Origin of the sequence: Pantoea sp. PSNIH1, assembly GCF_007680655.1 — a bacterium.
Taxonomy (GTDB): Bacteria; Pseudomonadota; Gammaproteobacteria; order Enterobacterales; family Enterobacteriaceae; genus Pantoea; species Pantoea eucrina.
In genome coordinates, this window is record NZ_VEIP01000009.1 from 57,070 (window position 1) to 112,327 (window position 55,258).

Sequence of the window (55,258 nt, forward strand, 5' to 3'; positions counted from 1 at the left end):
AATGCAGCAGATCTTTAGAGTACTGATAGTTGTTATCCATCATGTACTTGCCATCCCACTCGGTGGTGGCGGAACAGGCACCTTGATGGAATACCGCTTCAATCGGCCCCAGATCTTCGCCTGACATGATGTAAGAGAGAAACTCCTCTTTATCCATATAATCAGCGATATCCAGATCCGCCAGATTGACGAATTTGGTGCCATCTTTCAGGTTATCCACGACCAGAATGTCGCTATGACCGCGATCGTTAAGCGCTTTAACGATGTTGCTGCCAATCATGCCAGCGCCGCCGGTAACGATAATCATATGCTTAGCCTTTAATCAGTTAGGGTGAAACAGAAGGTTTCACGCACGAATACTCATCATCATAACATTTCAGCCCTTTCCGGACAGCCAGATGCGTGAGGCGTATCGCACAAACGCTGACTACGGCGTGAACTATGCTGCAAAACGAACATTTAACTGGCTGAAATATCGTCTGCCTGCTATTTGCTCAGTAAGATGCTCCGGTAATTTGCGATCTAAGGAGCAGAATCATGTCCAATCAGTTTTATTCGCAAATCCGTCAGCAGCTTGAGACAACGCGTCAGGACGGATTGTTCAAACAGGAACGTCGTATTACGTCAGCCCAGCAGGCGGAGATCAGCGTTGATCACGGCACGCCGGTCATTAACTTTTGTGCCAATAACTATCTCGGTCTGGCGAATCATCCGGCGCTGATTCAGGCAGCGAAAGAGGGTATGGATTCCCACGGCTTTGGTATGGCGTCGGTGCGCTTTATCTGCGGTACGCAGGATACGCATCAGCAGCTGGAGCGTAAGCTGGCTGACTTTCTTGGTATGGAAGCGTCTATTCTTTTCTCCTCCTGTTTTGACGCTAACGGCGGCCTGTTTGAGGCGCTGCTGGGTCCGGAGGATGCCATTATTTCCGATGCGCTGAATCACGCCTCCATCATTGATGGCATACGCCTGTGTAAGGCGCAGCGCTATCGCTACGCCAATAACGATATGCAGGCGCTGCGTACCTGTCTGCAGGAGGCGCGTGATAAAGGTGCCCGGCATATCGCGATCGCTACCGATGGCGTGTTCTCTATGGATGGTGTGATTGCCAATCTGCAGGGGATTTGCGACCTGGCGGAGGAGTTTGATGCGCTGGTCATTGTCGATGACTCTCATGCGGTGGGCGTTATCGGCGCAGCAGGGCGCGGCACGCATGAATACTGCGACGTGATGGATCGCGTTGATATCCTCACGGGAACGTTAGGTAAAGCGCTGGGCGGTGCCTCCGGCGGCTATGTAGCCGCGAAAAAAGAGGTCGTGGAGTGGCTGCGTCAGCGTGCTCGTCCCTATCTGTTTTCTAACTCGCTGGCTCCGGCAATTGTCGCGGCCTCGCTGCGGGTGCTGGATCTGCTGAGTGAGGGTGACGGTCTGCGCCAGCGGCTATGGGATAACGCGCGCTTTTTCCGGGAGAAGATGACCGCGGCAGGCTTCACGCTGGCCGGCGCCGATCACGCCATTATTCCGGTGATGCTGGGTGAGGCTAACGTGGCGCAGCAATTTGCCACGCTGCTGCAGCAGGAAGGCATTTACGTCACCGGCTTTTTCTATCCGGTGGTGCCGCAGGGTCAGGCGCGCATCCGCACGCAGATGTCTGCCGCTCACACGCAGGCGCAGCTGGAACAGGCTATCGCCGCTTTTATCCGCGTCGGCCAGCGGCTGGGCGTGATTGCTGCAGGAGCAGAAAAATGAAAGCACTTGCCAAACTGAAAGCTGAAGAGGGGATCTGGATGGTGCAGGATGCACCGGTGCCGGAACCGGGTCATAACGATCTGCTGATTAAGATCCGTAAAACCGCTATTTGCGGTACGGATATCCACATCTACAACTGGGATGAGTGGTCGCGTAAAACCATTCCGGTCCCGATGATCACCGGACATGAGTATGTCGGTGAAGTGGTTAGCATGGGACAGGAGGTGAAAGGCTTCGCCATTGGCGATCGCGTTTCCGGAGAGGGGCATATTACCTGCGGCCACTGCCGTAACTGCCGGGCAGGGCGAACGCACCTGTGCCGCAATACGGTGGGCGTGGGGGTCAATCGCCAGGGCTGCTTCGCGGAGTATCTGGTTATCCCGGCATACAACGCGTTTAAAATTCCCGATAACATTTCTGACGAACTGGCAGCCATCTTCGATCCGTTTGGCAACGCCGTACATACCGCGCTGTCATTTGATCTGCCCGGTGAAGATGTCCTGATCTGCGGCGCCGGGCCAATTGGTATTATGGCTGCCGCCGTCTGCAGGCACGTAGGTGCCCGTCACGTTGTGATCACTGACGTGAATGAATACCGTCTGAGTCTGGCTCGCGAGATGGGCGTGACCCGTGCGGTTAACGTGGCGCAGGAAAATCTGCGCGACGTGATGCAGGATCTCGGTATGACCGAAGGATTTGATGTCGGACTGGAGATGTCAGGCGCACCGGCAGCTTTCCGCACGATGCTGGAAACCATGAACCACGGCGGACGCATTGCGCTGCTGGGCATTCCACCCGGCGATATGTCGATCGACTGGAATCTGGTCATCTTCAAAGGCCTGTTTATCAAAGGTATCTATGGCCGTGAGATGTTTGAAACCTGGTACAAGATGGCGGCGTTAATCCAGTCCGGACTGGATCTTACGCCGGTGATCACCCACCGCTATCACATCGACGCGTTTCAGCAGGGGTTCGATGACATGCGCTCCGGACGGTCAGGGAAAGTGGTGCTGAGCTGGGATTAAACGGACTCCGGCCCGCAGGCCGGAGTAGTATCAGCCGCGTTTTTTCTCTTCATCCGTCAGGTAGCGTACTTTGCGCGTATAGTCCTGACCTTTAAACTGCAGCGGCTGCGCCGGGTCCTGCAGATACTTCTGCCATTCGCTTAACGGAAAACCGCCGTGTGCGCCAATGACCTCAGGCGGAATTACCGCTGCCGTTCCGCCGATGCGCTTGGAAACCGGCCAGTTTGCCCACTCGCCCAGGTTAACCGTAACCAGATCGAGCATATCCAGCAGCGCAGAGAGCGGCAGCTGATCGGTGGGGGGCTGATTATCATTCATCAGCTCCCAGGTATCCTGAAACAGCGTCAGCCACAGCGGGCAGATACGCTTCCAGGTCTGACGCGTGGCGGCCAGATAAGCGCCGTTGACATGGTCAACCAGATAGGGCCGGATGGCGGGTTTATAGTAAGCCGGGATCTGCTCCTCAGCCGCGTTTTCAAGTTTGGCAATCATTCTGCCTTCTCTGAAGCTGGAGTAAAGATGGCCTTCACGCAGGCTGAGGGCAGGATCTTTAAGCAGGTTGAGGTCAGAGTCGATCATCAGAACCGCGTCACCGCTGGCCTGCAAAGGCGCCTGCAGTTTGATCAGCCGGCTGCGGTAAATCTGTTTATAACGGTAGCTCTCTTCACGGTGCGGAATGGTCAGCGTGGCAACGCGGGTCTTTGCCGGCAGCTCACCAAATTGTGTCGCGGGCTGGTCGCTGACGATAACAATCTCCGTGACGCTGGTGGCAAAACGGCTGGCAAAGCAGGCGCTGAGCAGCGCTTCTTCAATATAGTCCTCACCCGCACACGGGATCACCACGGAGGTGACAGGAGTCTTGCCCTGCACGCGACTCTGGCTGTAGGGAATATTGTGCCGCGCGCGAATATGGCGGAAACGTTTATTAAAAAAATTAAGCATGACTCTTTTCCTGAATAACATTAGCCAGAACCGTTTCTACGCCCTGAATATAGTTTTCAATAGCGTAATGTTCGCGTACCTTTCCGGCAGCCGTGTCGGTTAATTTCTGACGTAATTCTCTGTTCTCCCACAGAGCGATCAGCTGCTGTGTCAGCTCTGCAATATCACCATATTCAAACAGCAGACCGGTCTGGTTGTGTTCAATCAGCTCAGCTGTCCCGGTTACCCGCGATCCGATAACGGCAGTATTGACCAGCATCGCTTCAAGCACCACGCGGGGTAAGCCTTCACTTTGCGAGGCCAGTATGAACGTGTCGAACGCGGCCAGAAAATCCAGCGCATTATTTTTAAAACCGGTGAAAACGATGCGGTCAGCAATCTGCTCTTTTTCTGCCAGCTGTGCAAGGTTAGCCTGTTCCGGACCGGTACCGACAATCAGCATTTTCCAGTCAGCGTGAGGGTAAAGGCGGTGAAACCGGCCCAGTGCGCTCAGCGTATGGTGATTGGCTTTACGCGCTATCAGTGACCCAATAGAGCCAAACACAAAGGTTTCCGGGGCAATCTGCAGCGCCTGACGAACCGCGGTACGATCGGGTAACGGCTGGTGGATATCGATGGCATTGCTGACGGTATGACAGAGATGCTGATGGACACCATGACGCTGCAGCGTATGACTGACACCGTGCGAAACGCAGATAATCGCCTCACAGTCCCGGTTCAGCATCGCGACCAGCTGGCGATTCAGTACCGGGTCAATACGGCAGTGCTGAACCACCGGAATATTAAGCGGGCGGGCTGCCAGATAGCCTTCAGTGTTGGTACTGGGCTGATTATTCATATAAAGCAGGTCAAACTGCCCGGCTTGCAGAAGCGCGCCAATCTTGTGCGCGTTCGGGATAATACGCCATCGGCGATCCACAAAATGAATCGCTTTTTTTCTGCTCTCTTTGCTGAAAAAAAGCAGCGTGCGGACTATTTCTTTGCTGATTTTTGCCCAGAGAGGTTGTCTGCGCTGCGGAATAAACGTCACCGGAATCGTTAACGATCCAAGAATTTGCTCAATGGTTTCGTTATTGCCGCGCGAATAATTATGATAAAAGCAGCAGGTAATATCGAACTGGTTACGATCGATCCGCTTCAGTAATTCCAGCATGCTATTCGTGCCGCCGCCCCACTCGCGACCATTATCAAGCAGTAGAATTTTTCGTTTATGCGGCGTCATTCCTGCTGATGTCCTTGTTCTGTGCCGTGAGTTTTCCGGCAAGAGTATAAACTTTCTGGCTGCAATGTGAATGTCAGCGGTGCGGTGGCCCACACCGCTGCTTTAAAACAGCGCTTTCAGTTTGAGCATGAAAGGGTTCTGCATCAGGCCTTCGCCGATAATTTCCACTGCCCGCTGCTGCGGCACTGGCGCGGCACTGACTTTACAGATGGCAGGCGCGCGGAAGCGCACGCTGGCGGGTTTAGCCGGAGAGGCTGCAGCAGGTTTTGCGCTGTGACGCAGCGGCTCATTCAGCAGCTGTCCTGGCGTAACCAGCGTAATATCAGCCGGAAGGGAAGGCAGCATCTGCTGCAGCACGCGCACTGTTGTCGGGTGCGGATGGCCGATAGCGATAGCAAACCCGTCCCGCTGTGCCAGCTTAACCGCCCGGGTAAACTGCTGTCGTACCATCGCTTCATTTTGATTATCATCAAGAAACACGCGGCGTTTCACGACTTTGACCTGCGTGCCCTGCGCCGCTGTAACGGCCTGACTATTGCCGATGGTCATGCTGTCGAGAAAATAGTAGTTGTAGTGATTCAGCACCTGCATCACTTTCTGCATGCCGGGCAGGCTGGAGGTCATTTTACTGCCCATATGATTGTTCAGGCCAACCGCGTAGGGAACTTTACCGCTGGCTTCACGGATAATGCGGGCGATTTCATCGCTGCTCATCTCCGGCGTCAGGGTATCTTTTTCCAGCGGCTGTTTGCTGAGCGGCGCCATCGGCAGGTGAATCAATACTTCATGACCGCGCTGATGGGCTTTGGTTGCCATCTCACGCGCATGCGGGGCGTTGGGCAGTACGGCAACAGAGATGGCTGCCGGCATCGCCAGCACTTTGTTCTCTTCGGTGGGACGGTAGCCAAAATCATCAATGACAATCGCTAATTTTGCCGCCTGCACGCTGAAACTCAGAAGCGAGCCGCATAGCAGAGCGGGTAACGTTCGGGATAAAAACAGCACTTATCTTCCTAACCACGGTAGTGGGTTAACAGCTTTGCCCTGACGGCGGATCTCAAAATAGAGCGACGGCGTACCGCGGCCGCCACTGGTGCCTACCAGCGCCACCGGCTGACCAGCTTTGACCTGTGCACCGACGCTTACCAGTGCGCTCTGGTTATAGCCGTACAGGCTCATATCGCCTTTACCGTGCTCCAGTACCACAACCAGCCCGTAGCCCTGCAGCCAGTCGGCCATCAGTACCCGTCCATCCGCAATCGCTTTCACTTCGGTGCCTTCCGGTGCGTCGATTACCAGTCCTTTCCAGCGTAGCTCACCCTGCATCGCCTCACCGAAGCGGTGTTCAATTCTGCCGCGTACCGGCCAGAAAGCCTGGCCGCCTGCGCGCCCCAGTCCGCCGGTACGCGCCATCAGCTCACGCTCGCTCTGCGTGGGGGCATAGCTGGAGCCTTTCGCTTTGGCCTGCGCCTGACGCTGGCGCACCTTCTCGGCTTCACGCGCCTCGCGCTCGGCCCGCTGACGCGCTTCGCGCTCTGCTTTGGCAATTTTATCCTGCAGACGGCTTTCGTTCTGACGCATTTCAACCAGGTCTGCCTGATCTTTTTCCAGCGCGTTCTCCAGCGCGGAGAGGGTCTTTTTGCGGGCGGCGCTGGCGTTTTCCAGTTTGCTTTGCTGCGCCTGCTGCTGAACGAGCAGATTTTTTTGCTGCTGCTGTTTGCTCTGCATGGTCAGACGCTGCTCAGCCAGCTGCTGCCGGGTCTGCCGCAGCTCATCGATATTTTTTTGCCGCGCGGCGTTGAGGTAACCAAAATAGGCCAGGATGCGTTCACTGCGCTGCGCTTCTGCGCCGCCCAGCAGCAGCTGTACACCATTATGCTGCCCCTGGCGAAAAGCGGCGTCGAGCTGCTGCGCCAGCAGGCTTTCCTGCTGCGTCTGCTGCTTTTCAAGGCGAGAGATAGAGGCGGTAAGCTGAGCAACCTCTTTGTCGAGCGTGCTTAAGCTATTGCGCGTTTCGCGTAGCTGACGGCTCGCCTGGGCAATAATCTTCTCCTGACTCCGGAGCTGATCGAGCAGTTTACTGCGCTCAACTTTCTGAGCTTTAACGCTCTTCTCTTTTTCCGCGATACTTTGCTGAATGGTTTTTAGCTGCGCTTTATTGTCGTCAGCGCTGTAACCCGTAACAGGCAGCAAAAAAATACCCGCACACAGCAGGCTGAGGGAGAGGGGGGACCAGCGGAATACCAGCTGAGAAGCCGGGCCGTTGTAATGAGTCCTTGTAGGTGTAATGCGCGCTTTTCCCTTCATAGTTGATAATTATTCCACGATGAACAGCCGCTTACCAGTTATCCCGGCCAGCTTTTAGATTACGAAACGTGTCGCTTTAAAGCTTAGCGCGATAAACATTGTCTGAATTTTGCGATTAAAACATTTTTTTTGGAAAATGACGCACAAATCGTATCTCTGCCCGCATCGCGACTGTACATGCGAAGTGGCGCAGGTATACTCAGAACCCTTGTTTTAGCTTATAAGCCCGGTCTGGAGTCGTTACCTCTCATGCAAGAAATCATGCAGTTTGCAAGCAATCACCCCATCCTTAGTCTGGCATGGGTCGTTTTACTTATTCTGGTGATTGTGACCACCGTTAAAGGGATGTTCTCTAAGGTAAAAACCATCAGCCGTGGCGAAGCGACCCATCTGATTAATAAAGAGAACGCGGTGGTAGTAGACGTGCGTTCACGCGACGATTATCGCAAGGGACATATTTCCGGCGCGGTTAACGTAGCAGCAGCAGATATTAAAAAAGGCAGCTTCGGCGAGCTGGAAAAGCACAAGTCGCAGCCCATAATTGTGGTATGTGCCACCGGTCAGAGCGCGGGCGATTCAGCAGCAACGCTGAGCGCAGCAGGCTTTGAACATGTCGCTGTCCTGAAAGATGGCGTCAGCGGCTGGAGTGGCGAAAACCTGCCGCTGGTTCGCGGTAAATAATCATCTGAGGTATTCCGCATGGCTAATGTTGAGATTTACACCAAAGTAACCTGCCCATACTGCCATCGTGCAAAGGCGTTACTGGATCAGAAAGGCGTTTCTTATCAGGAGATCCCTATCGATGGGGACGCAATGAAACGTGAAGAGATGATCCGGCGCAGTGGCCGCACCACGGTGCCGCAGGTTTTTATCGACGCTCAGCACATCGGTGGTTGTGACGATCTCTACGCGCTGGACGGGCGTCAGGGACTCGATCCTCTGCTTCAGGCTTAACTCTTCTGCACTGATAATTATCACTTAAGGACTTAGTAACATGTCAGAACAAAGCACCAACGAAATGCAGTTCCAGATCCAGCGCGTTTATACCAAAGATGTCTCTTTTGAAGCGCCAAACGCACCACAGGTTTTTCAGAAAGAGTGGGAGCCGGAAGTCAAACTGGATCTGGATACCGCCTCTTCTCAGCTGGCTGATGAAGTGTATGAAGTGGTGCTGCGCGTGACGGTAACCGCAACCGTAGGCGAAGAGACCGCATTCCTGTGCGAAGTACAGCAGGCGGGTATCTTTACCATCAGCGGTATTGATGGCACGCAGATGGCGCACTGCCTTGGCGCATACTGCCCGAACATTCTGTTCCCTTACGCACGTGAGTGCGTGACCAGCCTGGTTTCACGCGGTACGTTCCCGCAGCTCAATCTGGCTCCGGTTAACTTCGATGCGCTGTTCATGAACTACCTGCAGCAGCAAGGTGAAGGCGAAGCGCCACGTCAGGATGCCTGATGACAACAGATAACGCGTCTATCAGCGTACTCGGTGCCGGCTCGTACGGCACCGCTCTCGCTATCACGCTGGCTCGCAACGGGCATCCGGTTCTGCTCTGGGGCCACAATCCGCAAAGCGTCGCCCGCCTGCAGGCTGACCGCTGTAACACCGCTTTCCTGCCCGATGTTCCTTTTCCCGATAATCTGATCCCTGAAGCCGATCTCGCCCAGGTGGTTCGCGCGAGCCGCGATCTGCTGGTAGTAGTACCGAGCCATGTTTTTGGCGACGTGCTGCAGCAGATTAAACCTTACCTGCGTATCGATTCCCGTGTTGTCTGGGCTACCAAAGGCCTGGAAAAAGAGACCGGCCGTTTGCTGCAGGACGTTGCGCGGGAGATCCTGGGCGACGCTATTCCGCTGGCGGTAATTTCCGGGCCTACTTTTGCCAAAGAGCTGGCCGCCGGTTTACCTACCGCTATCGCACTTGCGGCGACCGATGCGGAGTTTGCTGACGATCTGCAGCAGAAGCTGCACTGCGGCAAAAGCTTCCGCGTTTATAACAACGCCGATTTTACCGGTGTTCAGCTGGGCGGGGCCGTTAAAAACGTTATTGCTATCGGTGCCGGCATCTCAGACGGTATCGGCTTCGGCGCTAACGCACGTACCGCACTGATCACCCGTGGCCTGGCAGAGATGAGCCGTCTGGGCGCGGCGCTGGGTGCCGATCCGGTAACGTTTATGGGCATGGCAGGACTGGGCGATCTGGTGCTGACCTGCACCGATAACCAGTCACGCAATCGCCGTTTTGGCATGATGCTGGGTCAGGGCGAGAGCGTTGAAGAGGCGCAACGCATTATCGGACAAGTTGTAGAAGGCTACAGAAATACCAAAGAAGTCAAAGCCCTGGCAGCGAGAATGGGCGTTGAAATGCCGATAACCGAGCAGATTTATCAGGTACTGTATTGCGAAAAAACGGCGCGAGAGGCAGCATTAAGCTTACTGGGTCGTGCGAGGAAGGACGAAAACAGCCCGGGCTAGAGCAGGATGCTCAGCACACCAACCTGTAGCGCCTCTGCGGCGCTTTTTTATGGGAGTAAACAGCAATGTCGTCTGAAGAGTTAGAACTGGTCTGGAACCATATCAAAGCAGAAGCCAGAGCGCTGGCAGATTGCGAACCGATGCTGGCCAGCTTTTATCACGCGACTTTGCTGAAACATGAAAATCTCGGCAGCGCGCTCAGCTACATGCTGGCGAACAAGCTGGCGAATCCGATTATGCCTGCTATCGCTGTGCGTGAAATTGTTGAAGAAGCGTATCGTCAGGATCCGGAGATGATTGTCTCAGCGGCCTATGATATTCAGGCCGTACGCCAGCGCGATCCGGCAGTAGACAAATACTCTACGCCGCTGCTCTACCTGAAAGGCTTCCATGCGCTGCAGGCCTATCGTATTGGCCACTGGCTGTGGAAAGAGGGTCGCCGCGCGCTGGCTGTCTATCTGCAAAATGAGATCTCCGTTTCCTTCGCCGTTGATATTCACCCGGCGGCCCGTATCGGGCGCGGGATCATGCTGGATCACGCTACGGGTATTGTGATCGGCGAAACGGCCGTAGTAGAAAATGATGTCTCTATCCTGCAATCCGTTACACTGGGCGGGACCGGCAAAACCAGCGGCGATCGCCATCCTAAAATTCGCGAAGGCGTTATGATTGGTGCCGGCGCTAAAATCCTCGGCAACATAGACGTAGGTCGCGGAGCAAAAATCGGTGCCGGCTCGGTGGTACTGCAGCCTGTTCCCCCGCATACCACCGCCGCTGGCGTTCCGGCGCGCATTGTGGGCAAACCCGCCAGCGATAAACCCTCAATGGATATGGATCAGCATTTTACCGGCGCCGGTTTTGAATACGGTGACGGGATTTAATCTCTGATCAGCGCGCCGGCGAAATCGAGCTGGCGCCACGCTTCATACACCACCACTGATACGGCATTGGAGAGATTCATGCTGCGGCTTTCGGCGCGCATCGGGATGCGTATCTTCTGTCCGGCAGGCAGGGCGTCAAGGATTTCCGCGGGCAGGCCCCGGCTTTCCGGGCCAAACAGCAGGTAGTCCCCGGCCTGATAGCTGACGGCGCTGTGTGCTGGCGTACCTTTCGTGGTCAGGGCAAACAGACGCTGCGGCGCCTCAGACGCGAGGAAAGCGCTGTAGCTGGCGTGTTTTTTCAGCGCGGTATATTCATGATAATCAAGTCCGGCGCGGCGCAGCCGTTTGTCATCCCACGCAAAGCCAAGCGGCTCAATCAGATGCAGCTGAAAGCCGGTGTTAGCGCACAGGCGGATGATATTACCGGTGTTGGGTGGTATTTCAGGTTCGAATAAAACAATGTTCAGCATAAGGCCCCCGCAATCAGGGGCCGAAGCATAACAAATTACTGGCGGGCAGAGTATAGCGGGAGCCAGAGCGTCAGGCGCAGCCCGCCCAGCGGGCTGTTATCTGCTTTGACCCAGCCGCGGTGCTGCTGTACGGCCGTCTCCACAATTGCCAGCCCAAGCCCGGTGCCGCCAGACTCGCGATCGCGCGCTTCATCAGTGCGATAAAACGGGCGGAAAATCTGCTCGCGATCTTCTTCGCTTACGCCCGGACCGTCATCATCCACGTGAACGGTAATGCCCTGAATATCCACCGAGAAGCTCACGCTGATGTGTGAATCAGAATAGCGCAGCGCATTGCGCACGATGTTCTCCAGAGCGCTCTCCAGCGCATGCGGGTTGCCATACAGCGGCCACGGGCCAGGCGGATAGGGCACTTCCATGGTTTTACCCATCTGTTCCGCTTCAAAGCGCGCATCCTCCAGCACGCCGTTCCATAGCTGGTTTGCTTTCATCGCCTCGCTGACCAGGGCGTTTTTATGCTGGGTACGTGACAGCACCAGCAGATCGTTGATCATGCCATCCAGCCGCTGCGCTTCGGTCTCAATGCGCTGCAGCTCTTTCCCTTCGCCATGACGACGACGCAGCAGAGCCGTAGCCAGCTGGAGGCGCGTCAGCGGAGTGCGCAGCTCATGGCTGATGTCGGACAACAGGCGCTGCTGGGCAGTCATCATGCGCTCAAGCGCGCTGACCATCTGATTAAAACTGGATCCGGCCGCCAGAAACTCCTGCGGACCTGACTCCAGTTCAGGATGCTGACGCAGATTGCCGCTGGCCACTTCATCCGCCGCGTATTTCAGCTTGCGCGCTGGTCGAGCCAGGCTCCATGCCAGCCAGAGCAGCAGCGGAGAGCTAATCAGCATCGTGACAATCAGCAGCAGCAGCGGCCGGTCGAATAACAGGTTGATAAAATCGAGCTGAGAACTGGTGGCTGGTCGGATCAGATAGAGCTGATAGTTATCTTCACCGTCGCGTACGGCAAAGGGACCAACCATCTCAACGCGGCCATATTTTTTCTTCTGCGGGTGATCGGCGTTATCTGACTGACCGATAAAGTTGCGGATCACCTGCATTTCATTGTGCTGTGCGCCGATGACCCGGCCTTCACTGGTGACCAGCAGCAGGCGCTGACCCGGCGGCGCCCATTTGTCGATAGCGCGAAACAGCCGGCGCCACCACATCAGGTCATTAGGCGGATCCTGAGAGAGTTCCGCTTCCACATGCTGCTCAATCATGGTGCCCTGCCGCTGTTCGCTTTCCATCAGAGCGGTCATCTGACGCGAATCGAGCTTGGGCACCATCAGGACCAGCATCAACACCAGCGCCAGCGTAAGCCAGAAGATGGCGAAGATGCGGGTCGTCAGACTGCCTATCATGATGCAGAAACCATCAGATAGCCGCGTCCGCGCAGCGTTTTGAACCATGGATGGCCATCACGACGCTCAGGGAGTTTGCGGCGCAGGTTGGAGATATGCATATCGATGGCACGGTCAAAGGGCGTCAGGCGTTTGCCAAGCACTTCCTGACTGAGATGCTCGCGCGATACCACCTGGCCAAGATGCTGCGCCAGCAGGTAAAGCAGCGTGAACTCGGTGCCGGTGAGCTCGAGCGTTTCGTTATCGAAGCTCGCCTCCTGGCGCCCCGGATTCAGACGCAGGCAGTCGACTTCAAGCGTCGGCGAACTGGTATCGTGCTGCTGTTGCTGCTGCTCGCTCCAGTTTGAACGACGCAGGATCGCACGAATACGCGCCACCAGTTCACGGTCGTTGAACGGTTTAGGCAGGTAGTCATCCGCCCCCAGCTCCAGCCCCAGAACGCGATCCAGTTCGCTGCCGCGCGCGGTCAGCATAATGACCGGCGTCTGATGCTGCTGACGCAGCTCTTTCAACGTATCGATACCGTTTTTCTTCGGCATCATGACATCCAGCAACAGCAGGTCAACAGAGCTGTCCAGCAGAGTAAGTGCCTGCTCTCCATCGCTGGCTACAATGACTTCAAACCCTTCCATTTCGAGTAATTCTTTAAGCAGCGAAGTTAATTCGCGGTCGTCATCTACCAACAGGATTTTATTCATTTTTTATTGCCCTCCGCAGGCAAAATACCGTGTTCCCACACTGGCAATCCAACGCTTTACGTAGTTTTACACCCCCTGACGGTTGTTTGCAGCTGCCGCCGTAAACTGGGTCTCGTTGAATCGCAAAACAGAGCAAACCGGGAGTAAACGATGCGCAACTTAACCGTCATCGTCATTGCTTCAGCGATGGTTCTTAGTCACGCCAGCGCAGTTGCAGCAGAGACGACAGCGATTGAAGAGATGCATCAAAACGGCGGCTTGACGACAGGCAGTATGACGCAAAATCCGCAAAGTCACATGTTCGATGGTATTGAGCTTACCGAACAGCAGCGGCAGCAAATGCGGGACCTGATGCAGCAAGCACGTCATGAGCGCCCGGTGTTAAGCGTTCAGGATATTGAAACTATGCATGACCTTGTCACTGCAGACAAATTTAATGAATCGGCGATCCGCCAGCTGGCTGAAAAACAGGCCCGCGCGCAGGTTGACCTGCAGGTTGAGATGGCCCGGGTTCGTAATCAGATGTATCACCTGCTGACGCCTGTGCAGCAGGCAGCGTTAAAAAAGAATCATGAACGCCGGCTGAATGATGTTCGTCGGTTCTCAGGATTGCAGTCGTCGTCATCGCTGCAAGCAGTGAGTAGCACCAGTAGTAACCAGTAACATAGTATCCCTGTTTTTCCTTGCCATAGACACCATCCCTGTCTTCCCCCGCCATGATGGCGGGGTTTTTTTTGCCCGCCGTATGCCGTTGCCGGTGAATAGCGCATCGCAGACGCAGCTCTGCCGGACTGATGATAAACTTGTTTTCAGTTAAGGCGGGCACGCGCATCTGTTTAATAGGGCGAAACATGGATTCTGAGTACGCAACACTGGTCCGGCGCGCTGCGCTGGCCGCTACCTCACTGGCGCTGGCGCTGCTGCTGGTCAAGATTTTTGCCTGGTGGTACACCGGATCGGTCAGCGTGCTGGCGGCACTGGTGGATTCGCTGGTCGACATCGCCGCCTCGCTGACCAATCTGCTGGTGGTGCGTTATGCGCTGCAGCCCGCCGACGATGATCACACTTTCGGCCATGGCAAAGCAGAATCGCTGGCGGCGCTGGCGCAGAGCATGTTTATCTCCGGCTCCGCGCTCTTTCTGTTTCTGACCGGCATTCAGCACCTGGCAAAACCGGAAACGCTGCGCGCGCCGCTGGTCGGCGTTGTCGTAACCATTGTTGCCCTCTTTTCCACGCTGGCGCTGGTGGCTTTCCAGCGCTGGGTTGTACGGCGCACCCGCAGTCAGGCGATTCGCGCCGATATGCTGCACTATCAGTCAGATATCGTTATGAATGGCGCGATTCTGGTGGCGCTGGGTCTGAGCAGCTACGGTTTTGCGCGTGCTGATGCGCTGTTTGCGCTGGGGATCGGCGTCTATATCCTCTATAACGCGCTGCGTATGGGATATGAAGCCGTGCAGGCGCTGCTGGATCGCGCGCTGCCGGAGCAGGAGAAGCAGCAGATTATTGCACTGGTGACACAGTGGCCTGGCGTATGCGGCGCGCATGCATTGCGTACCAGGCAGTCAGGGCCGACGCGGTTTATTCAGCTGCATCTGGAAATGGAAGATGCGCTGCCGCTGGTTCAGGCGCATCACGTTGCTGATGAGATTGAACAGGCGCTGCGCCGGAAATTTCCAGGTTCTGACATCATTATTCACCAGGATCCCTGCTCGGTCGTACCGGAACATCAGCAGGGCTTTTTCCGCTTTTAGCTTTTCTAATTCAGGCGCTTATATGTTAAAAATGACAAAACGCTAACAACTCTTTAAAAAATTAGCGAAAACTTGTCTGACCTGAATCAATTCAGCATTGAGCCTTTGATATACTATCTGCAACTATTAAGCCCCACGTTCGGGAGCAGGCATGACCCGGTCGATCGGCGGGAATAATCCTTAGTTTTGAACAATCCAGAGGTTGTCATGATCAAAAAAATCGGAGTACTGACCAGTGGCGGCGACGCCCCGGGCATGAACGCAGCCATTCGCGGAGTTGTCCGTTCCGCCCTGAGTGAAGGCCTGGAAGTTTTTGGTATCTATGACGGCTATCTGGGTCTGTATGAAGATCGCATGATCAATCTCGACCGCTACAGCGTTTCTGACATGATTAACCGCGGCGGCACTTTTCTTGGCTCGGCGCGCTTTCCTGAGTTCCGTAATGAAGAGGTACGCCAGGCAGCGATCGAAAACATGAAGAAGCGGGGTATCGACGCGCTGGTGGTGATTGGTGGTGACGGCTCCTACATGGGCGCCAAACGGCTGACTGAGATGGGGTTCCCCTGCATCGGTCTGCCAGGCACCATCGATAACGATGTGGCCGGGACTGACTACACCATCGGTTATTTCACCGCGCTGGAAACGGTGGTGGAAGCGATTGACCGCCTGCGCGATACCTCCTCATCGCATCAGCGTATCTCAATTGTGGAAGTGATGGGCCGCTACTGTGGCGATCTGACGCTGGCCGCGGCGATTGCCGGCGGCTGCGAATTTATTGTGCTGCCGGAAATCCCGTATACCCGCGAAGAGCTGGTTGAAGAGATTAAGGCGGGCATTGCAAAAGGGAAAAAGCACGCCATCGTGGCGATTACCGAGCACATCTGCGATATCGACGATCTGGCGCGCTTCATCGAAGAAGAGACAAAGCGTGAAACCCGCGCCACCGTGCTCGGACATATCCAGCGCGGCGGCGCGCCCTGTGCTTACGACCGCATTCTGGCGTCGCGTATGGGCGCTTACTCGATTGAGCTGCTGCTGCAGGGCTATGGCGGCCGCTGTGTCGGGATCCAGAATGAGAAGATGGTGCACCACGATATCATCGACGCGATTGAGAACATGAAGCGTCCGTTCAAGCGCGACTGGCTCGATACGGCGAAAAAGCTCTACTGATCTGCATGCAGGCGCGATCCCGTTCGCGCCTTTTCCTCTTTTTTATATTCCTGCAAGTTATAACTGCTTATTTTTAATTCTTTAATCCACTGTTCGCTTTGTGTCACTCTTGCGGCATAACCTACGCGGGAGAGCAGGAAATGAATAAGTGGAGTATCGGTATCACCTTGTTACTGGCATCGTCTGGTGCGCTGGCAAAGGATTATCAGCTGTTAAACGTCTCATACGATCCGACCCGCGAACTGTACGAACAATATAACAAGGCCTTCAGCGCCCATTACAAGCAGGAAACCGGTGATAACGTGGTGATCCGTCAGTCGCACGGCGGTTCCGGCAAGCAGGCGACCTCCGTCATCAACGGTATTCGTGCCGATGTGGTTACGCTGGCGCTGCAGTCCGATGTGGATGCGATTGCTGAGCGCGGCCGTATCGACAAAAACTGGATCAAACGCCTGCCGGATAACTCTGCGCCCTATACCTCCACCATTGTGTTTCTGGTACGCAAAGGCAATCCCAAAAATATTCATGACTGGTCAGATCTGACTAAGCCTGGCGTATCCGTGATCACGCCAAATCCGAAAACTTCCGGCGGTGCCCGCTGGAACTATCTGGCGGCATGGGGCTGGGCGCTTGATCAGAATCAGGGCGACCAGGCTAAAGCGCTCGCTTATGTGAAAGCGCTGTTTAAAAATGTTGAGGTGCAGGATTCCGGTGCGCGCGGCGCAACCAATACGTTTGTAGAGCGCGGAATAGGCGACGTACTGATCGCCTGGGAAAACGAAGCGTATCTGGCGGTAGAAAAACTGGGTAAAAATAAGTTTGAAATCGTGACGCCAGGCGAGTCTATTCTTGCAGAGCCAACGGTTTCTGTAGTGGATAAAGTGGTTGACGCGCAGGGTACACGCAGCGTGGCGGAAGCTTACCTGAAATATCTCTACTCGCCGGAAGGCCAGACTATCGCGGCGCAGAACTTCTATCGTCCGCGTGATGCAGAGGTCGCGAAGAAGTTCGCCAGTACCTTTGCACCAGTAAAACTCTTCACCGTAGATGAGAAATTTGGCGGCTGGAGTAAAGCGCAGAAAGATCACTTCGCCGACGGTGGCAGCTACGATCAGGTTATGAAGCCCTGATTACCCACTATGAGCGATAAAAAAGGTCAGCTTTTAGCTGACCTTTTTTTGTATAAAAATCGATATATGATAGTCATCACGCTGTGTAACTGATTAAAATAAGACCATTTCATCAGTAGCTAAGGGATTGATTATGAAAGAAAGGAATCGGTTTTTATCAGGCCTGGTGTGGAGTCTGGTTATCATTATTGTCATGCTGAGCATAGCCATTTTTTATTACTACCGGAATGGCGAGGCGCTGTGGCGGATTGTAAGCGAACAGTGTGTGCCCGCTATGGCGCAACACAGCAAACCAGCCCCTTGCAAAGAAGTTAATCTCCGGCAGGGTCATGTTATCTACAAAGATATTAAAGGCCCGCATCATTATCTGTTGATGCCCATCGAAAAAATATCTGGTATGGAAAGTCCGGTGTTGCTGGACCCGGACACGCCCAACTTTTTCGCGGCTGCCTGGCAGCATCGCGATCTGCTGGTTCAGGGCAGTCAGCCAGTCAGCGATAGCGCATTTTCTCTGGCGATCAATGCGCAGTATGGACGCTCTCAAAATCAGCTGCATATCCATCTCTCCTGTCTGCGTCCGGAGGTGCGTCAGCAGCTCGATAGTCAGGCATCTCACCTGCATGACGCGTGGCAGCCTGTGACAATAAACCGGCATCGCTATCTGGTTCGCGCAATCTCTGAAGCACACTTGTTCAATCAAAGTGCGTTTATCCGTCTGGCGAAAGAAGTGGCAGGGGCGCGCGAAAAAATGGGGCACTATGGGATGGCATTGACAGCATTACCGGATGGCCGATTAGCGTTGCTGGCGCTGGAGCGTAACTGGCTGATGCTGAATGGTGGATCGGCAGGCGAACTCCAGGATTATCAGTGTCAGCTGCTCAATAAGTAAATGTACAAAAAAGGCGGCCGTAAGGCCGCCCTGAAACAGGTTATAAAAAAGCTTATGCTTTTTTCGCTGCTGCTGCCGCTTTTACGATTACGGCAAAGGCGTCTGCTTTCAGCGATGCGCCGCCTACCAGCGCCCCGTCGATATCGGGCTGGGTAAAGAGTTCAGCCGCATTTTTATCGTTTACTGAGCCGCCATACTGAATAATGACCTGCTGTGCGACAGCGGCATCTTTCTTCGCAATATGATCGCGAATAAATTTGTGCACCGCCTGCGCCTGCGCTGGCGTGGCCGACTTGCCGGTGCCGATAGCCCAGACGGGTTCATAGGCGATGACTGCACCTTCAAACGCTGCTGCGCCCTGAGTTTCCAGCACGGCATCCAGCTGACGCGCGCACACTTCTTCGGTTTTGCCTGCTTCATTTTCCGCTTCGGTTTCGCCGATGCAGAGTACCGGTACCAGACCTGCCTCTTTCAGCACCGCAAACTTCTTCGCGATAAATTCGTCGCTCTCTTTGTGATAAGTGCGACGCTCAGAGTGACCGATGATGATGTACTTTGCGCCGATATCTTTCAGCATCTCTGCGGAGGTTTCACCGGTGAATGCACCTGAAAGGTTAACATCGACATTCTGCGCGCCCAGCGCAATGTGGCTACCGGAAATCGCATGTTTTGCCTGATCCAGATAAATTGCCGGTGGAGCAATCGCTACACCACAGCCGTCCACGCCTGACAGCGCGGTACGCAGACCTTCAATCAGCTCGCCGGTCATCTGCTTGCTGCCATTCAGTTTCCAGTTACCCATAACCAGTGGATGTCGCATTCGTTCCTCCGCATTACGCGATTCATGAAATAGCGCTGCCGTCATGGCAGCGATGTCTGCCAGACAGTATAGAGATCAAAAGGGGCGCTGGCTTTGCTTTTCGTCACTTCTGCCTGCGATATCAGGGAGTAGCCAGCGTGAGCTTAATCGGCTCTACGGCAAACGTCAGGCCCTTGTCGCCATTGTCAGCCACCACAAAGCGCAGTGCGCCCTCCGTGCGGCTGAAATAGCGAACGCCTTTGCCGGCGCTCAGTAACGCGTCCAGCTTCTGGCGTCCCTCTTCGGGCGAGAGTCCCGGCACGAAATAGCGCAGCAGAGCGCTCATATAATTCATCGCCTGCAGCTGAGCCTGCTTCATCTCCGGACCCGGCACCGGCAGCCAGGTGATCTGCAGCGTTTTAATCTTTCCGGTGCCCTGTTCCAGCGCGGTGGAAGAGTAAAGCGTTTCGCTGATTTTGCTGGCTGCGCGCGTCAGATGGCTCTTGTCATCACGATTGTCTATTGCACGATATTCCAGCAGCGGCAGTGCAGGATTAGCCGCGTTATAGCTTTCACGAAACTGCGCGATCGTCATATCAAACGCAGGCGCGCCCGTCAGCAGATAAGGCGCCACCGGCAGATGCGCACTGCGATCGGGTGGCGGCTCGTCTGCCCGGGCGGGAGATGACAGCGCGCAGCTAAGCAGCAGCGCGGCTGACAGTTTCTTCATTGCATCGGCCCTGAATCATTCACTTATGGCAGATTAAAACGGGTTTTACCGCCGAAAGTCAAAATCCGCGCGGTGAAAAGCGTGGCGGGATGTTACGGCATCCTTACCAGTAGTGTTCGCTGGTCATGTGGCCCGGCTTGCGTTTGAAATGTTTGCGCATATCGCGGCTCTCTTTCAGCAGCTGCTGGGTATCGCGCACCATCTGTGGATTACCACACAGCATAACGTGGCTGCTCTCTGCGTCGAGCGACAGACCCACGGCACGCTCCAGCTCACCGCTCTCAATCAGCTGCGGTACCCGGCCCTGCAGCGAACCCGGGCTGTTTTCACGGCTGACCACGGTCTGAATCTGCAGCTTGCCCGCATACCGCTGCTGCAGCGTCTGCATCAGCGGCAGAAAGCTAAGGTCGCTGGCATAGCGCGCAGCGTGAATCAGGACAATATGGTCAAAGCGATCCAGACCTTCGCCCTGCTGTAAAATTGAAAGGTAGGGGCCGATGGCGGTGCCGGTCGCCAGCATCCACAGGGTGCGGCAGTCAGGGATTTCATCCAGGGTGAAAAAGCCGGCTGCCTCTTTGGTCAGCATGACGTGATCACCCGGCTGCAGCGCCTGCAGGCGCGGACTGAGTTTACCCTCCGGTACGGTGACCAGATAAAACTCCAGCAGCGGATCGTCGGGGGCGTTAACGTAGGAGTAAGCGCGCTGCACGCGCTCACCCTCTATTTCCAGCGCCAGTTTGGCAAACTGCCCGGCGATAAACCGATCGATAGGGGCAGTAACGCGCAGGCTGAACAGCGCGTCGGTCCAGTTTTTCACCTCTTTAACTTCTGCATTAATCCACTCGGCCATAGGTGCTCCTGTTGAATTCTCCCGGTTATCGCTATCTTTACCAGCCCGCTCTGCGCTTGTCAGCCCGGCGGCGGCGAAAGCGCTCTTTGCGACAAATCCGCCGCACAGATCACTACCTGTAGCAACCTGTTTACAGTCTGGTACAGGAGGTTGACGGCTGGCAACCTGGCTTCCTGCAGCTCAGCTCTCGATTTGCCACGTAATCCTGATATTTTTGCCGCCATTACTGCCGGCGAACCCTGAGTGCTGCCGGCGCGTTCTTTTTTCAGGCTGATATTTTGTTCCATGCAGATCGATAAAACTCAAAACCGTTTTCTGTTATTCATGCTGATTGTGCTGGTGGCCGTGGGTCAGATGGCACAAACCATTTATGTGCCCGCTATGGCAGTGATGGCAGAAGCGCTCAACGTGCGCAGCGGCGCAATGCAGCAGGTCATGGCGGCCTATCTGATCACCTATGGCGGATCGCAGCTGATCTACGGCCCGCTCTCGGACAGCATCGGACGTCGCCCGGTGATCCTTACCGGCATGACGATCTTTGCCTGTGGTGCGCTGATCGCGCTGTTCGCCTCATCGCTGCAGATGCTGGTGCTGGGCAGCGCTATCCAGGGGCTCGGCACCGGCGTTGCCGGCGTTATGGCGCGCACGATGCCGCGCGATCTGTATGCCGGAACCGCGCTGCGGCGGGCCAACAGCCTGCTGAATATGGGCATTCTGGTGAGTCCGCTGCTGGCACCGGTAATAGGTGCGCTGCTGACCCGGCTGATTGGCTGGCACGCCTGCTTCGCCTTTCTGCTGCTGCTGTGCCTGGGCGTTACGGCATCTATGGCGCGCTGGCTGCCGGAAACCCGGCCGGGCGATGCACCGGCTACGCCTTTTCTGCGCCGCTACGCCACGCTGCTGAGCGACGGCAATTTTATCCGTTATCTGCTGCTGCTGGTGGGCGCGCTGGCGGGCATCGCCGTCTTTGAAGCGAGCTGCGGTGTGCTGATGGGCGGCGTACTGGGACTGGATGGCCTGACCGTCAGCATTCTGTTTATTCTGCCTATTCCGGCCGCCTTTTTTGGTGCCTGGTTTGCCGGCCGGGAAGAGACCTCCTGGCATACGCTGATGTGGTATGGGGTAAACAGCTGCCTGCTGGCTGGCCTGCTGATGTGGATCCCGTCATGGTTTGGCGTAATGAATATCTGGACGCTGCTGGTGCCGGCGGCGCTGTTTTTCTTCGGTGCCGGCATGCTGTTCCCGCTGGCAACATCGGGTGCCATGGAGCCTTACGCCTGGCTGGCGGGCAGCGCCGGAGCGCTGATTGGCGGCCTGCAGAACCTGGGCTCAGGAGTGGTCGCGTGGCTCTCTGCCCTGCTACCGCAGCACGATCAGTCCAGCCTTGGCCTGCTGATGTTTGTCACGTCGCTGGTGATGCTGCTGTGCTGGTGGCCGCTCTCACGTCATCCCGAGAGCGGCAAGCAGACGGTTACAGGATAAACGGGTGCAGCGCCGTATCCTTGCGATCCAGATAGTGGATCGACTGGATGCGGCGAATGGTACGCGACTTGCCGCGTACCAGCAGCGTCTCGCTGGTGGCGATATTGCCGTTACAGGTAATGCCCTTCAGCAGATCGCCGCTGGTGATGCCGGTGGCCGCAAAAATCACGTTGTCGTTGCGCGCCATCTCATTCAGCGTTAACACGCTGCCCACCGCAATCCCCATTTCCGCGCAGCGCAGCAGCTCCTGTTCGCCCAGCCGGCGATTCTCTTCGCTCTCTCCTTTAACCTGATGCCGCGCCAGCAGGCGTGCCTGCATGTCACCATCCATGGCGCGGATCACGGCTGCCGAGACGACGCCTTCAGGCGCGCCGCCGATGCCATACAGCACATCGACTTCACTGTCAGGCATACAGGTGAGGATCGACGCGGCCACATCGCCATCGGGAAAAGCAAACACGCGCACGCCGAGCGCCTGCAGCTGGGCAATAACTGCGTCATGGCGTGGCTTCGCCAGAATGGATACCGTCAGCTGCGCGAGCGGCTTACCGAGCGCAATGGCGATATTTTTAAGATTGGTTTCCAGCGGCAGACTGAGGTCGATAGCGCCGCGCGCTCCCGGTCCGACGATCAGCTTCTCCATGTACATATCTGGTGCGTGCAGAAAGCTGCCTTTATCGCCGACTGCCAGCACCGCCAGCGCGTTAGCCTGGCCCAGAGCGGTCATGCGCGTGCCTTCAATCGGATCGACCGCAATGTCCACGGCATCACCCTGACCGGTGCCGACCTGCTCGCCGATATAGAGCATCGGCGCCTCATCAATTTCGCCTTCACCGATAACGATGCGGCCATCAATGTTGATGGTGTTGAGCATAATGCGCATGGCGTTAACGGCGGCACCGTCGGCCGCATTTTTATCGCCACGCCCTAACCAGCGATAGCCAGCCAGCGCTGCCGCTTCAGTGACACGGGAAAATTCAATTGCGAGTTCGCGTTTCATGGTTTGCACCTGACAGAAAAACAGGCGGGCAGTGTAGCACAGCGGTAAAAGCGGGAGAGGGGGAAACCCGCGGCACGGACCGCGGGCAGGGGGTTACTTACGCTTCATCTTCCCAGGCTTTGGCACGGGCAACCGCTTTCTGCCAGCCCGCGTAGCGCAGGTTGCGTTCAGTGGTTTCGATGCCAGGGCGGAATTCGCGCTCCACGACGGCTTTAGCACGCACCTCGTCCAGATCGTTCCAGAAGCCGACGGCCAGGCCTGCCAGATAGGCTGCGCCCAGCGCCGTGACCTCACGCACTTCCGGACGTTCAACGCGGGTGCCGAGAATGTCAGACTGGAACTGCATCAGGAAGTTGTTCGCGACAGCGCCGCCGTCAACGCGCAGCGACTGCAGGCGGGTGCCGGCGTCGTTCTGCATCGCTTCCAGTACATCGCGCGTCTGATAGGCGATCGACTCCAGCGTCGCGCGGATAATGTGGTTGGCATTGGCACCGCGCGTCAGGCCGAAGATAGCACCACGGGCATAGGGGTCCCAGTAAGGCGCGCCCAGGCCGGTAAATGCCGGCACCATATAGACGCCGTTCGTATCTTTAACTTTCAGCGCAAAATATTCTGAATCGGTGGAGTCGTTGATCAGCTTCATTTCGTCGCGCAGCCACTGAATCGAGGCGCCGCCGATAAATACGGCACCTTCCAGCGCATAGTTCACTTCGCCACGCGGGCCGCAGGCGATAGTGGTCAGCAGGCCATGGGTAGAGGTTACCGCTTCAGTACCGGTATTCATCAGCATAAAGCAGCCGGTACCGTAGGTATTTTTCGCCATGCCAGGCTGTACGCAGAGCTGGCCATACAGGGCCGCCTGCTGATCACCCGCAATCCCGGCGATCGGAATACGCGTGCCGCCTTTACCGCCAATGTTGGTCTGACCATAAATTTCAGAAGAGCCTTTAACTTCCGGCAGCATTTCGCGCGGAATGTCGAGGATCTCCAGCATGCGTGCATCCCACTCCAGCTTGTGGATGTTATACATCATGGTACGCGAGGCGTTGGTATGGTCAGTGATATGCACACGGCCCTGCGTCATCTTCCAGACCAGCCAGGTATCCACGGTACCAAACAGCAGCTCGCCGCGTTTCGCACGCTCGCGTGCGCCTTCGACGTGATCGAGGATCCATTTCACTTTGGTGCCGGAAAAGTAAGGGTTAATCACCAGACCCGTGGTGTGCTGGATATACTCTTCCAGTCCCTCTTTCTTCAGCTTATTACAGTAGTCAGCGGTGCGCGGATCCTGCCAGACAATGGCATTGTAGATAGGTTTGCCGGTCTCTTTATCCCAGACGATGGCGGTTTCACGCTGGTTAGTGATACCGATAGCGGCGATCTGATCGGAGTTAATGTCAGCGTGTGCCAGCACTTCCACCAGCGTTGAGCTCTGTGAAGCCCAGATATCCATCGGATCATGCTCAACCCAGCCCGCTTTCGGGTAGATCTGCGTAAACTCACGCTGTGAAACGGCAACGATGTTGGCGTCATGGTCGAGTACGACGGCACGGGAGCTGGTAGTACCCTGATCGAGCGCGACGATATATTTTTTATCTGGCGTAGTCATAATAATGTCCTGATGATTAAGAGTGAAACTTACGCTTTACGCTGTTCAGCGCGCGCTACAGGTTTTTCTGTTTTGCTGGTTTCTGCGATGTTTACCGGCAGGTGGCGACCAATCAGCGCACGATAGCTAAAGGCACCCAGACATGCACCCACCAGCGGACCAAACACAGGCACCAGGAAGTAAGGAATATCTTTGGCGCCGGTGAAGGCTACGTCACCCCAGCCAGCGATAAAGGCAAACAGTTTCGGTCCAAAGTCACGTGCCGGGTTGAGCGCAAAGCCGGTCAGGGGACCCATTGAACCACCGATAATAGCAACCAGCAGACCAATCAGCAGCGGCGCCAGCGGGCCGCGCGGTACGCCATTGCCATCGTCAGTCAGCGCCATGATAACCGCCATCAGTACGGCTGTGATGACCATCTCTACCAGAAACGCCTGACCGACCGTGATGTGCGGATTAGGATAAGTAGAGAAGATACCCGCCAGGTCGAGGCTCTGCACGCTGCCACGCACCATTTGATGGCTCGCTTCATAATCGAAAAACAGATTGTAATAAAGGCCGTATACCAGTGCAGCGGCACAGAAGGCGCCGGCAACCTGCGCCAGAATGTAAGGTAAAACTTTACGCCCTTCAAAATTAGCAAACAGGCAGAGCGCCACGGTGACCGCCGGATTGAGATGCGCGCCGGAGACGCCCGCACTCAGATAGACCGCCATCGAAACAGCCAGACCCCAGATGATGCAGATTTCCCACTGACCGAATGCCGCACCGGCCAGCTTCAGCGCAGCCACACAGCCCGCGCCAAAAAAGATAATCAAACCGGTGCCGAGAAACTCGGCGATACATTGACCTTTGAGTGTGTTCGTTGTCTGACTCATAATGGAATTCCTGAAGCGAGGTTAAATGTTATCAGTTTTTGTTCTCAATCCCTGAGTCGCCCAGCGCTAATGTAGGGTTGATGTGAATTTATCGTTAACGAACATAAACGAGAAATAGCGAAATTGAATTCTGTGTACTGCGTCATAAAAATGCGCGTTTTCGCGTCTTTTACCTTTCTTTAAGGCCAATTAATCTGCCTCTTAACGCACTTAGCGCATCATGACTGGCAACGGGTTTATTTTTTAAGCATTAGCTGAAAAGTGTTACAGACTGGCCGCCAATGCCCCGTGCCGCTGGACTTGCCGGGTTTGGCTACATACAATCGGGACAACATGGCTGTATGCGTCTTTATTGAGGCAGCTACAGCTTCATCAACGCCTTGCGAGTTTTAGGAGAGGTCAGAACGATGTCATTTGAAGTATTTGAGAAACTGGAAGCGAAAGTACAGCAGGCGATTGATACCATCACGCTGCTGCAAATGGAAATTGAAGAGCTGAAAGAGCAGAACAATACGCTGAAAAACGAAGTGAGCCAGGCTTCCGGCAATCAGGACGCGCTGGCGCGTGAAAATCAGCATCTGAAGGAAGAGCAGCATGTCTGGCAGGAACGTCTGCGGGCACTGCTGGGAAAAATGGAAGAGGTTTAAGCACCTGCGCTTAAACCTGCGGGTGCTCAGGCACCCGTTTTTGTTTGCGGTTTACTCAATATCAAGCGCATCTTCTGACAGAATGATGCCCGTGTTATCCGCATAGAGATGATCGCCGGAGAAAAAGGTTACGCCGCCAAAGTTTACGCGTACGTCGCTCTCACCAATGCCTTCACCGGCCGCCCCAGCGGGGATAGCGGCAATCGCCTGGATGCCAATTTCCAGCTCTTCCAGTTCATCAACCTGCCGCACCGAGCCGTAAACGACCAGACCTTCCCACTCATTTTGCGCCGCAAGCCGCGCCAGCTGGGCATCCACCAGCGCACGACGTACCGAGCCACCGCCATCTACCAGCAGCACTCGTCCACGCCCGTTCTCTTCCAGCAGGTCGTAAAGCAGGCCGTTGTCTTCAAAACATTTGACTGTGGTAATCTGCCCACCGAATGAGGTGCGTCCACCGAAGTTGGAAAAAAGTGGTTCAACCACATTCACTTCTTCATGGTAGATGTCACAGAGTTCAGATGTATCGTATTTCATAAGGATGCCGTCTGTTTGCCACAGGAAAGATAAGTATATCGCTATCTGAAGAGTGTTGGCAAAATCATCACCGGCAAAAAGCAGCGCCGCATCAATATGCTGCGCAAAAAAATGCCCGGCGCAGTGGCCGGGCAGCAGAAACGATCAGAAGGGTGTTACAGGATGAAGCGGCTGAGATCTTCGTCTGCGACCAGTACATCCAGATGCTTGCCGACATACTCAGCGTCGATGGTAATGGACTCACCGTGGCGATCGCTGGCGTCATAGGAGATATCTTCCATCAGACGCTCCAGTACAGTATGCAGGCGGCGTGCACCGATATTTTCAGTGGTCTCATTAACCTGCCAGGCTGCTTCAGCAATCCGGCGGATACCATCCTCGGTGAAGTCCACATTAACGCCTTCCGTACCCATCAGCGCTTTGTACTGCACGGTGACGGAAGCGTTAGGCTCAGTAAGGATGCGCTCGAAGTCGTTCACGGTCAGCGCCTGCAGCTCAACGCGAATCGGCAGACGACCCTGCAGTTCCGGGATCAGATCGGACGGGCTGGCTACCTGGAATGCGCCGGAGGCGATAAACAGGATATGGTCGGTTTTAACCATGCCGTGCTTGGTCGAAACGGTACAGCCCTCAACCAGCGGCAGCAGATCGCGCTGCACGCCTTCGCGTGAAACGTCCGGACCAGAAGACTGGCCGCCGCGCTTACAGATTTTGTCGATCTCATCGATAAACACGATACCGTGCTGCTCTACCGCGTCGATAGCGTCCTGCTTCAGCTCTTCCGGGTTAACCAGTTTTGCCGCTTCTTCTTCAATCAGCAGCTTCATGGCATCTTTGATCTTGAGCTTGCGCGGCTTCTGTTTCTGACCGCCCAGGTTCTGGAACATGGACTGCAGCTGGCTGGTCATCTCTTCCATGCCCGGAGGTGCCATGATCTCTACGCCAGCAGGCGCGGCGGCAAGGTCGATCTCAATCTCTTTATCATCCAGCTGGCCTTCGCGCAGTTTTTTGCGGAAAGACTGACGCGCAGCTGATGGCTCGGCGTTCTGCTCTGGCTGGCCCCAGTTGTTTTTAGCCGGTGGGATCAGCACGTCGAGAATGCGCTCCTCGGCCATCTCTTCAGCACGATATTTATTCTTTTCAATCGCCTGGCTGCGCACCATTTTGATGGCGGAGTCGGTCAGATCGCGGATAATCGAATCGACCTCTTTACCGACATAGCCAACTTCGGTGAATTTTGTCGCTTCAACTTTAATGAACGGGGCGTTGGCCAGCTTCGCCAGACGACGGGCAATTTCGGTTTTACCGACGCCGGTCGGGCCAATCATCAGGATATTTTTCGGGGTCACTTCGTGACGCAGCTCTTCGTCAAGCTGCATGCGGCGCCAGCGGTTACGCAGCGCAATGGCAACCGCTTTTTTAGCGCCGTCCTGGCCGATGATAAAGCGATTAAGCTCGCTGACAATCTCGCGTGGAGTCATCTCAGACATGATTCAGGTCCTTACGCCTTAGACGGTAATTCTTCGTAGTTAATATTATGGTTGGTGTAGATACAGATATCGCCGGCGATGTTCAGCGCTTTCTCAACAATATCGTGTGCACCAATGTCGGTATTTTCCAGCAGCGCGCGTGCCGCTGCCTGGGCGTAGGGGCCGCCGGAGCCGATCGCTATCAGGTCGTTTTCCGGCTGAATAACATCGCCGTTACCGCTGATGATCAGCGAAGAGTTCTCATCCGCTACCGCCAGCAGCGCTTCAAGACGGCGCAGCATGCGATCGGTCCGCCAGTCTTTTGCCAGCTCAACCGCGGCTTTAACCAGATGACCCTGATGCATTTCCAGCTTACGCTCAAACAGTTCAAACAGGGTAAAGGCGTCGGCAGTGCCGCCCGCAAAGCCCGCAATCACTTTATCGTTGTAAAGACGACGCACTTTTTTGACGTTGCCTTTCATTACGGTGTTGCCAAGCGTTGCCTGGCCATCACCACCAATAACGACCCGGCCGTTGCGTCGTACACTTACTATTGTTGTCACGGGCAGACCCCTTGTTGCAGTTGAAAAAAGACACCGCGCACCCGGCGCGGCGTATCATGCAAACAGATATGGGGTGGGTTAAGAAGGTTTCAACCCCTCAGGGCGATGGGGTTTGTCTTAATTCGGCTACGCCTGCTCCCGGCGGTAGAGTGAGGCCGGGAGCAGGGCTCAGGCTATCAGGGCAGGGCGAGCGGAATACAGCTGCCGTGACCGGAACTGTGCAGCCGCTTCACGGTACTGTCAGCTTTACTCCGATCTTTAAACGGACCAATCACCACGCGATTCCAGCCGCCGCCGGTCGTGATACGGCTTTCAAAACCTTCAAAAGCGAGACCGGCGCGCACAGATTCCGCCTGATCGCTGCCTTTAAAGGAGCCACACTGCACCATCCAGCGCTGTGTGGAGGCTTTCTCTTCCGGCTTCACTTTGGTGGTTTCTGGTTTTGCCTGCTGTACCGGTGCCGGTCGTTCAGCCTGCTGCTGCTGCTGGCGCTGCTGAGCCTGCAACTGCTGCTGACGCTGCTGCTGTGCCTGTATCTGCTGCTGACGTTGCTGTTGCTGCTGTTGTCGTTGCTGAGTCTGCTGCTGCAGCAACTGCTGCTGCTGTGCCTGTATCTGCTGCTGACGTTGCTGCTGCTGTACCTGCTGACGCTGTAATGTCTGCTGACGCTGAGCCGGCGTCTGCTCGTTCCACGGCACTTCGTTCAGCTGCGTAGGCTGCTGGCGCATATCCGCCTGCATCTGCTCCAGCAGCTGGCGCTGTTCATCGGTCAGCTGCGTCTGCGACTGCACTTCGCCGCCGGCTGAAGGCTCAGTCGGTGAGGGAACCGTAATTTGCCGGTTTTCCAGCTCTTTGATGTATTTCCAGCGCTCTTCCGGCTTGGGCGGCAGGCCATTACCGCTAACTTTATGATTCGGGATAACCGGCGTCTCTTCTTTTTTATGGTGCGCGATGAACCATAAACCACCGGCAAAAGTGACCAGTACTGCGGCAGCGAGCACTACCATCAGTTTCGATATACCCGATCCGCCTTTGCTTTTTTTGCTGCTGCTGCGACCGGCGGGTTTTTTGCGACGCGTCCCTGTTGAACGCCCGCGGCCTACATAATCTCTCTGTGCCACTTTCGTCCTGATACCTTCAAAATGCCTGCGGGCGTAGACCCTGAACAGTGTGAGTTGCAGCCAGCCTGGCTACAGCTTGAAAAATGACGGGTATAAATGAGGTGTAAACCGCCCGGCAATGAATGCGCCATGTTACTCAAGGGTGCGAACTTTGACCAGCAGAGTCTGCCTTCAGAATCTGCTGAAAATGTGCAGTGCGGCACGTGTGACCTAACGCTTTTTAGCCGGTGCTGTACTGCCGCGCACGCGCAGTTCTGCATCCAGCAGGCGCGAACCATTATTTACCCGCTTGCCCTGCAGCTCATCCAGCAGCAGCAGCATCGCTTCGCGGCCAATATCAAAGCGCGGCTGCGCCACGGTAGTCAGGGGCGGTTCGTAATAGCGCGCCAGCTCAATATCATCAAAGCCAACGATGGAGAGATCCTGCGGAATGCGCATCCCCAGTTTGCGCGCCTGATTCATGGCGCCCAGCGCCATCAGATCGCTGTGACAGAATAGCGCTTCCGGGGGCTGCGGCAGACTCATCAGCTGTTTCAGGGCGCGGGCACCGGCTTCAAACGAGAAATCACCGCGTACGATAAACATCGGTTCAACGGGGATGCTGCTGCGGCGCAGCGCCTGAATATAACCCTGCAGCCGATACTGGCTGAGCGGAACCGCTTCAGGCCCGGTAATACAGGCGATACGACGATGCCCGAGCTGCAGCAAATGGTTAACGGCTTCAAACGCCGCGGTCAGGTTGTCAATGTGCACGGTGGGCAGCGCCATCTCCGGCGCGAATTCATTTCCCATAACCATGGGCGGCAGGCTGCGCAGCGCTTCAGGATCGGCGTCAAACGGCAGCTGTGAACCCAGCAGCACCATGCCGTCAATCTGTCGCGTCAGCATCAGATCAAGAAAGGTTTTTTCCTGATGATCCTGATGCGCGCAGTCGCCAATCAGCACCAGGTACCCCTGCTGCGCGGCGGTGACCTCAATGCCGCGGATAATTTCGCTAAAAAAGGGATCGCAGATATCGGGCACAATCACCAGGATAGTCCGGGTTTCATTGCGTCTGGCATTGCGCGACAGGCCATGCGATGCATAGCCTGTCGCAATGACCGCCTGCTCGACTTTTTGCCGGGTTGCGGCTGACACTTTCTCCGGATTCATCAGCGCCCGGGAAACGGTCGCCGTAGAGACGCCTGCGTGCTCAGCCACATCTTTCATCGTGGCAGCAGATGAAGTTTGCTTCGGGTCCAACGTGTTACTCCTGGCGTGATACAGCGTACAGTTTGTCTGCAAGGGCCGGTCCTGGCCGGGTGATCCTATTGATAACGCATTGGCGGGCAGGGCTGTTACTTAATTTGCATAAAAACTGTGACTTGTTCGACTTTTTTCGATCTGGCTCGCAGATGCGGATGCCATCAGCTCTCGCCGGGATCGATATCCAGCGTCCATTTTACTTTGCGTGCAGCGGGCAATGTGCTCAGCAGCGGCAGCGAACTGCTTAATAACTGCTGCAGGCGTTTGCGTGACGGATGCTGCAGCAGCAGCTGCCAGCGCCACCGACCGCTGCGTTTTGGCGCCAGCGCCGGCACCGGGCCCATCAGCCAGGTGGCTTCATCTTTCAGCGGGCTCGCCTCCAGCAGATTACGCAGCTGGACGAGAAAAGCGGCAGCCTGCTGATTATCCATATCTTCGGCACGAAATAGCGCGTGGCTGGTCCAGGGCGGCAGCTGCACCGACTGGCGTTCAAGCAGCGCCTGGTCAGCAAAGGCGAAGTAGCCGCGATGCAGCAGCGTCTGCAGCAACGGATGCTCCGGATGGTGCGTCTGCAGCAGTACTTCACCCTGTTTGCCGGCGCGTCCGGCGCGACCTGCAACCTGGGTATAGAGCTGCGCGAAACGTTCTGCGGCACGAAAATCAGCCGAGAAGAGCGCGCCGTCAACGTCCAGCAGCGACACCAGCGTAACATCAGGAAAATGATGGCCTTTTGCCAGCATCTGCGTGCCCACCAGAATACGCGCGCCGCCGCGATGCACATCCGCCAGATGCTGCTCCAGCGCACCTTTACGGCTGGTAGTATCACGATCGATGCGCGAAACCGGCACGTCCGGAAACAGCGTGCCCAGCTGCTGCTCCAGCTGTTCTGTGCCTACGCCAACCGGTATCAGATGGGTTGAACCGCAGCCGGGACACTGCAGCGGCAGCGGACGCTGGCTGTCGCAATGGTGGCAGCGCAGCTGGCGGTGATGCTGGTGCAGCGTGTAGTAGCTGTCGCAGCGCTGGCATTCCGCCAGCCAGCCGCAGTCATGGCACATCAGCGCCGGTGAAAAGCCGCGCCGGTTCAGAAACAGCAGCACCTGATTATCCGCCTGCAGGTGCTGGCGCATTTTACTGAGCAGCGCCGGCGCCAGACCACCCTTAAGCGGCTGTCCTTTCAGATCGATCAGCTGCTGCAAAGCGGGCTTTGCATTACCGGCGCGCTGGGTGAGATTAAGCTGCCGGTATTTGCCGACGCGCACGTTATGCAGCGTCTCCAGCGCGGGCGTGGCCGAACCCATGACAATCGGGATGTTCTCTTCATGTGCACGAAACACCGCCAGATCGCGGGCCTGATAACGCCAGCCCTCCTGCTGTTTATAGGAGCTGTCATGCTCTTCATCGATAATGATTACGCCAGGCCGCGCCAGCGGGGTGAACAGCGCAGAGCGCGTACCAATAATAATCGCGCTTTCGCCGCGCCGGGCGCGCAGCCAGACCGCCAGCCTTTCGCTGTCATTCAGCGCAGAGTGCAGCACATCAATCGGGGCATCAAAACGTTCCCGGAAGCGCGCAATGGTCTGCGGCGTGAGGCCAATCTCCGGCACCAGCACCAGTGCCTGCATGCCGCGTGACAGAATGTTTTCCAGGATAGTGAGATAGACCTCGGTTTTACCGGAGCCGGTGATCCCGGCCAGCAGCCACGGAACGTAGCGATCGTCTTCCGCCCGGATAGCCCCGACGGCCATGGCCTGATCGGTATTGAGCCGCAGACGCTCGCCTTTAATGGCAAAATGCGTCCGCCAGTCCGCGGCAGATGGCGCATGCTCGCGCAGCTCGCACAGCCCTTTGGCTCTGAGCGCCTGCAGAGCGGCGTCGTTAAAGCTCTGTTCGTTTACCTGATGACGATAGAGCGGTTGCTGACGCAGCGCGGCCAGCGCCTGCTGCTGCTTTGGTGCACGCTTCAGACTTTCCGGCGCCACTTCCCGTCCGGCCTCCGTGATCGCCCACTGCCACAGCGGCGCTTCCTGTGCCGGTTTCCCCTGGCGGAGCAGAACCGGTAACGCATGACTCAGCACTTCCCCGACGGGTGAATGATAGTAACCGGCCGCCCAGTTGAGGATGCGCCACAGCGCGGGCGAAAACAGACTGCTGTCATCCAGCACGGCTTCTATCGGTTTCAGCTGCTTCAGCGGCAGATCGCTGCTTTCGGTCACGCCGGTCACAATGCCAGTCAGCTTACGGTTGCCAAAAGGCACGCTGACGCGACTGCCGGTTGCCGGCTGCGCAGCGTCAGCAGGGAGCAGATAATCAAACAGGCGCGGTAGCGGGACGGGCAGGGCAACCTTTACGACGGACATTGCGATCTCTATCCAGTTCTGTAATCAGGGACGGTAGTGTACACGCTGGGGCCGCAGGCGTGTATGGCTGAGCAATGTTTGCCTCGGGCGGTTAAATTCTGTATAGTATGCCGCCTCTGGTGAGATAGCTCGTCAGAGATACATATAATGTTCAACCGCGTGTGGTGCTGTGCAGGTTCGCCTGGCATGGAGAGCGACACGGCCTTTTATGAGGTTTTCCCATGAAACAAGGTATTCACCCGAAGTACGAAGCAGTGACCATCACTTGCTCTTGCGGTAACGTGATCAACACCCGTTCTACCATGAACCACGACCTGAACCTGGACGTGTGCGGCAAATGCCACCCGTTCTATACTGGTAAGCAGCGTGTTGTTGACACCGGCGGCCGCGTTGATCGCTTCAACAAGCGTTTCAGCATTCCGGGCAGCAAAAAATAAGATTTGTTTGCCGCCGGGTTATCCCGGATGCAAAAGAAAACCCAGCCTCGGCTGGGTTTTTTTATACCAGAATTTAATATTCCCAGCTATCCGGGTCGATGCCCATCTCGCGCATAATCTGCTTCGCTTCTTCCGGGATCTCATCGCTGCGCTCTTTGCGCAGGTCAACGTCGTCGGGCAGAGGCTGACCGGTAAACGCGTGCAAAAAAGCTTCACACAGCAGCTCACTGTTCGTGGCGTGACGCAGATTGTTCACCTGACGACGTGTACGCTCATCGGTTAAAATTTTAAGCACTTTCAGCGGGATAGAAACCGTTATTTTTTTAACCTGCTCGCTTTTTTTACCGTGCTCAGCGTACGGGCTGATATATTCGCCGTTCCATTCAGCCATGAGTTACCTTAATTAATAAAAGTGTTATAGGGGATGATCCGTGGATTATGCCCGATTTTTGCGTGCCTGACCGCCTGCGCCGTGGATTTTGTGCTTCAGCGCCGCGTTAACGAAGCGCATGCGCTGCTCAGCAGGCAATAACTTATAATTTTAGCGGTTATTCGCTCTGCGCTCAATCTATACGCAAAGACATTTAGATGTCCAGATGTATTGACGTCTGTTAGCGGAATGTTATCCTGTGGGCACTTTACCCCTCTTCAGGAACAGCAGAGCCCATGACGCGCAAACAGGCAACCATCGCAGTACGCAGCGGTTTGAATGATGACGAGCAGTATGGCTGCGTAGTCCCGCCGATTCATCTCTCCAGCACCTATAATTTTCTCGACTTTAATGAGCCGCGTGCCCACGACTATTCGCGCCGTGGCAATCCGACGCGCGATGTGGTGCAGCGCGCGCTGGCCGAGCTGGAGGGCGGGGCGGGTGCCGTACTGACAAATACCGGCATGTCTGCGATTCACCTGGTGACCACTGTATTCCTGAAGCCCGGCGATCTGCTGATCGCACCCCACGACTGCTATGGCGGCAGCTACCGCCTGTTTGACAGCCTCAGCAAGCGCGGTGCTTACCGTGTGAAGTTTGTCGACCAGGGTGACAGCGCAGCGCTGGCCGCAGCGCTGGCCGAAAAGCCAAAACTGGTGCTGGTGGAAAGCCCGAGCAATCCTCTGCTGCGCGTAGTGGATATTGCGGCAATCTGTCAGGCGGCGCGCGCGGCGGGTGCCGTCAGCGTGGTGGATAACACCTTCCTGAGCCCGGCGCTGCAAAATCCGCTCGCCCTCGGGGCCGACCTGGTGATCCACTCCTGTACAAAATATCTCAACGGCCACTCTGACGTGGTGGCCGGGACGGTGATTGCAAAAGATCCGGCCGTTGCCACCGAGCTTGCCTGGTGGGCCAATAACATCGGCGTGACCGGCGCGGCGTTTGACAGCTATCTGCTGCTGCGCGGTCTGCGGACGCTGGCACCCCGCATGGCAGCGGCCCAGCGTAACGCGCTGGCGATAGTGGACTATCTGAAGCAGCAGCCGCTGGTGAAGAAGCTGTATCATCCTTCTCTGCCGGAAAATGCCGGTCATGAATATGCGCAACGTCAGCAACGCGGCTTTGGCGCCATGTTAAGCTTTGAGCTGGATGCAGATGAAGCGCGGCTGCGTCGTTTTCTGAAAGCGCTGCAGCTGTTTACGCTGGCGGAGTCGCTGGGCGGAGTAGAGAGCCTGATTTCACATACGGCCACCATGACACATGCCGGCATGTCTGCGGAAGCACGCGCAGCCGCCGGCATCTCTGAAACACTGCTGCGGGTCTCCGTCGGCATTGAAGATCACGAAGATTTAATTGCCGATTTGGATAACGCCTTCCGAATCGCAGCCGGGGAGTAATCATGACCAGTACAGCAGGCGCGGGAACGCCGACGAAGCAGCTGCATAAATTTGGTGGCAGCAGCCTGGCGGATGCCAGCTGCTACCAGCGCGTAGCGGCCATTATGGCTGATTACAGTCAGCCAGGCGATCTCATGGTGGTCTCTGCCGCAGGCAGCACCACGAATCAGCTGATCGGCTGGCTGAAGCTGAGCCAGAGCGATCGCCTCTCGGCGCACCAGGTGCAGCAGACGCTTCGCCGATACCACAGCGAGCTGATTGCTGCGCTGCTGCCAGCGGAGGCGGCCGACCGGCTGACTACCCTTTTTATCCGCGATCTGGAGCGCCTGGCGGCGCTACTGGATGGCGCGATAACTGAAGCGGTATATGCAGAAGTGGTCGGGCATGGCGAAATCTGGTCGGCGCGGCTGATGGCTGCGGTACTGAGTCAGCGCGATGTTGACGCCGCCTGGCTGGACGCACGTGATTTTCTGCGGGCGGAGCGCGCGGCTCAGCCGCAGGTGGATGAGGGAAAATCCTGGCCGCTGCTGCAGGCGCTGCTGGCGCAGCATCCGCATAAGCGTCTGGTCGTCACCGGTTTTATCAGTCGTAATGAGGCAGGTGAAACCGTGCTGCTGGGGCGCAACGGTTCTGACTATTCCGCTACCCAGATCGGGGCGCTCGCGGGTGCGGGGCGCGTGACCATCTGGAGCGATGTGGCTGGCGTCTATAGCGCCGATCCACGCAAAGTTTCCGATGCCTGCCTGCTGCCGCTGCTGCGGCTGGATGAAGCCAGCGAGCTGGCGCGACTGGCGGCGCCGGTACTCCATACCCGTACGCTGCAGCCGGTCTCCAGCAGCGATATCGATTTACAGCTGCGCTGCAGCTATCAGCCTGAGCAGGGTTCAACCCGTATTGAGCGCGTGCTGGCCTCCGGCACCGGCGCGCGTATTGTCACCAGTCACGACGATGTCTGTCTGGTGGAGATCCAGCTTGCTGAAGGTCACGATTTTGCTACGCAGCAAAAAGAGATCGATCAGCTGCTGAAGCGCGCCCAGCTGCGTCCGCTGGCAAGCGGCCTGCATCCCGATCGTCGCCTGCTGCAGCTCTGCTATACCGCGGAAGTGGTTAACAGTGCCTTTACGCTGCTGCAGGATGCGGCGCTGCCGGGCCATCTGCAGCTGCGCGATGGCATGGCGCTGGTGGCGCTGGTGGGAGCTGGCGTAACGCGCAATCCGCTGCACAGCCACCGTTTCTGGCAGCAGATTAAAGATCAGCCGGTTGAGTTTGTCTGGCAGTCAGAAGAGCATATCAGCCTGGTCGCGGTGCTGCGCACAGGACCGACCCGCCATCTGATTCAGGGACTGCATCAGTCGCTGTTTCGCGCAGAAAAACGTATCGGCCTGATGCTGTTCGGAAAGGGCAATATCGGCGCGCGCTGGCTGGAGCTGTTCGCCCGCGAGCAGGAAACGCTCTCCGCCCGTACCGGCTTTGAGTTTGTGCTGGCTGGCGTGGCTGACAGTCGTCGCAGCCTGCTGAGTTACGAAGGGCTGGATGCCAGCCGCACGCTGGCTTTTTTCGACGATGAAGCGCAGGCGCTGGATGAGGAGTCGCTGTTTCTGTGGATGCGCGCGCATCCGTTTGATGACCTGGTGGTGCTTGACGTAACCGCCAGCGCGCCGCTGGCGCAGCAGTATCTCGATTTTGCCAGTCACGGTTTTCACGTGATCAGCGCAAATAAAGTGGCTGGCGCATCAGACAGCCAGAGCTGGCGTCAGATCCGCGATGCCTTCGCCAAAACCGGGCGCCACTGGCTTTATAACGCGACGGTCGGTGCCGGTTTGCCGGTTAACCACACGGTACGCGACCTGCGCGAAAGTGGCGACTCAATACTCTCCATCAGCGGAATTTTCTCCGGCACGCTGTCGTGGCTGTTTTTGCAGTTTGACGGCAGCGTTCCCTTCAGCGAGCTGGTGGATCAGGCGTGGCAGCAGGGGCTGACCGAACCCGATCCGCGCGTCGATCTCTCCGGGCAGGATGTGAAGCGCAAGCTGGTGATCCTGGCGCGTGAGGCGGGCTACGATATCGAGCCGGATCAGGTGCGGGTAGAGTCGCTGGTACCAGTCGACTGTGAGGCGGAATCGGTTGATCACTTTTTTGAAAACGCAGACGAGCTGAATAACCAGATGCTGCAGCGCTACGAAGCGGCGCAGGAGCTGGGCCTGGTGCTGCGTTATGTGGCGCGCTTTGATGCCAGCGGTAAAGCCCGCGTCGGCGTGGAAGCGGTGCGGCCTGAACATCCGCTGGCAGCGCTGCTGCCGTGCGATAACGTCTTTGCCATTGAGAGCCGCTGGTACCGCGATAATCCGCTGGTGATCCGCGGACCCGGTGCCGGACGTGATGTTACCGCGGGTGCGCTGCAGTCGGATCTGAACCGTCTCGCCCAGCTGCTTTAATCCGGACTGCTGCAGAGAGAATAAAAAAGGAGCCTGAGGCTCCTTTTTTTGTATCGGCTAACCGGTGTTGCGCATGCCGGCGGCCACGCCGGCGATGGTTACCATCAGCGCCTGCTCAACCCGCGCGTCCGGTTCGTCACCGCGTACTTCCTGCGCACGGGCGCGCAGCAGCAGCTCTGCCTGCAGCACGTTCAGGGGATCGGTATACACGTTGCGCAGCGCAATGGATTCGGCAATCCACGGCTGATCCGCCATCAGATGCGCATCATTTGCAATGGTCAGCACCGCTTTAATATCCGCTTCCAGCTGGTCGCGCAGCTGTTTACCCAGCGGCCAGAGCGCTTTATCAACCAGGCGCTGATCGTAATACTCTGCCAGCCACAGGTCAGCTTTGGAGAAGACCATCTCCAGCATCCCGAGGCGGGTTGAGAAGAACGGCCAGTCGCGGCACATCGTTTCCAGCTGATCCTGATGACCTTCATCCATCGCTTTCTGCAGCGCCGCACCGGCGCCGAGCCAGGCTGGCAGCATCAGACGGTTTTGCGTCCAGGCAAAAATCCACGGAATGGCGCGCAGGGATTCAACGCCACCGGTCGGACGACGTTTAGCCGGACGTGAGCCCAGCGGCAGTTTGCCCAGCTCCTGCTCCGGTGTGGCAGAGCGGAAGTAGGGAACAAAGTCAGCATTTTCACGGACGTAGCCGCGATACATGGCGCAGGAGTGCGCAGAAAGGCCGTTCATGATCTCCCGCCACTCCTGTTCAGGCTCCGGCGGCGGCATCAGGTTCGCTTCCAGAATGGCCCCGGTATAGAGCGAGAGGCTGGCGATGGTGACTTCCGGCAAGCCATATTTAAAGCGGATCATTTCGCCCTGTTCTGTCACGCGCAGGCCACCTTTAAGACTGCCCGGCGGCTGAGAGAGCAGTGCAGCGTGCGCAGGCGCGCCGCCACGGCCAATGGAGCCGCCTCGCCCGTGGAACAGCGTCAGGGTAATGCCCGCTTTTTCACAGGTTTTAATCAGCGCGTCCTGCGCCTGATACTGTGCCCAGCTGGCCGCCATCACGCCGGCATCTTTTGCCGAGTCGGAATAGCCAATCATTACCATCTGTTTGCCGTTGATAAAGCCGCGATACCAGTCGATATTCAGCAGCTGCGTCATAACATCATTGGCGTTGTTCAGGTCATCCAGCGTTTCAAACAGTGGCGCGACCGGCATAGCGTACGGAATGCCCGCCTCTTTCAGCAGCAGATGAACCGCCAGCACGTCAGAAGGCGTTTTCGCCATAGAGATCACGTAGGCCGCGATGGAACCCTGCGGCGCTTCGGCGGCGACTTTACAGGTTTCCAGCACTTCGCGCGTGTTGTCGCCCGGCTCCCACTGGCGCGGCAGCAGCGGACGTTTTGAATTGAGTTCGCGGATCAGAAACGCCTGTTTGTCCGCTTCTGACCAGCTTTCGTAGTCGCCGAGGCCGAGATAGCGCGTAACTTCCGCAATCGCTTCGGTATGACGGGTGCTCTCCTGGCGGATGTCGATGCGCACCAGCGGAACGCCAAAGCATTTTACCCGGCGCAGCGTGTCCAGCAGCTGGCCATTAGCGATAATGCTCATACCACACTGCTGCAGCGACTGATAAATAGCAAACAGCGGCTGCCAGAGCTGCTCATTGGAGACCAGCAGATCGGTCGGGCGCGGCAGACGTTCGCCTTTCAGGCGCTGCTCCAGATATGCCTGCGTGTTCATCAGCTGGCTGCGCATGCGTTTCAGGATCATGCGGTAAGGTTCAATTGCGTCCGGATCGCCGCACATTACGCGCACTTCGTCGCTGCACTCCGACATCGACAGCTCAGAGATCAGCACCCCTACATCGCGCAGGAAGAGGTCGGCTGCTTTCCAGCGGCTCAGCTGCATGACGTGGCGGGTAATAGGTGCGGTCACGTTCGGGTTGCCGTCACGATCGCCGCCCATCCACGACGTGAATTTAATCGGCACAAAATCCACCGGCAGCTGAATGCCAAACGTCTCTTCAACCTGCTCATTCAGTTCACGCAGAAACGCGGGAACGCCCTCCCACAGGCTATTTTCCACGACGGCGAAGCCCCATTTCGCTTCATCGACCGGGGTAGGGCGATATTTACGGATCTCATCCGTATGCCACGCCTGCGCTACCAGCTGGCGCAGACGGCGCATCACCTGATTGCGCTCATAATCGGTGATATCAGCGTGATCGAGCTGCTCCAGGCAGCTGTTCACTTCGCCGAGCTTGTGGATCAGGGTGCGGCGGGTAATTTCAGTCGGGTGTGCGGTCAGGACCAGCTCCAGCGACAGCTCTTCAATCGCCTGACGGATAGCCATTTCGCTGAGATCGTTATGCTGCTTCAGGCGCTCAAACGTCTTTTTCAGCAGCTCCGGATGGTTAGCGCCATCGCCGCTGCGTGAAATGGTCTGATACTGTTCAGCCACGTTAGTAAGGTTAAGAAACTGACTAAAGGCGCGGGCCACCGGCAGCAGCTCATCGTTCGACAGGTTCTGCAGCGTTGACAGCAGCTCCCGACGATGAGAGTCATTGCCTGCACGGGATGACTTAGAGAGTTTGCGGATGGTTTCCACCCGATCGAGAATGTTCTCTCCCAGTGCATCCTTTATCGTATCCCCGAGCAGTTTGCCGAGCATACTGACATTACTTCGCATTGCGGAATATTGTTCGTTCATTTGACCCTGACACCCTTATCGTCTTTTAACCCCTCTGGACCCAACCAGCGGGTATAACATCATCTTTTATCTAGCCACGATTTGTGAACTCCGTCAATTAGCCTGAACTGACGAAAACAGGCAGCTAACGTGCGGAAAGTGATAAGTTTTATTGGGGATAGAGAGAGATAAGTTATTCTTATCAGCAAACACCGGATAATGACGGGGCATTTTGCTGATTAAACAGTGAAATGCCCCGCAGATTATCTATCAGTGACAAAAATGCTGCACAACCTGCGTGATCAGGGCGTGAGTTGGCTTAATAAATGCGGTATCGATAAATTCATCCGGCTGATGCGCCTGCTCGATTGAACCTGGTCCCAGCACCAGCGTCGGGCAGATCTGCTGAATAAACGGCGCTTCGGTACAGTAGTTGACCACTTCCGTCGGCACGCCCAGCAGCTTCTCCACCACCGTAACCAGTTCATGATCGGCCGGACACTCATAACCCGGAATAGGCGGATGCAGTTCGCCTACGGTCAGGCGGCCAGGCCAGCGGGCGCTCACCGGTGCCAGCGCTTCATTCAGCAAGCCATCCAGATCGTTCAGGCTCAGGCCCGGCAGCGGCCGGATATCCATATGCAGTTCGCAACAGGCGCAGATGCGGTTAGCCGCGTCACCACCATGAATATGACCAAAGTTCATAGTCGGATAAGGAATGGCAAAGCCATCATGGTGATAGCGCTCTTTCAGGGTATGGCGCAGCTTCATCAGTTCTGTAATAGAGGCGTGCATCAGCTCAATCGCATTCACGCCGCGCGCCGGATCGCTGGAGTGGCCTGACTGGCCCTCAATGCGGATAGCGTGTGAAAGGTGGCCTTTGTGGGCGCGCACCGGTTTGAGCGAGGTAGGCTCACCGATAATGGCGCAGTCGGGGCGCAGCCGGGCTGACTCAGAGAAATATTTGGCACCTGCCATCGTGGTCTCTTCGTCAGCGGTCGCCAGCACATAGAGCGGTTTTTTAAGCGTAGTGACGTCAACATCGCGCAGCGCATCGAGAATAAAGGCGAAGAAGCCTTTCATATCTGCCGTGCCCAGCCCGTAAAGTTTATTGTCATGTTCAGTCAGGACAAACGGATCGCGTGTCCAGCGTCCGTCATCAAAGGGTACGGTGTCAGTATGACCCGCCAGCAGCAGTCCGCCTGCGCCTTCACCGCTGCGCGCCAGCAGGTTGAACTTATGTCGCGTGCCCGGCACCGGCTGAACTTCAACGCTGAAGCCCAGATCGCGGAACCAGCCCGCCAGCAAATTGATTAAACTTTCGTTGCTCTGGTCAAGCGCGCTGTCGGTTGCGCTGATTGACGGTGAGGCGATCAACTGGCGGTAGAGTTCGATAAAAGGTGGAATTTTTGACTTCACTGTTGACGGTCCTTAGGTTAGGATGTATCAATATTCATGCACTAATAGTGAATAAAAATACATTAACGTCGTCTGCATGTGAACTGAAAAAGTGCAAACGGCATCGTGGGCAACGGGGCACGGCCGCGACCCGATACGTTGACTGTAAAAAGGTATACAGCCTGATGTTGAATACGCTGATCGTTGGTGCCAGTGGTTATGCTGGCGTAGAGCTTGCCACTTACCTGAATCGCCATCCGCATATGAACATAACCGCTTTAGCGGTTTCAGCGCAAAGCCCGGATGCCGGAAAATTGCTCTCCGATCTCCATCCGCAGCTGAAAGGTATCGTGGATCTGCCGCTGCAGCCGCTGAGCGATCCGGCGGCGTGGGCAGAGAAAGTCGATGTGGTGTTCCTCGCGACGGCGCATGAAGTCAGCCACGATCTGGCACCTGAATTTCTGAAAGCAGGCTGCGTGGTCTTCGATCTCTCAGGCGCCTTCCGGGTCAACGATGAGGCGTTCTACACCCGCTATTATGGCTTCAGTCATCAGCATCAGGCGTGGCTGGATAACGCGGTATATGGTCTGGCCGAATGGAATCACGAACGTATTAAAGAGGCCCAGCTGGTGGCCGTGCCTGGGTGCTATCCCACCGCAGCGCAGCTGGCGCTGAAGCCGCTGCTCAAAGCGGATCTGCTGAATGACGCGCAGTGGCCGGTAATCAATGCCACCAGCGGCGTCAGCGGAGCCGGGCGTAAAGCCAGCGTCGCGACCAGCTTTTGCGAAGTGAGCCTGCAGCCCTACGGCCTGTTTAACCACCGTCATCATCCGGAAATAGTTGCCCATCTTGGCGCGCCGGTTATTTTTACCCCGCATCTGGGTAATTTTCCCCGCGGTATTCTCGCAACCATCACCTGCCGTCTGAAAGCGGGCATTACGCAGCAGGATGTGACCGATGCGTTTTATGCGGCCTATCACGACAAGCCGCTGGTGCGCCTCTATGACAACGGCGTACCGGCGCTGAAAGCGGTAGTGGGCCTGCCGTTCTGCGATATCGGTTTTGCCGTACAGGATGAGCATCTGATTGTGGTTGCGGCAGAAGATAATCTGCTGAAGGGTGCGTCATCACAGGCGATTCAGTGTCTGAATATTCGTTTCGGTTTCCCTGAAACGCTCTCTCTGATTTAACGGACGGATAACGTAACCATGAGCAATCCACTGATCATTAAACTGGGCGGCGTACTGCTGGATAGCGAAGAAGCACTGGCCCGGCTGTTTGATGCGCTGCTGGCGTACCGTAATGAACATCAGCGTCCGCTGGTGATTGTGCACGGCGGCGGCTGTCTGGTCGACGAACTGATGAAAAAGCTCGCGCTGCCGGTGAAAAAGAAAGATGGCCTGCGCGTTACACCCGCCGATCAAATCGACATTATTACCGGCGCGCTGGCGGGCACTGCGAATAAAACGCTGCTGGCGTGGGCAACCCGTTACGGCATTAATGCTGTCGGGCTGTGTCTGGGCGATGCCGGACTGGTCAGCGTCGCGCAGTTTGATGAAGAGCTGGGGCATGTCGGGCAGGCCACGCCGGGCAACCCTGCGCTGCTGAATACGCTGCTTAATGCAGGCTATATGCCGGTTATCAGCTCAATTGGCATCACTGCCGGCGGAGCGCTGATGAATGTGAATGCCGATCAGGCAGCGACGGCGCTGGCAGCCACTATCGGAGCCGATCTGGTGCTGCTCTCTGACGTCAGCGGCATTCTCGACGGCAAAGGCCAGCGCATCGCTGAAATGACCGCAGCGAAAGCGGAACAGCTGATTGCGCAGGGCATTATTACCGACGGTATGATTGTTAAAGTCAATGCTGCGCTGGATGCGGCACGCACGCTGGGCCGTCCGGTCGATATCGCCAGCTGGCGCCATGCTGAGCAGCTGCCCGACCTTTTCAACGGCGTGTCGATTGGCACCCGGATTCTCGCATAATCAAGGATTAAGACATGAGCACGCAAAACATTAAAAAAATCGTTCTGGCCTACTCAGGCGGCCTCGATACCTCAGCCATCATTCCATGGCTGAAAGAGAACTACGGCGGCTGCGAAGTTGTGGCGTTTGTCGCCAATATTGGTCAGGACCCGGCCGACCTGGAAGGCGTTGAGAAAAAAGCGCTGCAGTCGGGCGCATCTGAATGTCACGTAGTAGATCTGCGTGAAGAGTTCATCAGCGATTACGTCTATCCGGTGCTGCAGACCGGTGCCCTGTATGAAGGCACCTATCTGCTGGGCACGTCAATGGCGCGTCCTATCATTGCTAAAGCGCAGGTTGAACTGGCGCTGAAAGTGGGTGCTGACGCGCTGTGCCACGGCGCAACCGGTAAAGGCAACGACCAGGTGCGTTTCGAAACCACCTATACCGCGCTGGCACCACAGCTTAAAGTTGTTGCGCCATGGCGCGAGTGGGATCTGCGTTCGCGTGAGGCGCTGCTCGACTATCTGAAAGAGCGCAATATCCCGACGACCGCGTCGCTGGAGAAGATCTACAGCCGCGATGAGAACGCGTGGCATATCTCCACCGAAGGTGGCGTGCTGGAAAGTCCGTGGAATGCACCGAATAAAGATTGCTGGGTATGGACCGTGGATCCGCTTGAAGCGCCGGACCAGCCGGAAAATGTCACCGTGACCGTTGAAAAAGGCTGCGTGGTTGCCGTAAACGGCGAGCAGCTGAGCCCGTTCCAGTGCCTGGAAAAACTCAACGTACTGGGTGCTAAACATGGCGTTGGCCGGATCGATATCGTGGAAAACCGTCTGGTTGGCATCAAATCACGCGGCTGCTATGAAACCCCTGGCGGTACCATCATGGTAAATGCGCTGCGTGCGGTTGAGCAGCTGGTTCTGGATCGCGACAGCTTCAAATGGCGTGAGCAGCTGGGCCAGGAGATGTCTTACGTGGTTTACGATGGTCGCTGGTTCGCGCCGCTGCGCCAGTCTATTCAGGCGGCGGCGGCATCGCTGGCTGAAGAGGTCAACGGCGAAGTGGTTCTGCAGCTTTACAAAGGTCAGGCTACGGCGATTCAGAAGAAATCGGCTAACAGCCTCTACTCAGAAGAGTTCGCCACCTTTGGTGAAGATGAGGTGTATGACCATCGTCACGCGGGCGGCTTTATTCGCCTGTTCTCCCTCTCTTCGCGCATTCGTGCGCTGAACGAGCAGAAGAAGTAAGCACGCGGCAGCAGTTATATAAGGGCGGCTCAGGCCGCCTTTTTCAACACGATTTCAGGAGCAAGCAGATGGCACTTTGGGGCGGACGGTTCTCGCAGGCAGCAGACCAGCGGTTTAAACAGTTTAATGATTCACTGCGTTTTGATTACCGCCTGGCGGAGCAGGACATTACCGGCTCTGTGGCGTGGTCAAAAGCGCTGGTAACCGTGAACGTTTTAACCTCAACGGAACAGCAGCAGCTTGAAGCGGCGCTGAACGAGCTGCTGGCGGACGTACGCGCGAATCCGTCACAGATCCTGGAAAGCGATGCAGAAGATATTCACAGCTGGGTCGAGGGCAAGCTGATCGATAAGGTCGGGGCGCTGGGTAAAAAGCTGCATACCGGACGCAGCCGTAACGATCAGGTTGCCACCGATCTGAAGCTCTGGTGCAAAGAGCAGGTTGCCCTGCTGCTGGACGCGACGCGTCAGCTGCAGAGCGCGCTGGTGGCGACGGCAGAAGCGAATCAGGATGCCGTCATGCCGGGCTATACGCATCTGCAGCGCGCGCAGCCGGTTACATTCGCCCACTGGTGTCTGGCGTATACCGAAATGCTGGCGCGCGATGAGAGCCGTCTGCAGGATACGCTGAAGCGGCTGGATGTCAGCCCGCTGGGCTGTGGTGCGCTGGCCGGTACCGCTTATGAGATTGACCGCGAGCAGCTGGCAGGCTGGCTCGGTTTTGCTTCGGCAACGCGTAACAGCCTGGATACCGTATCCGATCGCGATCATGTGCTGGAGCTGCTCTCCGACGCGTCAATTGGCATGGTGCATCTGTCGCGCTTTGCAGAAGACCTGATTTTCTTTAACACGGGCGAGGCGGGCTTCGTCGAGCTGTCTGATAAAGTCACCTCAGGTTCATCGCTGATGCCGCAGAAGAAAAACCCGGATGCGCTGGAGCTGATTCGCGGTAAATGCGGCCGTGTCCAGGGCGCACTGACCGGCATGATGATGACGCTGAAAGGCCTGCCGCTGGCCTACAACAAAGATATGCAGGAAGATAAAGAAGGGCTGTTTGACGCGCTGGATACCTGGCTCGACTGTCTGCATATGTCAGTGCTGGTTCTGGATGGTATTCAGGTTAAACGTCCGCGTTGTCAGGAAGCGGCTGAACAGGGCTACGCCAATGCCACTGAGCTGGCAGACTATCTGGTCGCGAAAGGCGTGCCGTTCCGCGAGGCGCATCATATTGTGGGAGAAGCGGTCGTCGCGGCTATCCAGCAGGGTGTGGCGCTGGAAGCGCTGAGTCTGGCTCAGCTGAAGCAGTTCAGTGACGTCATCGAAGAGGATGTCTATCCGGTGCTTTCGCTGCAGTCCTGCCTCGACAAGCGTAACGCGCGCGGTGGTGTTGCGCCGCAGCAGGTAGCCCAGGCGATTCGCGAAGCACAGGCGCGTCTGCAATAGCCGCTCCCGGACGCTGGCCGGTTTGATACGCCATAAAAAAAGCGGGCTTTATAAAAAGCCCGCCAACCTCTGGCTTCGGAATTGCATATTTTTATAGGCACATCATCAGCGTACCGGCACTCCCCGCCAGCACAGTGATTGGGTTCAGCAAAACAGATTTGCTGCGTAAAAAGCGTTTTTCATAAAAGCGTTCAGCCCCGGCACATGTTCAGCAAATAAATAAATTTCTCTACAAATGCATGGGCTTAAATCAGTGAGCGCTATTATTCCCGTGCATAGCTTGATAGGGCCAATCGTTCGTTGCTATTCTATCTATCGCCACGGGCTATCGTGGTTTGGAGGATATTAATGAACATTCGCGATCTCGAGTATCTGGTTTCACTTGCGGAACACCGCCATTTCCGTCGCGCTGCTGATGCCTGTCATGTCAGTCAGCCGACCCTGAGCGGACAGATCCGCAAGCTGGAAGATGAACTGGGCGTCATGCTGCTGGAACGTACCAGCCGTAAAGTGCTGTTCACCCAGGCAGGATTACTGCTGGTTGATCAGGCGCGAACCGTACTGCGTGAGGTTAAGGTGCTGAAAGAGATGGCCAGCCAGCAGGGTGAAGCGATGTCCGGACCGCTGCATATCGGACTGATCCCCACGACCGGCCCCTATCTGCTGCCCAATATTATTCCTATGCTGCATCAGACTTTCCCGAAGCTGGAGATGTATCTGCATGAAGCACAGACTCAGCAGCTGCTGGCACAGCTCGACAGCGGGAAACTTGACTGCGCTATTCTGGCGCTGGTTAAAGAGAGTGAAGCCTTTATTGAAGTGCCGCTGTTTGATGAGCCCATGAAGCTGGCGATCTACAAAGATCACCCGTGGCACGATCGCGATCGCGTGCCGATGTCCGATCTGGCGGGTGAAAAACTGCTGATGCTGGAAGATGGTCACTGCCTGCGCGACCAGGCGATGGGCTTCTGCTTTGAGGCGGGTGCGGACGAAGATACCCATTTTCGCGCCACCAGCCTGGAAACGCTGCGTAATATGGTGGCGGCCGGCAGCGGCATTACGCTACTGCCTTCACTGGCGGTGCCTAAAGAGCGCGTGCGCGATGGTGTCTGCTATCTGCCCTGTTATAAACCGGTACCGCAGCGCACTATCGCGCTGGTTTACCGGCCAGGTTCGCCTCTGCGCAGCCGCTATGAGCAGCTGGCAGAAGCAATCAAAACCCATATGCAGGGCCATTTTGACGCCGCGTTAAAACAGGCGGTTTAATCCGTTCAGCGCGGCTACACGATAGGCTTCAGCCATGGTGGGGTAGTTAAAGGTGGTATTCACGAAGTACTCAATCGTGTTACCGCCGTTTTTCTGCTCCATAATGGCCTGCCCGATGTGAATAATCTCCGCCGCGCGCTCACCAAAGCAGTGGATCCCCAGAATCTCTTTTGTCTCGCGGTGAAACAGGATTTTCAGGCTGCCGACGTGCATGCCAACAATCTGCGCGCGTGCCAGATGCTTAAACTGCGCACGGCCCACTTCATAAGGCACTTTCATCGCGGTCAGCTGCTGCTCTGTTTTTCCTACCGAGCTGATTTCAGGAATGGTGTAGATACCGGTCGGAATATCTTCGATCAGATGCGCACTCGCTTCACCTTTGATGATCGCCTGAGCGGCAATACGCCCCTGATCGTAGGCGGCGGAAGCCAGGCTTGGATAGCCAATCACATCACCCACGGCATAAATGTGCGGCTGCGCGGTCTGATACATACTGTTGACTTTGAGCAGGCCGCGTCCATCCGCTTCCAGACCTACATTCTCCAGCGAAAGCGAGTCGGTGTTTCCGGTGCGGCCGTTCGCATACAGCAGACAATCCGCTTTGACCTTTTTGCCTGACTTCAGGTGCATGATCACGCCATCGCTGACGCCTTCAATCTTCTCAAACTCTTCGTTGTGACGGATCACTACACCGCTGTTCCAGAAGTGGTAAGAGAGGGAATCGGACATCTCCTGATCGAGAAACGCCAGCAGGCGATCGCGGGTGTTGATGAGATCGACCTTGACGTTAAGACCGCGGAAGATAGAGGCGTATTCGCAACCAATCACGCCGGCACCATAGATAATCACATGACCCGGTTCATGATGCAGGTTCAGGATAGAGTCGGAATCGTAGATGCGCGGGTGTGTAAAGTCGACGTCGGCCGGGTGATAGGGACGTGAGCCGCAGGCAATGACAAATTTTTCTGCCGTAAGCTGCTCGCGGGTGCCATCAGGCTGCTCCACCTCTATCGTGTTGGCATCAACAAAATGCGCGTCGCCCTGATAGAGTTCACAGCGGTTACGCTCATAAAAGCCCTGGCGCATGGCAGTCTGCTGACTGATAACATTTTCGGTGTGGTTAAGGATGTCAGCGAACGAGGAGCGGAGAAGACGGGTATGATCGCTGTAGAGCGGGTTCTGATTGAATTCAATGATGCGGCTGACGGCATGACGCAGCGCTTTGGAAGGGATGGTTCCCCAGTGTGTACAACCGCCGCCAATGTTGTGGTAGCGTTCGATCACTGCGATGCGCGCTCCCTGCTTGACCAGCCCCATCGCCGCACCTTCGCCGCCCGGACCGGAGCCAATTACAATGGCATCGTAATCGTAAGACTTTTGCATACCAGTACGTCCTATTCTTCTATACATTTTTACAACGAGATTCTAACATCTCGCCGCGCACATCTGAATTCTAACAGTGAAAAATGCAGAAGTTTGACATTCAGTGAGGTTAACAGGCGGTGACAAAGTTTGCCCGGCTGTACGCTGAAAAGTTTGTTATAGTGAGCGCCTGATTACTCACAAGGCCGCAAAAATGGGCGTTCGGGCGCAACAAAAAGAACGTACAAGACGTTCGCTGATTGAAGCTGCATTCAGTCAGCTTAGTGCAGAAAGGAGTTTTGCCAGCCTGAGTTTACGCGAAGTGGCACGTGAAGCCGGCATTGCCCCAACCTCATTCTATCGTCACTTTCGCGATGTGGATGAGCTTGGACTGACCATGGTTGATGAGAGCGGGCTGATGCTGCGCCAGCTGATGCGCCAGGCGCGCCAGCGTATCGCGAAAGGCGGCAGCATCATTAAAACGTCGGTGGCAACCTTTATGGAGTTCATCGGCAACAACCCGAATGCGTTTCGGCTTCTGCTGCGCGAACGTTCCGGCACGTCAGCCGCCTTCCGCGCTGCTGTTGCACGTGAGATCCAGCATTTTATCGCAGAACTGGCTGACTACCTTGAGCTGGAAAGCCGTATGCCGCGCAGCTTTACCGAAGCACAGGCTGAGGCGATGGTGACCATTGTTTTTAGCGCCGGCGCTGAAGCGCTGGATGTCGACTCTGACCAGCGGCGTAAGCTGGAAGAGCGGCTGGTACTGCAGCTGCGTATGATCGCCAAAGGCGCCTACTACTGGTATCGCCGGGAACAAGAGCGGCTGGCCGTGACCCTGGAAATCCCTGAAAAATAACGTGATAAGGATAATGAAATGATTGAGCAGCATCCTCGTGATAAAGGAACGTTATTACTCTCTTTTATCACTGGTTTAGCAATCAACGGCTCCTTTTCGGCGCTGTTCAGTAGCTTTGTGCCGTTTTCCATTTTTCCGCTGATAGCGCTTGGGCTGTCAGCATGGTGCCTGCACCAGCGTTATCTCAATCGCAATATGCCGGACGGCATGCCGTCACTGGCCGCGGCATTTTTTCTGCTGGGCATTCTGGTTTATAGCGCCATGGTGCGCGCAGAATATCCGGATATCGGCTCGAACTTCATTCCTGTCATTCTGATGACGGGACTGGTGTTCTGGATTGGCACGCGCTTCCGCCGCGCCAGAAGCCGGCAGTAAAAAAAACGGGAACCTGCGGGTTCCCGTTTTTTTATGCTTTGCGCGTCAGCAATACGCCGCATTCCATATGGTGGGTGTACGGGAACTGATCGAACAGCGCCAGTCGCTCAATCTGATGCGTGCCTGACAGCGCGGCCAGATTGTCGCACAGAGTCTGCGGGTTACAGGAGATATACAGAATACGCGGATACGCCTGCACCATTTTTACCGTTTCATCATCCAGCCCGCTGCGTGGCGGATCGACAAAAATGGTCTCGCACTGATAGCTGCTGAGATCGATGCCTTCCAGCCGGTTAAAGCTGCGCACGCCGTTCATGGCCTGGGTAAACTCTTCCGCTGCCATACGAATAATCTGTACGTTATCGATCTGATTCACAGTGATATTGTACTGAGCCGACGCCACCGAGGGCTTGGCTATCTCTGTGGCCAGTACGCGGCGGAAATTGCGCGCCAGCGCCAGCGAAAAGTTACCGTTACCGCAGTAAAGCTCCAGCAGGTCGCCACGCGACTGCTGCGTAACATCCAGCGCCCACTCCAGCATCTGAATGTTCATGGCGGCATTAGGCTGGGTAAAGCTGTTTTCCACCTGGCGGTAAATCAGCTCTTTGCCCGCCACCGGCAGACGCTCATCCACGTAGTCGCGATCCAGACAGATTTTGGTTTTGGTCGCGCGTCCAATCAGCTGCACATCAAATCCTTCAGCGCGCAGCTGGTCACGCAGCGTGCTGGCGGCGGCATGCCACTCTTCTTCCAGTTTGCGATGATAAAGCAGGGAGATCACAATCTGGTTGCTCAGCGTGGAGAGATAATCGATCTGGAACAGCTTAAAGCGCAGCACCTGATTATCACGTATCGCTGCCATCAGTCTGGGCATCATCTGATTAATCAGCTCGCTGGCGGCTGGAAAGCTGTCCACGCGAATGCGCTGTTTGGTCGTCTGGTCGAAGATGATGTGATAGAGGTCGTCACCGTCGTGCCAGATGCGAAACTCTGCGCGCATACGGTAGTGACTGACCGGCGATCGGAACACCTCCACGTCAGGCGCGGTGAAAGGGGTCATCATCGTCTGTAAACGGCTGACTTTTTCAGCGAGTTGCGCGTCATACTGGTCAATCGGGAGCTGTTCGGGTGTCATCTTCAATCCTGGTAATAAGCCTGCTTGCCGGGCGATTGTAGGCATTCAACTGCTGATGTCCAGCCCAACCGAACGTCAGAAAGCGGGAGGGGTGGATCGGCGGCGGGCTTAACCGTAGACTGCGGCCGCCGGCCTCATTGAGTTAAAAGGGAATCCAGTGCAAATCTGGAGCTGACGCGCAGCGGTAAAAGAATGTCGTGGTGATCGCCCAGGCAGACACTGTCCTGACGGATGGGAAGTCTTCACCATTTATGGTTCTCAGCCCGAAGACCTGCCGGTGTATCGTCGCAAACGCTGAGATCATCGCGTGCTATCGATCTCAGGCCTGCGGCATCCGGCTCGATCCTTTGGATGCTATAACAATGAAAATAACGTCTGCTTCGCTGTTCGCCCTGAGTGCAACAGCGCTGTCGCTCTGGGCGCCCTCTGGCTATGCCCGGCAAAATGATAATACGCAACTTGTCACCGCTAACCGTTTTCAGCAGCCGGTCAGCAGCGTGCTGGCACCAGGTGAGGTGATCACGCGGGAAGATATCGATCGCTGGCAGGCAAAATCGCTGACGGATGTCATGCGGCGCCTGCCGGGCGTGGATATTGCGCAAAACGGTGGTCCGGGCCAGACCAGTTACATCTATATCCGCGGTGCGGAAGCGCGTCATACGCTGGTGCTGATTGACGGGATCCCGCTGGCGAAGTCGGGGATCACCGGGATCGCTGACTTTAGCCAGATTCCGCTGGCGTTGATTCAGCGTATTGAGCTGATCCGCGGACCACGCTCCGCCGTTTACGGCGCCGATGCCATTGGCGGCGTGGTGAACATCATTACTGAGAACAGCGAGCCAGGCGGGCAGATAACGGCGGGCCTCGGGTCGAATCGCTATCAGGAGTATGATGCGGCGCTGCGACACAAGGTGGACGAGGATACGCTGGTAACCGTAGCGGGAGCCTTTCAGTCGACGCGCGGCTATAACATTCAGCCGCAGTCAGCGTACGCGGTTGATGGCGATCGCGACGGCTTTCGCAGTAAAACATTCTGGGCCGGTGTGAATCACCGTTTCAGCGACAGTTTATCCGCCTTCTTTCGCGGCTACGGCTACGGCAATAATAGTGCGTATGATGCAGGCTATCAGGACGGCAGTGATAAACGGCAGATTTATAATCATACCTATGAAGGCGGTATGAAGTTCAGTGAAGAGCGCTACTCTTCGGAACTGAGCTACAGCTACCAGCGCTATAAAGATTACAACTATGCCAGTACGCTCGGCCTCTATCGTCCGGGCACGTCGCTGGATGATATGAGCCAGCGCAATCTGCAGTGGGGTAACAGTGTTGCCATGGCGCATGGCACACTCAGCGCCGGCATCGACTGGCAGCAGCAGAAACTGGCGTCCAGCGATCGGTTCAGCGCTGACAACTACACGCGTAACAGCACCGGTTACTATCTGACTACGCAGCAGCAGTTCAATACGCTTACGCTGGAAGGTGCGCTGCGCGGTGACAATAACAACCAGTTTGGCTGGAACGGTACGTGGCAGGCAGCGGCGGGATGGGCGTTTATGCCCGATTATCGCCTGATCTTTTCGTATGGCACCGCTTTCCAGGCACCTACACTGGGGCAGATGTATGGGCAGAGCCGTCTGTTTATTGCATCCAATCCCGATCTCCGGGCTGAGAGGTCACATCAGATTGAAACCGGTCTCGAAGGACTCAGCGGTCCGGTCGAATGGCACTTCTACCTTTACCAGAATAAAATCAATAACCTGATCGACTACAGAGCTGACGATAACTTTACTGGCACCTACTACAACGTACAGTCAGCGACGATTAAAGGCGTGGAGTGGAGCGGCAGTGCAGATACCGGTATTTTTACCCACCGTATCACGCTGCAATATATCGATCCGCGCCGCGATGACGATAATGAGGTGCTGGCACACCGTTCCCGCCAGCAATATAAGTATCAGCTGGACTGGACCGCACTGGATATCGACTTTGATCTCGCCTGGCAATATTTTGGTAAAAGCTACAACAACAATACCAACCAGTACGCAGCAACACAGCGTCGCATGCCGGGTTATAGCCTGGTTGATTTCTCAGCTGCGTATCCGGTCACGTCTCATCTGACAGTTCGTGGTAAAATTGCCAATCTGTTGGATAAGGATTATGAGACGGTTTATGGCTATCGCACCCCTGGACGAGAATACTACCTTAGCGCCAGCTACAGCTTCTGATCTCCGTCCCACCGTGCTGGTGTTTGATTCCGGCGTAGGTGGGCTTTCCGTCTATGATGAAGTCCGGCAGCTGCTGCCGGACCTGCACTATCTCTACGCTTTCGATAATGAAGGGTTTCCCTATGGCGAGAAAACGGAAACGTACATTGTTGAACGCGTAGTGGCAGTGGTTACGGCCATTACGCAGCGTTTTCCGCTCGCATTAGTCATCATTGCCTGTAACTCGGCCAGTACCGTCTCTTTACCTGCACTGCGCGAACGCTTTGCGTTTCCGGTCGTCGGCGTGGTGCCGGCAATTAAACCGGCGGCTCGCCTGACACGTAACGGAGTCGTCGGGCTGCTGGCAACGCGGGGAACGGTAAAGCGTCCTTATACCCATGAACTGGTGAAACAGTTTGCCCGGGAGTGCACCATTGAGATGCTGGGGTCTGCTGAGCTGGTGGAACTGGCAGAGGCGAAGCTGCATGGTGAACCGGTATCACTGAATGATGTTCGCCGGGCAGTGCAACCCTGGTTACGTATGAAAGAGCCGCCGGATACGGTCGTGCTGGGCTGCACGCACTTTCCACTGCTGCGCGATGAACTGCAGCAGGTTCTGCCGGATGGAACCCGGCTGGTTGATTCCGGTGCTGCTATAGCCAGGCGTACCGTCTGGCTGCTTGAGCACGAGGCGCCTGATGCGGCTTCTGCTGACAGCAACATCGCGTTTTGCACATCTATAGATGAAGAAGCGGTACAGTTATCCGGCGTTTTACAGCGTTATGGCTTTCCGCTGCTCGAAAAACTGGCAGTTTGAGGCGGTTTCGCTGAAAAAAACAACACTCAGAAAATAATTCAAAATTAGCACTTGTCAGCCCGGAAGAACTCCCTATAATGCGCCTCCACTGACACGGCACAACGGCTTACGAAGCGTCGCGTTAAGCAGGTGGCTTTTACAGCAACCTTCAGAAAAGCAAAAATAAATGCTTGACTGAAAATGCGGAAAGCGTAATATACGCATCCCGCGCCGCTTGAGAAATCGCGGCACTGCTCTTTAACAATTTATCAGACAATCTGTGTGGGCACTCGCAGGATTGATATCAGCGTCTCCGGACGTAAAAAATATCAAGTCTTTGCTGAGTGAACACGTAATTCATTACGAAGTTTAATTCACAGAGCACCGCTTAACGTGT

General features: G+C 56.1%; 52 protein-coding genes and 1 riboswitch (1 of these 53 cut by a window edge). Of the genes, 26 read left to right on the top strand and 26 right to left on the bottom strand.

Annotated elements, in window-relative coordinates; all coding sequences use genetic code 11:
- A protein-coding gene (gene rfaD, locus FS690_RS16665) for an ADP-glyceromanno-heptose 6-epimerase (protein ID WP_039381236.1) crosses the window boundary here: on the bottom strand, positions 1 to 307 show its start. 626 nt of this gene lie to the left of the window's left edge; the window shows 307 of its 933 coding nt (coding positions 1–307); its start codon is at positions 305 to 307; its stop codon lies beyond the left edge, outside the window.
- A 230-nt stretch (positions 308 to 537) separates the two neighbouring features.
- Between rfaD and FS690_RS16670 the strand changes: the two genes are divergently transcribed.
- On the top strand, positions 538 to 1,749 hold the full coding sequence (locus FS690_RS16670; protein WP_039381234.1) for a glycine C-acetyltransferase: 1,212 nt from the start codon (positions 538 to 540) through the stop codon (positions 1,747 to 1,749).
- Positions 1,746 to 2,774: an L-threonine 3-dehydrogenase gene (gene tdh, locus FS690_RS16675; RefSeq protein WP_071668639.1), complete on the top strand. Its 1,029-nt coding sequence runs from the start codon at positions 1,746 to 1,748 to the stop codon at positions 2,772 to 2,774. Before FS690_RS16670 ends, tdh begins: the two co-directional genes overlap by 4 nt.
- A 30-nt stretch (positions 2,775 to 2,804) precedes the next feature.
- Here tdh and FS690_RS16680 read toward each other — a convergent pair whose 3' ends face one another.
- From FS690_RS16680 to envC, 4 genes are all read right to left on the bottom strand, one after another.
- On the bottom strand, positions 2,805 to 3,716 hold the full coding sequence (locus tag FS690_RS16680; RefSeq protein ID WP_094111633.1) for a hypothetical protein: 912 nt from the start codon (positions 3,714 to 3,716) through the stop codon (positions 2,805 to 2,807).
- On the bottom strand, positions 3,709 to 4,938 hold the full coding sequence (locus FS690_RS16685; RefSeq protein WP_108570142.1) for a glycosyltransferase: 1,230 nt from the start codon (positions 4,936 to 4,938) through the stop codon (positions 3,709 to 3,711). Before FS690_RS16685 ends, FS690_RS16680 begins: the two co-directional genes overlap by 8 nt.
- A gap of 102 nt (positions 4,939 to 5,040) precedes the next feature.
- Positions 5,041 to 5,940 (bottom strand): divergent polysaccharide deacetylase family protein, encoded by a 900-nt coding sequence (locus FS690_RS16690; protein ID WP_255471508.1) that lies wholly within the window; start codon positions 5,938 to 5,940, stop codon positions 5,041 to 5,043.
- Between the two features lie 3 nt (positions 5,941 to 5,943).
- Entirely contained in the window at positions 5,944 to 7,245 is a 1,302-nt protein-coding gene (gene envC / locus FS690_RS16695) for a murein hydrolase activator EnvC (protein ID WP_039381228.1), read from the bottom strand.
- 249 nt (positions 7,246 to 7,494) lie between these two features.
- Between envC and FS690_RS16700 the strand changes: the two genes are divergently transcribed.
- From FS690_RS16700 to cysE, 5 genes are all read left to right on the top strand, one after another.
- The gene (locus tag FS690_RS16700) at positions 7,495 to 7,926 is read left to right on the top strand and encodes a rhodanese-like domain-containing protein (RefSeq protein ID WP_039381227.1); all 432 of its coding nucleotides are present in this window, start codon (positions 7,495 to 7,497) and stop codon (positions 7,924 to 7,926) included.
- A gap of 18 nt (positions 7,927 to 7,944) precedes the next feature.
- A complete protein-coding gene (gene grxC, locus FS690_RS16705) occupies positions 7,945 to 8,199 on the top strand; it encodes a glutaredoxin 3 (protein ID WP_039381226.1) in 255 nt (84 codons plus the stop codon).
- A 40-nt stretch (positions 8,200 to 8,239) separates the two neighbouring features.
- Positions 8,240 to 8,704, top strand: coding sequence for a protein-export chaperone SecB (secB, locus tag FS690_RS16710; RefSeq protein WP_039381225.1), 465 nt, complete (start codon positions 8,240 to 8,242; stop codon positions 8,702 to 8,704).
- Positions 8,704 to 9,723, top strand: a complete 1,020-nt coding sequence (gene gpsA / locus FS690_RS16715) for an NAD(P)H-dependent glycerol-3-phosphate dehydrogenase (RefSeq protein WP_039381224.1) — start codon at positions 8,704 to 8,706, stop codon at positions 9,721 to 9,723. The genes secB and gpsA overlap by 1 nt, the downstream gene beginning before the upstream one ends.
- 65 nt (positions 9,724 to 9,788) lie before the next feature.
- Positions 9,789 to 10,604, top strand: a complete 816-nt coding sequence (gene cysE, locus FS690_RS16720; RefSeq protein ID WP_039381223.1) for a serine O-acetyltransferase — start codon at positions 9,789 to 9,791, stop codon at positions 10,602 to 10,604.
- Here cysE and trmL read toward each other — a convergent pair.
- The 3 genes from trmL to cpxR are packed head-to-tail and all read right to left on the bottom strand — an operon-like array spanning position 10,601 to position 13,184.
- Entirely contained in the window at positions 10,601 to 11,074 is a 474-nt protein-coding gene (gene trmL / locus FS690_RS16725) for a tRNA (uridine(34)/cytosine(34)/5-carboxymethylaminomethyluridine(34)-2'-O)-methyltransferase TrmL (protein ID WP_039381222.1), read from the bottom strand. The genes cysE and trmL overlap by 4 nt on opposite strands.
- Before the next feature lie 35 nt (positions 11,075 to 11,109).
- Positions 11,110 to 12,486: an envelope stress sensor histidine kinase CpxA gene (cpxA, locus tag FS690_RS16730; RefSeq protein WP_039381221.1), complete on the bottom strand. Its 1,377-nt coding sequence runs from the start codon at positions 12,484 to 12,486 to the stop codon at positions 11,110 to 11,112.
- The gene (gene cpxR, locus FS690_RS16735; protein WP_145339930.1) at positions 12,483 to 13,184 is read right to left on the bottom strand and encodes an envelope stress response regulator transcription factor CpxR; all 702 of its coding nucleotides are present in this window, start codon (positions 13,182 to 13,184) and stop codon (positions 12,483 to 12,485) included. Before cpxR ends, cpxA begins: the two co-directional genes overlap by 4 nt.
- 150 nt (positions 13,185 to 13,334) lie before the next feature.
- On the opposite strand from cpxR, the gene cpxP reads away from it, so the two are divergent.
- From cpxP to FS690_RS16760, 5 genes are all read left to right on the top strand, one after another.
- Complete coding sequence (cpxP, locus tag FS690_RS16740) at positions 13,335 to 13,847, top strand: cell-envelope stress modulator CpxP (RefSeq protein WP_039381219.1); 513 nt, start codon at positions 13,335 to 13,337, stop codon at positions 13,845 to 13,847.
- A 188-nt stretch (positions 13,848 to 14,035) separates the two neighbouring features.
- On the top strand, positions 14,036 to 14,938 hold the full coding sequence (fieF, locus tag FS690_RS16745) for a CDF family cation-efflux transporter FieF (protein ID WP_039381218.1): 903 nt from the start codon (positions 14,036 to 14,038) through the stop codon (positions 14,936 to 14,938).
- 207 nt (positions 14,939 to 15,145) lie between these two features.
- Positions 15,146 to 16,108: a 6-phosphofructokinase gene (gene pfkA / locus FS690_RS16750; RefSeq protein ID WP_039381217.1), complete on the top strand. Its 963-nt coding sequence runs from the start codon at positions 15,146 to 15,148 to the stop codon at positions 16,106 to 16,108.
- Between the two features lie 140 nt (positions 16,109 to 16,248).
- The gene (locus tag FS690_RS16755) at positions 16,249 to 17,238 is read left to right on the top strand and encodes a sulfate ABC transporter substrate-binding protein (RefSeq protein WP_145339931.1); all 990 of its coding nucleotides are present in this window, start codon (positions 16,249 to 16,251) and stop codon (positions 17,236 to 17,238) included.
- Positions 17,239 to 17,371: 133 nt separating this feature from the next.
- Positions 17,372 to 18,127 carry a CDP-diacylglycerol diphosphatase gene (locus tag FS690_RS16760; protein ID WP_094111631.1) on the top strand — a complete coding sequence of 252 codons (756 nt, stop codon included), beginning with the start codon at positions 17,372 to 17,374 and terminating at the stop codon, positions 18,125 to 18,127.
- A 52-nt stretch (positions 18,128 to 18,179) separates the two neighbouring features.
- Here the strand turns inward: FS690_RS16760 and tpiA are convergent, their stop codons facing one another.
- The 4 genes from tpiA to FS690_RS16780 all read right to left on the bottom strand — a co-directional run bounded on the left by tpiA (position 18,180) and on the right by FS690_RS16780 (position 20,793).
- Complete coding sequence (gene tpiA / locus FS690_RS16765) at positions 18,180 to 18,947, bottom strand: triose-phosphate isomerase (RefSeq protein WP_039381215.1); 768 nt, start codon at positions 18,945 to 18,947, stop codon at positions 18,180 to 18,182.
- A gap of 121 nt (positions 18,948 to 19,068) precedes the next feature.
- Entirely contained in the window at positions 19,069 to 19,656 is a 588-nt protein-coding gene (locus FS690_RS16770) for a YiiQ family protein (protein WP_039381214.1), read from the bottom strand.
- Between the two features lie 103 nt (positions 19,657 to 19,759).
- A complete protein-coding gene (gene fpr / locus FS690_RS16775; protein ID WP_039381212.1) occupies positions 19,760 to 20,506 on the bottom strand; it encodes a ferredoxin--NADP(+) reductase in 747 nt (248 codons plus the stop codon).
- A gap of 59 nt (positions 20,507 to 20,565) precedes the next feature.
- A complete protein-coding gene (locus FS690_RS16780; protein WP_104086060.1) occupies positions 20,566 to 20,793 on the bottom strand; it encodes a hypothetical protein in 228 nt (75 codons plus the stop codon).
- On the opposite strand from FS690_RS16780, the gene emrD reads away from it, so the two are divergent.
- Entirely contained in the window at positions 20,792 to 21,988 is a 1,197-nt protein-coding gene (gene emrD / locus FS690_RS16785; protein ID WP_145339932.1) for a multidrug efflux MFS transporter EmrD, read from the top strand. The genes FS690_RS16780 and emrD overlap by 2 nt on opposite strands.
- Here the strand turns inward: emrD and glpX are convergent.
- The 3 genes from glpX to FS690_RS16800 all read right to left on the bottom strand — a co-directional run bounded on the left by glpX (position 21,978) and on the right by FS690_RS16800 (position 25,475).
- Positions 21,978 to 22,988: a class II fructose-bisphosphatase gene (glpX, locus tag FS690_RS16790; RefSeq protein WP_071668634.1), complete on the bottom strand. Its 1,011-nt coding sequence runs from the start codon at positions 22,986 to 22,988 to the stop codon at positions 21,978 to 21,980. The two genes, emrD and glpX, sit on opposite strands and share 11 nt — an antisense overlap.
- Before the next feature lie 97 nt (positions 22,989 to 23,085).
- Complete coding sequence (gene glpK / locus FS690_RS16795) at positions 23,086 to 24,597, bottom strand: glycerol kinase GlpK (protein WP_039381204.1); 1,512 nt, start codon at positions 24,595 to 24,597, stop codon at positions 23,086 to 23,088.
- Positions 24,598 to 24,626: 29 nt separating this feature from the next.
- Positions 24,627 to 25,475 carry an MIP/aquaporin family protein gene (locus FS690_RS16800; protein ID WP_145339933.1) on the bottom strand — a complete coding sequence of 283 codons (849 nt, stop codon included), beginning with the start codon at positions 25,473 to 25,475 and terminating at the stop codon, positions 24,627 to 24,629.
- A gap of 407 nt (positions 25,476 to 25,882) precedes the next feature.
- On the opposite strand from FS690_RS16800, the gene zapB reads away from it, so the two are divergent.
- Positions 25,883 to 26,122, top strand: coding sequence for a cell division protein ZapB (gene zapB, locus FS690_RS16805; RefSeq protein WP_039381198.1), 240 nt, complete (start codon positions 25,883 to 25,885; stop codon positions 26,120 to 26,122).
- 51 nt (positions 26,123 to 26,173) lie between these two features.
- Here the strand turns inward: zapB and rraA are convergent, their stop codons facing one another.
- From rraA to priA, 6 genes are all read right to left on the bottom strand, one after another.
- The gene (rraA, locus tag FS690_RS16810) at positions 26,174 to 26,659 is read right to left on the bottom strand and encodes a ribonuclease E activity regulator RraA (RefSeq protein WP_039381195.1); all 486 of its coding nucleotides are present in this window, start codon (positions 26,657 to 26,659) and stop codon (positions 26,174 to 26,176) included.
- Positions 26,660 to 26,814: 155 nt separating this feature from the next.
- Entirely contained in the window at positions 26,815 to 28,149 is a 1,335-nt protein-coding gene (gene hslU / locus FS690_RS16815) for an HslU--HslV peptidase ATPase subunit (protein ID WP_039381194.1), read from the bottom strand.
- 11 nt (positions 28,150 to 28,160) lie between these two features.
- On the bottom strand, positions 28,161 to 28,691 hold the full coding sequence (gene hslV, locus FS690_RS16820) for an ATP-dependent protease subunit HslV (protein WP_071668633.1): 531 nt from the start codon (positions 28,689 to 28,691) through the stop codon (positions 28,161 to 28,163).
- Positions 28,692 to 28,867: 176 nt separating this feature from the next.
- Positions 28,868 to 29,812, bottom strand: a complete 945-nt coding sequence (gene ftsN / locus FS690_RS16825) for a cell division protein FtsN (protein ID WP_094111627.1) — start codon at positions 29,810 to 29,812, stop codon at positions 28,868 to 28,870.
- A gap of 210 nt (positions 29,813 to 30,022) precedes the next feature.
- A complete protein-coding gene (cytR, locus tag FS690_RS16830) occupies positions 30,023 to 31,054 on the bottom strand; it encodes a DNA-binding transcriptional regulator CytR (RefSeq protein ID WP_039381188.1) in 1,032 nt (343 codons plus the stop codon).
- 164 nt (positions 31,055 to 31,218) lie between these two features.
- Entirely contained in the window at positions 31,219 to 33,417 is a 2,199-nt protein-coding gene (priA, locus tag FS690_RS16835) for a primosomal protein N' (RefSeq protein ID WP_145339934.1), read from the bottom strand.
- Between the two features lie 221 nt (positions 33,418 to 33,638).
- On the opposite strand from priA, the gene rpmE reads away from it, so the two are divergent.
- Positions 33,639 to 33,854: a 50S ribosomal protein L31 gene (gene rpmE, locus FS690_RS16840; RefSeq protein ID WP_039381182.1), complete on the top strand. Its 216-nt coding sequence runs from the start codon at positions 33,639 to 33,641 to the stop codon at positions 33,852 to 33,854.
- A 73-nt stretch (positions 33,855 to 33,927) separates the two neighbouring features.
- Here the strand turns inward: rpmE and metJ are convergent, their stop codons facing one another.
- Entirely contained in the window at positions 33,928 to 34,245 is a 318-nt protein-coding gene (metJ, locus tag FS690_RS16845; protein WP_065648453.1) for a met regulon transcriptional regulator MetJ, read from the bottom strand.
- A gap of 275 nt (positions 34,246 to 34,520) precedes the next feature.
- Here metJ and metB point away from each other — a divergent pair, with 275 nt between their 5' ends.
- Both metB and FS690_RS16855 read left to right on the top strand, forming a co-directional pair.
- A complete protein-coding gene (gene metB, locus FS690_RS16850; RefSeq protein ID WP_145339935.1) occupies positions 34,521 to 35,681 on the top strand; it encodes a cystathionine gamma-synthase in 1,161 nt (386 codons plus the stop codon).
- 2 nt (positions 35,682 to 35,683) lie between these two features.
- Positions 35,684 to 38,116, top strand: coding sequence for a bifunctional aspartate kinase/homoserine dehydrogenase II (locus FS690_RS16855; protein WP_039381176.1), 2,433 nt, complete (start codon positions 35,684 to 35,686; stop codon positions 38,114 to 38,116).
- A 57-nt stretch (positions 38,117 to 38,173) separates the two neighbouring features.
- On the opposite strand, the gene ppc is transcribed toward FS690_RS16855, so the two are convergent.
- Positions 38,174 to 40,825 (bottom strand): phosphoenolpyruvate carboxylase, encoded by a 2,652-nt coding sequence (gene ppc, locus FS690_RS16860; protein WP_094111625.1) that lies wholly within the window; start codon positions 40,823 to 40,825, stop codon positions 38,174 to 38,176.
- Positions 40,826 to 41,074: 249 nt separating this feature from the next.
- A complete protein-coding gene (gene argE / locus FS690_RS16865) occupies positions 41,075 to 42,223 on the bottom strand; it encodes an acetylornithine deacetylase (protein WP_039381171.1) in 1,149 nt (382 codons plus the stop codon).
- Between the two features lie 164 nt (positions 42,224 to 42,387).
- On the opposite strand from argE, the gene argC reads away from it, so the two are divergent.
- The 5 genes from argC to oxyR all read left to right on the top strand — a co-directional run bounded on the left by argC (position 42,388) and on the right by oxyR (position 48,127).
- The gene (gene argC, locus FS690_RS16870; RefSeq protein WP_039381168.1) at positions 42,388 to 43,392 is read left to right on the top strand and encodes an N-acetyl-gamma-glutamyl-phosphate reductase; all 1,005 of its coding nucleotides are present in this window, start codon (positions 42,388 to 42,390) and stop codon (positions 43,390 to 43,392) included.
- A gap of 18 nt (positions 43,393 to 43,410) precedes the next feature.
- Positions 43,411 to 44,187: an acetylglutamate kinase gene (argB, locus tag FS690_RS16875; RefSeq protein ID WP_039381166.1), complete on the top strand. Its 777-nt coding sequence runs from the start codon at positions 43,411 to 43,413 to the stop codon at positions 44,185 to 44,187.
- A gap of 14 nt (positions 44,188 to 44,201) precedes the next feature.
- A complete protein-coding gene (locus FS690_RS16880; protein WP_039381164.1) occupies positions 44,202 to 45,419 on the top strand; it encodes an argininosuccinate synthase in 1,218 nt (405 codons plus the stop codon).
- A 68-nt stretch (positions 45,420 to 45,487) separates the two neighbouring features.
- On the top strand, positions 45,488 to 46,861 hold the full coding sequence (gene argH, locus FS690_RS16885; protein ID WP_039381161.1) for an argininosuccinate lyase: 1,374 nt from the start codon (positions 45,488 to 45,490) through the stop codon (positions 46,859 to 46,861).
- Positions 46,862 to 47,209: 348 nt separating this feature from the next.
- Positions 47,210 to 48,127 (top strand): DNA-binding transcriptional regulator OxyR, encoded by a 918-nt coding sequence (gene oxyR / locus FS690_RS16890; protein WP_039381159.1) that lies wholly within the window; start codon positions 47,210 to 47,212, stop codon positions 48,125 to 48,127.
- Here oxyR and sthA read toward each other — a convergent pair.
- Positions 48,110 to 49,510: a Si-specific NAD(P)(+) transhydrogenase gene (gene sthA / locus FS690_RS16895; RefSeq protein WP_039381156.1), complete on the bottom strand. Its 1,401-nt coding sequence runs from the start codon at positions 49,508 to 49,510 to the stop codon at positions 48,110 to 48,112. The genes oxyR and sthA overlap by 18 nt on opposite strands.
- Positions 49,511 to 49,703: 193 nt before the next feature.
- Between sthA and fabR the strand changes: the two genes are divergently transcribed.
- Together fabR and FS690_RS16905 are read left to right on the top strand one after the other, a co-directional pair.
- Positions 49,704 to 50,348, top strand: coding sequence for an HTH-type transcriptional repressor FabR (fabR, locus tag FS690_RS16900; protein ID WP_039381154.1), 645 nt, complete (start codon positions 49,704 to 49,706; stop codon positions 50,346 to 50,348).
- Between the two features lie 18 nt (positions 50,349 to 50,366).
- Positions 50,367 to 50,723 carry a YijD family membrane protein gene (locus FS690_RS16905; RefSeq protein WP_039381151.1) on the top strand — a complete coding sequence of 119 codons (357 nt, stop codon included), beginning with the start codon at positions 50,367 to 50,369 and terminating at the stop codon, positions 50,721 to 50,723.
- A 31-nt stretch (positions 50,724 to 50,754) separates the two neighbouring features.
- On the opposite strand, the gene trmA is transcribed toward FS690_RS16905, so the two are convergent.
- The gene (gene trmA, locus FS690_RS16910; protein WP_145339936.1) at positions 50,755 to 51,858 is read right to left on the bottom strand and encodes a tRNA (uridine(54)-C5)-methyltransferase TrmA; all 1,104 of its coding nucleotides are present in this window, start codon (positions 51,856 to 51,858) and stop codon (positions 50,755 to 50,757) included.
- 112 nt (positions 51,859 to 51,970) lie between these two features.
- Positions 51,971 to 52,152: riboswitch (cobalamin riboswitch) on the top strand.
- Between the two features lie 68 nt (positions 52,153 to 52,220).
- Between trmA and btuB the strand changes: the two genes are divergently transcribed.
- Positions 52,221 to 54,086, top strand: coding sequence for a TonB-dependent vitamin B12 receptor BtuB (gene btuB, locus FS690_RS16915; protein WP_145339937.1), 1,866 nt, complete (start codon positions 52,221 to 52,223; stop codon positions 54,084 to 54,086).
- Entirely contained in the window at positions 54,031 to 54,882 is an 852-nt protein-coding gene (gene murI / locus FS690_RS16920; protein WP_145339938.1) for a glutamate racemase, read from the top strand. Before btuB ends, murI begins: the two co-directional genes overlap by 56 nt.
- Positions 54,883 to 55,258: the final 376 nt, after the last annotated feature.

What these genes read in the sequence shown, in the direction of transcription:
- FS690_RS16670 (WP_039381234.1), top strand. Translation starts at nt 538, where the DNA reads ATGTCCAATCAGTTTTATTCGCAAATCCGTCAGCAGCTTGAGACAACG.
- tdh (WP_071668639.1), top strand. Translation starts at nt 1,746, where the DNA reads ATGAAAGCACTTGCCAAACTGAAAGCTGAAGAGGGGATCTGGATGGTG.
- FS690_RS16680 (WP_094111633.1), bottom strand. Translation starts at nt 3,716, where the DNA reads ATGCTTAATTTTTTTAATAAACGTTTCCGCCATATTCGCGCGCGGCAC.
- FS690_RS16685 (WP_108570142.1), bottom strand. Translation starts at nt 4,938, where the DNA reads ATGACGCCGCATAAACGAAAAATTCTACTGCTTGATAATGGTCGCGAG.
- envC (WP_039381228.1), bottom strand. Translation starts at nt 7,245, where the DNA reads ATGAAGGGAAAAGCGCGCATTACACCTACAAGGACTCATTACAACGGC.
- FS690_RS16700 (WP_039381227.1), top strand. Translation starts at nt 7,495, where the DNA reads ATGCAAGAAATCATGCAGTTTGCAAGCAATCACCCCATCCTTAGTCTG.
- grxC (WP_039381226.1), top strand. Translation starts at nt 7,945, where the DNA reads ATGGCTAATGTTGAGATTTACACCAAAGTAACCTGCCCATACTGCCAT.
- secB (WP_039381225.1), top strand. Translation starts at nt 8,240, where the DNA reads ATGTCAGAACAAAGCACCAACGAAATGCAGTTCCAGATCCAGCGCGTT.
- gpsA (WP_039381224.1), top strand. Translation starts at nt 8,704, where the DNA reads ATGACAACAGATAACGCGTCTATCAGCGTACTCGGTGCCGGCTCGTAC.
- cysE (WP_039381223.1), top strand. Translation starts at nt 9,789, where the DNA reads ATGTCGTCTGAAGAGTTAGAACTGGTCTGGAACCATATCAAAGCAGAA.
- trmL (WP_039381222.1), bottom strand. Translation starts at nt 11,074, where the DNA reads ATGCTGAACATTGTTTTATTCGAACCTGAAATACCACCCAACACCGGT.
- cpxA (WP_039381221.1), bottom strand. Translation starts at nt 12,486, where the DNA reads ATGATAGGCAGTCTGACGACCCGCATCTTCGCCATCTTCTGGCTTACG.
- cpxR (WP_145339930.1), bottom strand. Translation starts at nt 13,184, where the DNA reads ATGAATAAAATCCTGTTGGTAGATGACGACCGCGAATTAACTTCGCTG.
- cpxP (WP_039381219.1), top strand. Translation starts at nt 13,335, where the DNA reads ATGCGCAACTTAACCGTCATCGTCATTGCTTCAGCGATGGTTCTTAGT.
- fieF (WP_039381218.1), top strand. Translation starts at nt 14,036, where the DNA reads ATGGATTCTGAGTACGCAACACTGGTCCGGCGCGCTGCGCTGGCCGCT.
- pfkA (WP_039381217.1), top strand. Translation starts at nt 15,146, where the DNA reads ATGATCAAAAAAATCGGAGTACTGACCAGTGGCGGCGACGCCCCGGGC.
- FS690_RS16755 (WP_145339931.1), top strand. Translation starts at nt 16,249, where the DNA reads ATGAATAAGTGGAGTATCGGTATCACCTTGTTACTGGCATCGTCTGGT.
- FS690_RS16760 (WP_094111631.1), top strand. Translation starts at nt 17,372, where the DNA reads ATGAAAGAAAGGAATCGGTTTTTATCAGGCCTGGTGTGGAGTCTGGTT.
- tpiA (WP_039381215.1), bottom strand. Translation starts at nt 18,947, where the DNA reads ATGCGACATCCACTGGTTATGGGTAACTGGAAACTGAATGGCAGCAAG.
- FS690_RS16770 (WP_039381214.1), bottom strand. Translation starts at nt 19,656, where the DNA reads ATGAAGAAACTGTCAGCCGCGCTGCTGCTTAGCTGCGCGCTGTCATCT.
- fpr (WP_039381212.1), bottom strand. Translation starts at nt 20,506, where the DNA reads ATGGCCGAGTGGATTAATGCAGAAGTTAAAGAGGTGAAAAACTGGACC.
- emrD (WP_145339932.1), top strand. Translation starts at nt 20,792, where the DNA reads ATGCAGATCGATAAAACTCAAAACCGTTTTCTGTTATTCATGCTGATT.
- FS690_RS16780 (WP_104086060.1), bottom strand. Translation starts at nt 20,793, where the DNA reads ATGGAACAAAATATCAGCCTGAAAAAAGAACGCGCCGGCAGCACTCAG.
- glpX (WP_071668634.1), bottom strand. Translation starts at nt 22,988, where the DNA reads ATGAAACGCGAACTCGCAATTGAATTTTCCCGTGTCACTGAAGCGGCA.
- glpK (WP_039381204.1), bottom strand. Translation starts at nt 24,597, where the DNA reads ATGACTACGCCAGATAAAAAATATATCGTCGCGCTCGATCAGGGTACT.
- FS690_RS16800 (WP_145339933.1), bottom strand. Translation starts at nt 25,475, where the DNA reads ATGAGTCAGACAACGAACACACTCAAAGGTCAATGTATCGCCGAGTTT.
- zapB (WP_039381198.1), top strand. Translation starts at nt 25,883, where the DNA reads ATGTCATTTGAAGTATTTGAGAAACTGGAAGCGAAAGTACAGCAGGCG.
- rraA (WP_039381195.1), bottom strand. Translation starts at nt 26,659, where the DNA reads ATGAAATACGATACATCTGAACTCTGTGACATCTACCATGAAGAAGTG.
- hslU (WP_039381194.1), bottom strand. Translation starts at nt 28,149, where the DNA reads ATGTCTGAGATGACTCCACGCGAGATTGTCAGCGAGCTTAATCGCTTT.
- priA (WP_145339934.1), bottom strand. Translation starts at nt 33,417, where the DNA reads ATGTCCGTCGTAAAGGTTGCCCTGCCCGTCCCGCTACCGCGCCTGTTT.
- rpmE (WP_039381182.1), top strand. Translation starts at nt 33,639, where the DNA reads ATGAAACAAGGTATTCACCCGAAGTACGAAGCAGTGACCATCACTTGC.
- metJ (WP_065648453.1), bottom strand. Translation starts at nt 34,245, where the DNA reads ATGGCTGAATGGAACGGCGAATATATCAGCCCGTACGCTGAGCACGGT.
- metB (WP_145339935.1), top strand. Translation starts at nt 34,521, where the DNA reads ATGACGCGCAAACAGGCAACCATCGCAGTACGCAGCGGTTTGAATGAT.
- FS690_RS16855 (WP_039381176.1), top strand. Translation starts at nt 35,684, where the DNA reads ATGACCAGTACAGCAGGCGCGGGAACGCCGACGAAGCAGCTGCATAAA.
- ppc (WP_094111625.1), bottom strand. Translation starts at nt 40,825, where the DNA reads ATGAACGAACAATATTCCGCAATGCGAAGTAATGTCAGTATGCTCGGC.
- argC (WP_039381168.1), top strand. Translation starts at nt 42,388, where the DNA reads ATGTTGAATACGCTGATCGTTGGTGCCAGTGGTTATGCTGGCGTAGAG.
- argB (WP_039381166.1), top strand. Translation starts at nt 43,411, where the DNA reads ATGAGCAATCCACTGATCATTAAACTGGGCGGCGTACTGCTGGATAGC.
- FS690_RS16880 (WP_039381164.1), top strand. Translation starts at nt 44,202, where the DNA reads ATGAGCACGCAAAACATTAAAAAAATCGTTCTGGCCTACTCAGGCGGC.
- argH (WP_039381161.1), top strand. Translation starts at nt 45,488, where the DNA reads ATGGCACTTTGGGGCGGACGGTTCTCGCAGGCAGCAGACCAGCGGTTT.
- oxyR (WP_039381159.1), top strand. Translation starts at nt 47,210, where the DNA reads ATGAACATTCGCGATCTCGAGTATCTGGTTTCACTTGCGGAACACCGC.
- sthA (WP_039381156.1), bottom strand. Translation starts at nt 49,510, where the DNA reads ATGCAAAAGTCTTACGATTACGATGCCATTGTAATTGGCTCCGGTCCG.
- fabR (WP_039381154.1), top strand. Translation starts at nt 49,704, where the DNA reads ATGGGCGTTCGGGCGCAACAAAAAGAACGTACAAGACGTTCGCTGATT.
- FS690_RS16905 (WP_039381151.1), top strand. Translation starts at nt 50,367, where the DNA reads ATGATTGAGCAGCATCCTCGTGATAAAGGAACGTTATTACTCTCTTTT.
- trmA (WP_145339936.1), bottom strand. Translation starts at nt 51,858, where the DNA reads ATGACACCCGAACAGCTCCCGATTGACCAGTATGACGCGCAACTCGCT.
- btuB (WP_145339937.1), top strand. Translation starts at nt 52,221, where the DNA reads ATGAAAATAACGTCTGCTTCGCTGTTCGCCCTGAGTGCAACAGCGCTG.
- murI (WP_145339938.1), top strand. Translation starts at nt 54,031, where the DNA reads ATGGCTATCGCACCCCTGGACGAGAATACTACCTTAGCGCCAGCTACA.